This window comes from Scandinavium sp. NPDC088450 (genome assembly GCF_044900545.1).
Taxonomy (GTDB): Bacteria; Pseudomonadota; Gammaproteobacteria; order Enterobacterales; family Enterobacteriaceae; genus Scandinavium.
The window spans coordinates 1-57,671 of the sequence record NZ_JBJDNI010000022.1 but is presented as its reverse complement, the minus strand read 5'-3'; the positions used below and the strand labels follow the sequence as shown (position 1 = coordinate 57,671).

General features: G+C 52.6%; 53 protein-coding genes. 18 read left to right on the top strand and 35 right to left on the bottom strand.

Features of this window, described 5'->3' with window-relative positions; all coding sequences use genetic code 11:
* Positions 1 to 46 precede the first annotated feature (46 nt).
* The 7 genes from ACI2I2_RS17825 to ACI2I2_RS17795 all read left to right on the top strand — a co-directional run bounded on the left by ACI2I2_RS17825 (position 47) and on the right by ACI2I2_RS17795 (position 7,187).
* A complete protein-coding gene (locus ACI2I2_RS17825; protein ID WP_404659097.1) occupies positions 47 to 520 on the top strand; it encodes an NUDIX hydrolase in 474 nt (157 codons plus the stop codon).
* A gap of 41 nt (positions 521 to 561) precedes the next feature.
* On the top strand, positions 562 to 1,668 hold the full coding sequence (gene mnmA / locus ACI2I2_RS17820) for a tRNA 2-thiouridine(34) synthase MnmA (protein ID WP_404659096.1): 1,107 nt from the start codon (positions 562 to 564) through the stop codon (positions 1,666 to 1,668).
* A 30-nt stretch (positions 1,669 to 1,698) separates the two neighbouring features.
* Positions 1,699 to 2,340 carry a high frequency lysogenization protein HflD gene (gene hflD / locus ACI2I2_RS17815; RefSeq protein ID WP_330981999.1) on the top strand — a complete coding sequence of 214 codons (642 nt, stop codon included), beginning with the start codon at positions 1,699 to 1,701 and terminating at the stop codon, positions 2,338 to 2,340.
* 3 nt (positions 2,341 to 2,343) lie between these two features.
* On the top strand, positions 2,344 to 3,714 hold the full coding sequence (gene purB, locus ACI2I2_RS17810; RefSeq protein ID WP_404659095.1) for an adenylosuccinate lyase: 1,371 nt from the start codon (positions 2,344 to 2,346) through the stop codon (positions 3,712 to 3,714).
* 131 nt (positions 3,715 to 3,845) lie between these two features.
* The gene (gene phoP, locus ACI2I2_RS17805; protein WP_404659094.1) at positions 3,846 to 4,520 is read left to right on the top strand and encodes a two-component system response regulator PhoP; all 675 of its coding nucleotides are present in this window, start codon (positions 3,846 to 3,848) and stop codon (positions 4,518 to 4,520) included.
* Complete coding sequence (gene phoQ, locus ACI2I2_RS17800; RefSeq protein ID WP_404659093.1) at positions 4,517 to 5,980, top strand: two-component system sensor histidine kinase PhoQ; 1,464 nt, start codon at positions 4,517 to 4,519, stop codon at positions 5,978 to 5,980. The genes phoP and phoQ overlap by 4 nt, the downstream gene beginning before the upstream one ends.
* 85 nt (positions 5,981 to 6,065) lie before the next feature.
* The gene (locus ACI2I2_RS17795) at positions 6,066 to 7,187 is read left to right on the top strand and encodes a JmjC domain-containing protein (RefSeq protein ID WP_404659092.1); all 1,122 of its coding nucleotides are present in this window, start codon (positions 6,066 to 6,068) and stop codon (positions 7,185 to 7,187) included.
* A gap of 49 nt (positions 7,188 to 7,236) precedes the next feature.
* Here the strand turns inward: ACI2I2_RS17795 and pepT are convergent, their stop codons facing one another.
* Positions 7,237 to 8,463 carry a peptidase T gene (gene pepT / locus ACI2I2_RS17790; RefSeq protein ID WP_404659091.1) on the bottom strand — a complete coding sequence of 409 codons (1,227 nt, stop codon included), beginning with the start codon at positions 8,461 to 8,463 and terminating at the stop codon, positions 7,237 to 7,239.
* Between the two features lie 254 nt (positions 8,464 to 8,717).
* On the opposite strand from pepT, the gene potA reads away from it, so the two are divergent.
* The 5 genes from potA (at position 8,718) to ACI2I2_RS17765 (ending at position 13,150) form a co-directional block, all read left to right on the top strand.
* Positions 8,718 to 9,854: a spermidine/putrescine ABC transporter ATP-binding protein PotA gene (gene potA, locus ACI2I2_RS17785; protein WP_404659090.1), complete on the top strand. Its 1,137-nt coding sequence runs from the start codon at positions 8,718 to 8,720 to the stop codon at positions 9,852 to 9,854.
* The gene (gene potB / locus ACI2I2_RS17780) at positions 9,838 to 10,695 is read left to right on the top strand and encodes a spermidine/putrescine ABC transporter permease PotB (protein WP_404659089.1); all 858 of its coding nucleotides are present in this window, start codon (positions 9,838 to 9,840) and stop codon (positions 10,693 to 10,695) included. The genes potA and potB overlap by 17 nt, the downstream gene beginning before the upstream one ends.
* The gene (potC, locus tag ACI2I2_RS17775; protein WP_404659088.1) at positions 10,692 to 11,483 is read left to right on the top strand and encodes a spermidine/putrescine ABC transporter permease PotC; all 792 of its coding nucleotides are present in this window, start codon (positions 10,692 to 10,694) and stop codon (positions 11,481 to 11,483) included. The genes potB and potC overlap by 4 nt, the downstream gene beginning before the upstream one ends.
* Positions 11,480 to 12,514, top strand: coding sequence for a spermidine/putrescine ABC transporter substrate-binding protein PotD (gene potD, locus ACI2I2_RS17770; protein WP_404659087.1), 1,035 nt, complete (start codon positions 11,480 to 11,482; stop codon positions 12,512 to 12,514). Before potC ends, potD begins: the two co-directional genes overlap by 4 nt.
* 126 nt (positions 12,515 to 12,640) lie before the next feature.
* Complete coding sequence (locus ACI2I2_RS17765) at positions 12,641 to 13,150, top strand: methyltransferase (protein WP_404659086.1); 510 nt, start codon at positions 12,641 to 12,643, stop codon at positions 13,148 to 13,150.
* A gap of 2 nt (positions 13,151 to 13,152) precedes the next feature.
* On the opposite strand, the gene ACI2I2_RS17760 is transcribed toward ACI2I2_RS17765, so the two are convergent.
* The 10 genes from ACI2I2_RS17760 to ACI2I2_RS17715 form a co-directional block, all read right to left on the bottom strand.
* Positions 13,153 to 13,371, bottom strand: a complete 219-nt coding sequence (locus ACI2I2_RS17760) for an acyl carrier protein (protein ID WP_404659085.1) — start codon at positions 13,369 to 13,371, stop codon at positions 13,153 to 13,155.
* Positions 13,372 to 13,389: 18 nt separating this feature from the next.
* Entirely contained in the window at positions 13,390 to 14,823 is a 1,434-nt protein-coding gene (locus ACI2I2_RS17755; RefSeq protein ID WP_404659084.1) for an AMP-binding protein, read from the bottom strand.
* The gene (locus ACI2I2_RS17750; protein ID WP_404659083.1) at positions 14,820 to 15,938 is read right to left on the bottom strand and encodes a membrane-bound O-acyltransferase; all 1,119 of its coding nucleotides are present in this window, start codon (positions 15,936 to 15,938) and stop codon (positions 14,820 to 14,822) included. The genes ACI2I2_RS17755 and ACI2I2_RS17750 overlap by 4 nt, the downstream gene beginning before the upstream one ends.
* A gap of 130 nt (positions 15,939 to 16,068) precedes the next feature.
* A complete protein-coding gene (locus ACI2I2_RS17745) occupies positions 16,069 to 17,199 on the bottom strand; it encodes a D-alanyl-lipoteichoic acid biosynthesis protein DltD (RefSeq protein ID WP_404659082.1) in 1,131 nt (376 codons plus the stop codon).
* Positions 17,200 to 17,873: 674 nt separating this feature from the next.
* Positions 17,874 to 18,695: a Sir2 family NAD+-dependent deacetylase gene (gene cobB, locus ACI2I2_RS17740; protein ID WP_404659081.1), complete on the bottom strand. Its 822-nt coding sequence runs from the start codon at positions 18,693 to 18,695 to the stop codon at positions 17,874 to 17,876.
* A 14-nt stretch (positions 18,696 to 18,709) separates the two neighbouring features.
* On the bottom strand, positions 18,710 to 19,621 hold the full coding sequence (nagK, locus tag ACI2I2_RS17735) for an N-acetylglucosamine kinase (protein WP_404659080.1): 912 nt from the start codon (positions 19,619 to 19,621) through the stop codon (positions 18,710 to 18,712).
* A 193-nt stretch (positions 19,622 to 19,814) separates the two neighbouring features.
* A complete protein-coding gene (lolE, locus tag ACI2I2_RS17730) occupies positions 19,815 to 21,059 on the bottom strand; it encodes a lipoprotein-releasing ABC transporter permease subunit LolE (protein WP_404659079.1) in 1,245 nt (414 codons plus the stop codon).
* Positions 21,060 to 21,761 carry a lipoprotein-releasing ABC transporter ATP-binding protein LolD gene (lolD, locus tag ACI2I2_RS17725; RefSeq protein ID WP_404659078.1) on the bottom strand — a complete coding sequence of 234 codons (702 nt, stop codon included), beginning with the start codon at positions 21,759 to 21,761 and terminating at the stop codon, positions 21,060 to 21,062. It abuts the gene before it with no gap.
* The gene (gene lolC / locus ACI2I2_RS17720; protein WP_404659077.1) at positions 21,754 to 22,953 is read right to left on the bottom strand and encodes a lipoprotein-releasing ABC transporter permease subunit LolC; all 1,200 of its coding nucleotides are present in this window, start codon (positions 22,951 to 22,953) and stop codon (positions 21,754 to 21,756) included. The genes lolD and lolC overlap by 8 nt, the downstream gene beginning before the upstream one ends.
* A gap of 234 nt (positions 22,954 to 23,187) precedes the next feature.
* On the bottom strand, positions 23,188 to 24,309 hold the full coding sequence (locus tag ACI2I2_RS17715) for an OmpA family protein (protein WP_404659076.1): 1,122 nt from the start codon (positions 24,307 to 24,309) through the stop codon (positions 23,188 to 23,190).
* Positions 24,310 to 24,616: 307 nt separating this feature from the next.
* On the opposite strand from ACI2I2_RS17715, the gene mfd reads away from it, so the two are divergent.
* Both mfd and ACI2I2_RS17705 read left to right on the top strand, forming a co-directional pair.
* Entirely contained in the window at positions 24,617 to 28,072 is a 3,456-nt protein-coding gene (gene mfd, locus ACI2I2_RS17710) for a transcription-repair coupling factor (protein WP_404659075.1), read from the top strand.
* 141 nt (positions 28,073 to 28,213) lie between these two features.
* On the top strand, positions 28,214 to 29,179 hold the full coding sequence (locus ACI2I2_RS17705) for a L,D-transpeptidase family protein (protein ID WP_404659074.1): 966 nt from the start codon (positions 28,214 to 28,216) through the stop codon (positions 29,177 to 29,179).
* A 93-nt stretch (positions 29,180 to 29,272) separates the two neighbouring features.
* Here the strand turns inward: ACI2I2_RS17705 and bhsA are convergent, their stop codons facing one another.
* Positions 29,273 to 29,530 carry a multiple stress resistance protein BhsA gene (gene bhsA / locus ACI2I2_RS17700; RefSeq protein WP_330982016.1) on the bottom strand — a complete coding sequence of 86 codons (258 nt, stop codon included), beginning with the start codon at positions 29,528 to 29,530 and terminating at the stop codon, positions 29,273 to 29,275.
* 245 nt (positions 29,531 to 29,775) lie between these two features.
* Between bhsA and ACI2I2_RS17695 the strand changes: the two genes are divergently transcribed.
* Complete coding sequence (locus ACI2I2_RS17695) at positions 29,776 to 30,411, top strand: TetR/AcrR family transcriptional regulator (RefSeq protein ID WP_404659073.1); 636 nt, start codon at positions 29,776 to 29,778, stop codon at positions 30,409 to 30,411.
* A gap of 157 nt (positions 30,412 to 30,568) precedes the next feature.
* Here the strand turns inward: ACI2I2_RS17695 and ACI2I2_RS17690 are convergent, their stop codons facing one another.
* The 8 genes from ACI2I2_RS17690 to hinT all read right to left on the bottom strand — a co-directional run bounded on the left by ACI2I2_RS17690 (position 30,569) and on the right by hinT (position 36,656).
* A complete protein-coding gene (locus ACI2I2_RS17690) occupies positions 30,569 to 31,108 on the bottom strand; it encodes a glycine zipper 2TM domain-containing protein (protein WP_330982018.1) in 540 nt (179 codons plus the stop codon).
* 191 nt (positions 31,109 to 31,299) lie between these two features.
* Entirely contained in the window at positions 31,300 to 32,604 is a 1,305-nt protein-coding gene (locus ACI2I2_RS17685; protein ID WP_404659072.1) for an NAD(P)/FAD-dependent oxidoreductase, read from the bottom strand.
* A gap of 237 nt (positions 32,605 to 32,841) precedes the next feature.
* Positions 32,842 to 33,384 (bottom strand): alpha/beta hydrolase YcfP, encoded by a 543-nt coding sequence (gene ycfP, locus ACI2I2_RS17680; RefSeq protein ID WP_404659071.1) that lies wholly within the window; start codon positions 33,382 to 33,384, stop codon positions 32,842 to 32,844.
* A 39-nt stretch (positions 33,385 to 33,423) separates the two neighbouring features.
* Complete coding sequence (gene nagZ / locus ACI2I2_RS17675; RefSeq protein ID WP_404659070.1) at positions 33,424 to 34,449, bottom strand: beta-N-acetylhexosaminidase; 1,026 nt, start codon at positions 34,447 to 34,449, stop codon at positions 33,424 to 33,426.
* Positions 34,450 to 34,451: 2 nt separating this feature from the next.
* Positions 34,452 to 35,285, bottom strand: a complete 834-nt coding sequence (thiK, locus tag ACI2I2_RS17670) for a thiamine kinase (RefSeq protein WP_404659069.1) — start codon at positions 35,283 to 35,285, stop codon at positions 34,452 to 34,454.
* A complete protein-coding gene (gene lpoB / locus ACI2I2_RS17665) occupies positions 35,266 to 35,907 on the bottom strand; it encodes a penicillin-binding protein activator LpoB (protein WP_404659068.1) in 642 nt (213 codons plus the stop codon). Before lpoB ends, thiK begins: the two co-directional genes overlap by 20 nt.
* Before the next feature lie 13 nt (positions 35,908 to 35,920).
* Entirely contained in the window at positions 35,921 to 36,295 is a 375-nt protein-coding gene (locus tag ACI2I2_RS17660; protein ID WP_404659067.1) for a YcfL family protein, read from the bottom strand.
* A 4-nt stretch (positions 36,296 to 36,299) separates the two neighbouring features.
* Positions 36,300 to 36,656 (bottom strand): purine nucleoside phosphoramidase, encoded by a 357-nt coding sequence (gene hinT, locus ACI2I2_RS17655; protein WP_330982025.1) that lies wholly within the window; start codon positions 36,654 to 36,656, stop codon positions 36,300 to 36,302.
* Between the two features lie 299 nt (positions 36,657 to 36,955).
* On the opposite strand from hinT, the gene fhuE reads away from it, so the two are divergent.
* On the top strand, positions 36,956 to 39,139 hold the full coding sequence (gene fhuE, locus ACI2I2_RS17650) for a ferric-rhodotorulic acid/ferric-coprogen receptor FhuE (protein ID WP_404659066.1): 2,184 nt from the start codon (positions 36,956 to 36,958) through the stop codon (positions 39,137 to 39,139).
* Between the two features lie 162 nt (positions 39,140 to 39,301).
* Here fhuE and ptsG read toward each other — a convergent pair whose 3' ends face one another.
* From ptsG to yceD, 14 genes are all read right to left on the bottom strand, one after another.
* The gene (gene ptsG, locus ACI2I2_RS17645; protein ID WP_404659065.1) at positions 39,302 to 40,735 is read right to left on the bottom strand and encodes a PTS glucose transporter subunit IIBC; all 1,434 of its coding nucleotides are present in this window, start codon (positions 40,733 to 40,735) and stop codon (positions 39,302 to 39,304) included.
* 299 nt (positions 40,736 to 41,034) lie between these two features.
* The gene (locus ACI2I2_RS17640; RefSeq protein WP_404659064.1) at positions 41,035 to 41,829 is read right to left on the bottom strand and encodes a metal-dependent hydrolase; all 795 of its coding nucleotides are present in this window, start codon (positions 41,827 to 41,829) and stop codon (positions 41,035 to 41,037) included.
* A 26-nt stretch (positions 41,830 to 41,855) separates the two neighbouring features.
* Positions 41,856 to 42,860 carry a DNA polymerase III subunit delta' gene (gene holB, locus ACI2I2_RS17635; RefSeq protein WP_404659063.1) on the bottom strand — a complete coding sequence of 335 codons (1,005 nt, stop codon included), beginning with the start codon at positions 42,858 to 42,860 and terminating at the stop codon, positions 41,856 to 41,858.
* Entirely contained in the window at positions 42,857 to 43,498 is a 642-nt protein-coding gene (tmk, locus tag ACI2I2_RS17630) for a dTMP kinase (RefSeq protein WP_404659062.1), read from the bottom strand. Before tmk ends, holB begins: the two co-directional genes overlap by 4 nt.
* Positions 43,488 to 44,510, bottom strand: coding sequence for a cell division protein YceG (gene yceG / locus ACI2I2_RS17625; protein WP_404659061.1), 1,023 nt, complete (start codon positions 44,508 to 44,510; stop codon positions 43,488 to 43,490). Before yceG ends, tmk begins: the two co-directional genes overlap by 11 nt.
* Complete coding sequence (gene pabC, locus ACI2I2_RS17620; protein WP_404659060.1) at positions 44,507 to 45,322, bottom strand: aminodeoxychorismate lyase; 816 nt, start codon at positions 45,320 to 45,322, stop codon at positions 44,507 to 44,509. The genes yceG and pabC overlap by 4 nt, the downstream gene beginning before the upstream one ends.
* 110 nt (positions 45,323 to 45,432) lie before the next feature.
* The gene (gene fabF / locus ACI2I2_RS17615; RefSeq protein WP_404659059.1) at positions 45,433 to 46,674 is read right to left on the bottom strand and encodes a beta-ketoacyl-ACP synthase II; all 1,242 of its coding nucleotides are present in this window, start codon (positions 46,672 to 46,674) and stop codon (positions 45,433 to 45,435) included.
* An 88-nt stretch (positions 46,675 to 46,762) separates the two neighbouring features.
* Positions 46,763 to 46,999, bottom strand: a complete 237-nt coding sequence (acpP, locus tag ACI2I2_RS17610; RefSeq protein ID WP_000103754.1) for an acyl carrier protein — start codon at positions 46,997 to 46,999, stop codon at positions 46,763 to 46,765.
* A 210-nt stretch (positions 47,000 to 47,209) separates the two neighbouring features.
* Entirely contained in the window at positions 47,210 to 47,944 is a 735-nt protein-coding gene (fabG, locus tag ACI2I2_RS17605; RefSeq protein ID WP_404659058.1) for a 3-oxoacyl-ACP reductase FabG, read from the bottom strand.
* Positions 47,945 to 47,963: 19 nt separating this feature from the next.
* A complete protein-coding gene (fabD, locus tag ACI2I2_RS17600) occupies positions 47,964 to 48,893 on the bottom strand; it encodes an ACP S-malonyltransferase (RefSeq protein WP_404659057.1) in 930 nt (309 codons plus the stop codon).
* Positions 48,894 to 48,907: 14 nt separating this feature from the next.
* On the bottom strand, positions 48,908 to 49,861 hold the full coding sequence (locus ACI2I2_RS17595; RefSeq protein ID WP_404659056.1) for a beta-ketoacyl-ACP synthase III: 954 nt from the start codon (positions 49,859 to 49,861) through the stop codon (positions 48,908 to 48,910).
* Between the two features lie 6 nt (positions 49,862 to 49,867).
* Positions 49,868 to 50,902, bottom strand: coding sequence for a phosphate acyltransferase PlsX (gene plsX / locus ACI2I2_RS17590; RefSeq protein ID WP_404659055.1), 1,035 nt, complete (start codon positions 50,900 to 50,902; stop codon positions 49,868 to 49,870).
* A gap of 79 nt (positions 50,903 to 50,981) precedes the next feature.
* A complete protein-coding gene (gene rpmF / locus ACI2I2_RS17585) occupies positions 50,982 to 51,155 on the bottom strand; it encodes a 50S ribosomal protein L32 (protein WP_000290724.1) in 174 nt (57 codons plus the stop codon).
* A gap of 16 nt (positions 51,156 to 51,171) precedes the next feature.
* Positions 51,172 to 51,693 (bottom strand): 23S rRNA accumulation protein YceD, encoded by a 522-nt coding sequence (gene yceD / locus ACI2I2_RS17580; RefSeq protein ID WP_404659054.1) that lies wholly within the window; start codon positions 51,691 to 51,693, stop codon positions 51,172 to 51,174.
* A 141-nt stretch (positions 51,694 to 51,834) separates the two neighbouring features.
* Between yceD and ACI2I2_RS17575 the strand changes: the two genes are divergently transcribed.
* A complete protein-coding gene (locus ACI2I2_RS17575) occupies positions 51,835 to 52,419 on the top strand; it encodes a Maf family protein (protein ID WP_404659053.1) in 585 nt (194 codons plus the stop codon).
* A gap of 87 nt (positions 52,420 to 52,506) precedes the next feature.
* Here ACI2I2_RS17575 and rluC read toward each other — a convergent pair whose 3' ends face one another.
* Positions 52,507 to 53,460, bottom strand: a complete 954-nt coding sequence (rluC, locus tag ACI2I2_RS17570; protein WP_330982041.1) for a 23S rRNA pseudouridine(955/2504/2580) synthase RluC — start codon at positions 53,458 to 53,460, stop codon at positions 52,507 to 52,509.
* A 694-nt stretch (positions 53,461 to 54,154) separates the two neighbouring features.
* On the opposite strand from rluC, the gene rne reads away from it, so the two are divergent.
* Positions 54,155 to 57,358: a ribonuclease E gene (gene rne, locus ACI2I2_RS17565; RefSeq protein WP_404659052.1), complete on the top strand. Its 3,204-nt coding sequence runs from the start codon at positions 54,155 to 54,157 to the stop codon at positions 57,356 to 57,358.
* Positions 57,359 to 57,671: the final 313 nt, after the last annotated feature.

Below are 57,671 nucleotides of genomic sequence, written 5' to 3'. Positions count from 1 at the left end.
ATCCATATCAAATAAATATAATCACCCACCGTTACCAGGAGCCACAATGTTTAAACCGCACGTTACCGTCGCCTGCGTTGTTCACGCCAAAGGCAAGTTCCTGATTGTTGAAGAAACCGTGAACGGAAAAGTCAGCTGGAATCAGCCTGCCGGGCATCTCGAAGCAGATGAAACGCTGGTGCAGGCCGCTGAACGCGAGCTGTGGGAAGAAACCGGCCTCCGCGCCACGCCCCAAAACCTGGTTCGTATGCATCAATGGATTGCCCCCGATCAGACGCCCTTCCTGCGCTTTTTATTCTCGATAGAACTTAACGATATGTGCGCTACTGAACCCCACGACGACGACATCGATCGGTGTTTGTGGCTGAGCGCGGAAGAAATCCTTACCGCCTCTCACCTGCGTTCGCCGTTAGTGGCTGAAAGTATTCGCTGCTGGCAAAGCGGGCAGCGCCTGCCGCTGGAGATTATCGGCGAATTTAACTGGCCTTTCACAAAGGGTGATCACACCGGGGCTGCGTGATAGAATACGCCGCCTTGAAGTTCAATGTCGTGAGTATTCCAATGTCTGAAAGCCCAAAAAAAGTGATCGTCGGGATGTCCGGCGGTGTCGATTCCTCCGTTTCTGCTTACCTGCTGCAACAGCAGGGCTATAAAGTAGAAGGCCTGTTCATGAAGAACTGGGAAGAGGACGACGGCGAGGAATATTGTACTGCTGCCGCGGATCTGGCAGATGCCCAGGCCGTGTGCGATAAGCTCGGCATTGAGCTGCACACCGTTAACTTTGCCGCAGAGTACTGGGATAACGTCTTTGAGCTCTTCCTCGAAGAATACAAAGCGGGCCGTACGCCCAACCCGGATATTCTGTGCAACAAAGAAATCAAATTTAAAGCCTTCCTCGAATTTGCTGCCGAAGATTTAGGTGCTGATTATATTGCCACCGGCCACTACGTGCGCCGTGCTGACGTCAACGGCAAAAGCCAGCTTCTGCGCGGCCTGGATGGCAATAAAGACCAGAGCTATTTCCTCTATACGCTTGGTCACGAGCAAATCGCCCAGAGCTTGTTCCCTGTTGGCGAACTGGAAAAGCCTGAAGTCCGCCGCATTGCCGAAGAGCTCGATCTCATTACTGCGAAGAAAAAAGATTCCACCGGTATCTGCTTCATTGGTGAGCGCAAATTCCGCGAGTTCCTTGGTCGCTATCTGCCCGCCCAGCCAGGTAAAATCGTTACCGTCGACGGCGACGTGATTGGTGAGCATCAGGGTCTGATGTATCACACTCTCGGCCAGCGTAAAGGCCTGGGCATTGGCGGCACCAAAGACGGCAGCGAAGAGCCGTGGTACACCGTTGATAAAGACGTCGAGAACAATATTCTGGTAGTGGCGCAAGGTCATGACCATCCTCGCCTGATGTCTGTAGGGCTGATTGCCCAGCAGTTGCACTGGGTCGATCGCGAACCACTGACCGGCACTCTGCGTTGCACCGTGAAAACCCGCTACCGTCAGACAGACATTCCGTGCACCGTCACCGCACTGGATGAAGACAGAATTGAGGTTCGCTTTGACGAGCCCGTTTCCGCCGTAACGCCAGGCCAGTCTGCTGTGTTCTACAGCGGTGAAGTGTGCCTCGGTGGCGGCATTATTGAGCAGCGCCTGCCGCTGCCCGTTTAAGACTTACACGGCACACCGAAAGGAGTTTTAGTGGCGAAGAACTATTATGACATCACGCTGGCGCTGGCCGGGATTTGCCAGTCAGCTCGTCTGGTTCAGCAACTGGCGCATCAAGGGCATTGCGATAGCGACGCCCTGCACGTCTCGCTGAACAGCGTTATCGATCTCAACCCGGATTCCACTCTGGGTGTCTTCGGTGGCAGTGAAGCCAATCTTCGCCTCGGTCTGGAAACCCTGCTCGGGGTGCTGAACGCCAGCAGTCGCCAGGGCCTGAACGCTGAACTGACGCGTTATACCTTAAGCCTGATGGTGCTGGAGCGTAAGCTGGCTGCCGCCAAAGGTGCGATGGATACGCTCGGCGATCGCATTAACGGCCTGCAGCGCCAGCTGGATCATTTTGATTTGCAGTCTGAAACGCTGCTGAGCGCCATGGCGGCTATTTATGTCGATGTGGTTAGCCCACTTGGACCGCGTATTCAGGTCACCGGCTCCCCTGCTGTGCTGCAAAGCCCGCAGGTGCAGGCCAAAGTTCGCGCCAGCCTGCTCGCCGGTATTCGCGCCGCCGTGCTGTGGCACCAGGTCGGCGGTGGCCGTCTGCAACTGATGTTTTCTCGTCATCGCCTGACCACTCAGGCCAAACAAATTCTTGCTCATTTAACTCCGGAGTTGTGATCTATGGAATTATCCTCACTGACCGCCGTTTCCCCTGTCGATGGACGCTACGGCGATAAAGTCAGCGCGCTGCGCGGTATTTTCAGCGAATACGGTTTGCTGAAATTCCGTGTGCAAGTAGAAGTACGCTGGCTGCAAAAATTAGCCGCGCACGCAGCGATCAAGGAAGTTCCTGCTTTTGCTGCCGACGCAAACGGTTTCCTCGATAAAATCGTCGCTGACTTTAACGAAGAAGACGCTGCGCGTATTAAAACCATCGAGCGCACCACCAACCACGACGTCAAAGCGGTTGAGTACTTCCTGAAAGAGAAAGTGGCGGAAGTCCCTGCCCTGCATGCCGTGTCTGAATTCATTCACTTTGCCTGCACCTCTGAAGACATCAACAACCTCTCCCACGCGCTGATGCTGAAAACCGCGCGTGATGAAGTGGTGCTGCCTTACTGGCGCAAACTGATTGATGCGGTTAAAGATCTCGCCGTGCAGTACCGCGATATCCCTCTGCTTTCACGTACGCACGGCCAGCCAGCCACGCCGTCCACCATGGGCAAAGAAATGGCTAACGTGGCTTATCGTCTGGAACGCCAGTATCGCCAGCTGAACCAGGTGGAGATCCTCGGCAAAATCAACGGTGCGGTGGGTAACTATAACGCCCACATCGCCGCGTACCCGGAAGTGGACTGGCACCAGTTCAGCGAAGAGTTTGTCACTTCCCTGGGCATTCAGTGGAACCCGTACACCACGCAGATTGAACCGCACGACTACATCGCTGAGCTGTTTGACTGCATGGCGCGCTTTAACACCATCATTATCGATTTCGATCGTGATGTATGGGGTTACATCGCCCTGAACCACTTCAAACAAAAAACCATCGCCGGTGAAATTGGTTCGTCCACCATGCCGCACAAAGTTAACCCGATTGACTTCGAAAACTCCGAAGGCAACCTGGGGCTCTCTAACGCCGTGCTGCAACACCTGGCGAGCAAACTGCCGGTTTCCCGCTGGCAGCGTGATCTGACCGATTCCACCGTGCTGCGTAACCTCGGCGTGGGTATTGGCTACGCACTGATTGCTTATCAGTCCACCCTGAAGGGCGTAAGCAAACTGGAAGTGAACCGCGATCGTCTGCTGGCGGAACTGGACAGCAACTGGGAAGTGCTGGCTGAGCCTATTCAGACCGTGATGCGTCGCTACGGCATCGAAAAGCCGTACGAGAAGCTCAAAGAGCTGACCCGCGGCAAACGCGTTGATGCAGAAGGTATGAAGCAGTTTATCGACAGCCTGGCCGTGCCAGAGCACGAAAAAGCTCGCCTGAAAGAAATGACTCCAGCCAACTACATTGGCCGCGCGATCACTATGGTCGACGAACTGAAGTAAGTTGTCTCGCCTCTCTTTCCTGCTCAGATGGGAAAGAGAGGCCCTGCCTCCCCTGTTTATCTGATGTTTATCCCCGCCCCCGCATAATCGCGTTAAACTATTCAAATCGAAAATGAAAGGGAGTCCCCCTCATGCGCGTACTCGTTGTGGAAGACAATGCTCTTTTGCGTCACCACTTAAAGGTTCAGCTTCAGGAACTCGGCCACCAGGTTGATGCGGCGGAAGATGCTAAGGAAGCGGATTACTATCTGGGTGAACATGTGCCGGATATCGCGATTGTCGATCTCGGTTTGCCGGACGAAGACGGCCTGACCATGATTCGCCGCTGGCGCAGTCACGACATTTCAGTGCCCGTGCTGGTGCTGACGGCGCGTGAAGGCTGGCAGGATAAAGTCGAAGTCTTAAGCGCGGGCGCCGATGATTACGTCACCAAGCCCTTCCATATTGAAGAAGTTGCGGCCCGCATGCAGGCTTTGCTGCGCCGGAACAGCGGCCTGGCTTCTCAGGTGATTACGCTGCCACCGTTCCAGGTTGATCTCTCGCGCCGCGAACTGTCGGTGAATAACGAAGTGATTAAGCTGACCGCGTTTGAATACACCATCATGGAAACGCTGATTCGCAACAACGGCAAAGTTGTCAGCAAAGACTCCCTGATGCTGCAACTCTATCCGGATGCTGAATTGCGCGAGAGCCACACCATCGACGTGCTGATGGGGCGCTTACGGAAGAAAATCCAGGCGCAGTATCCTCAGGATGTGATCACCACCGTGCGAGGCCAGGGCTACCTGTTCGAACTTCGCGGATGAAAAAAATGCTCAGGCACTTGCTACCGCTCTCTCTGCGCGTCCGCTTTTTGCTGGCGACAGCCGCCGTTGTGCTGGTGCTGTCACTGGCGTATGGCATGGTCGCACTGGTGGGTTACAGCGTCAGCTTTGATAAAACCACCTTCCGCTTACTGCGCGGCGAGAGCAACCTCTTCTACACCCTCGCCCGCTGGGAAGATAACAAGCTCAGTATCAAAATCCCGGATAACCTGAATCTGCAAAGCCCGACGATGGCGTTAATCTACGACAAAGAGGGGCATTTGATGTGGACGCAGCGCGATCTTCCCTGGCTGCAAAAACGCATCAATCCAGACTGGCTCAAAAGCAACGGCTTTCATGAAATCGAGGCCGACGTGGGCTCATCCAGCATGCTTTTGCGTAACGATCACGAAGTGATGCGTCAACTGGATGAGATTCGCCAGCAGGACGACAGCTCAGAGATGACCCACTCTGTGGCGGTGAATATCTACCCGGCCACCGCGCGAATGCCGCAGTTGACGATTGTGGTGGTGGATACCATTCCTATCGAACTTAAGCGTTCGTATATGGTATGGAGCTGGTTTATCTACGTGCTGGCAGCCAACCTGCTGTTGGTCATTCCTTTGCTTTGGGTGGCGGCCTGGTGGAGTTTGCGGCCTATCGAGTCTCTGGCGAAAGAAGTGCGTGAGCTTGAAGAACATAACCGCGAAACGCTGAACCCTGAAACCACACGCGAACTGACGCATCTGGTGATGAACCTCAACCGCTTGCTGAAAAGCGAGCGTGAACGCTACGACAAATACCGAACCACGCTCACCGACCTGACTCACAGCCTGAAAACGCCGCTCGCTGTGCTGCAAAGCACCCTGCGTTCACTACGCGGCAATAAGCTGAGCGTCGAAGAGGCTGAACCGGTGATGCTGGAGCAAATTAGCCGTATTTCCCAGCAAATTGGCTATTACCTGCATCGCGCCAGCATGCGTAGCGGCAATATGCTGTTAAGCCGTGAACTGCATCCGGTCGCGCCGTTGCTTGATAACCTGACGTCTGCTTTGAACAAGGTCTATCAACGCAAAGGGGTCAATATCACGCTGGATATTTCGCCGGAGATTAGCTTCGTTGGCGAGCGCAATGACTTTATGGAAGTGCTGGGCAACGTGCTCGACAACGCCTGTAAATATTGTCTGGAATTTGTCGAAGTCTCTGCCCGCCAGACCGATGAACATCTGCACATTATTGTGGAAGACGACGGCCCGGGCATTCCCAACAGCAAACGGGATATGGTGTTTGACCGTGGACAAAGGGCTGACACGCTGCGTCCGGGTCAGGGCGTTGGGCTCTCTGTCGCCAGGGAAATTGTTGAACAGTACGAGGGCAAAATTTTGCCGGGAGACAGCCCTCTCGGCGGGGCGAAAATGGAAGTCATCTTCGGTCGCCAGCATCCGGAAACCAAAGAATCATAAGTCACTTATTTTACCGCCGCCTGCATCGCCTGGCGGCGGTATCCGTTATAATCCGAACAGAAACCTGCCTGTGGAATAAAACATTATGGATTATCACTTATCGCTTAACTGGCCTGACTTCATCGAACGCTACTGGCAAAAACGCCCGGTGGTGCTGAAGCGCGGCTTTACTAACTTCGTTGATCCGATTTCGCCGGATGAACTGGCAGGCCTTGCCATGGAAGACGAAGTGGACAGCCGACTCGTCAGCCATCACGAAGGCAAATGGCAGGTCAGCCACGGTCCTTTCCAGAGCTACGATCACCTCAACGAGAATAACTGGTCGCTGCTGGTGCAGGCCGTTAACCACTGGCATGAGCCCACCGCCGCGCTGATGCGCCCTTTCCGCGCTCTGCCCGACTGGCGCATAGACGATTTGATGATTTCCTTCTCCGTCCCTGGCGGTGGTGTAGGCCCGCATCTCGATCAGTATGACGTGTTCATTATTCAGGGCACCGGCCGCCGTCGCTGGCGTGTGGGTGACAAAGTGCCGATGAAACAGCACTGCCCGCACCCGGATTTGCTGCAAGTCGATCCGTTCGATGCCATCATCGATGAAGAGATGGAGCCAGGCGATATCCTCTATATTCCACCAGGATTCCCGCATGAAGGCTACTCGCTGGAAAACTCGCTGAACTACTCCGTCGGCTTCCGCGCGCCAAGCGGCAAAGAGCTTATCAGCGGCTTCGCCGATTACGTCCTGCAGCGCGAGCTGGGTACACATCGTTATACCGACCCTGATGTCGAGACACGCGCCCATCCGGCCGATATTCTGCCGCAGGAGCTGGATAAACTGCGCGAGATGATGCTTGGCCTTATCAACCAGCCGGAGCACTTCAAACAGTGGTTTGGTGAGTTTGTCAGCCAGTCTCGTCATGAGCTGGATGTCTCCCCGCCGGAGCCGCCGTATCAGGCCGATGAGATCTATGACGCGCTGCAACAAGGTGACAAACTGGTTCGCCTCGGCGGTCTGCGCGTACTGCGCATTGATGGCGAAGTGTTCGTCAATGGCGAGAAAATTGACTCTCCGCACCGCCCGGCACTGGATGCACTCGCCAGCCACATTGTGCTGACAGCAGAACAGTTTGGCGACGCGCTGGAAGATCCTTCCTTCCTGGCAATGCTGGCCGCGCTGGTCAACAGCGGGTATTGGTTCTTTGAGGATTAATTGAAAAGAAGCCCGGTGGTGCAAGCGCCACCGGGCTTCAGAGAAGAAGTTACTTCGCTTTCGCGGTTAATTCCGCAATTCGCACGATCACCTGAACCGCTTTTTCCATCCCTTCCAGCGTCACGAACTCATGCTTACCGTGGTAGTTATAGCCGCCGGTGAAGATGTTCGGGCACGGTAATCCCATGAAGGACAACTGGGAACCGTCGGTGCCGCCGCGAATTGGCTTCATGTCCGGTTCGATATCACAATCTCGCATCGCCTGCTGGGCAATCTCGATAATATGCGGATGCTCCATCACCTTCTCATGCATGTTGTAGTAGCTGTCTTCAATGATGAGTTCGATGTAGCTGTCCGGGTGTAACCCCTTCCCGACTTTCTTGGCGATTTCCATCATCTTGCGCTTGCGGGCTTCGAACTGCTTGCGGTCGAAGTCACGGATGATGTAGTGCATCTGCGCGGTATCGACAGTGCCTTTGATGCTGGTGAGATGGAAAAAGCCTTCGTAGCCGTCTGTCTGTTCAGGGCTCTCTTCGGCAGGGACTTCTGCATGAATGCGGGTTGCCAGCGACAGCGCATTCACCATCACGCCTTTTGCGGTGCCAGGATGCACATTGTTGCCCACAATTTTGATGGTTACCGACGCTGCATTGAAGTTTTCATACTCCAGTTCGCCCACGCCACCGCCATCAACGGTATAAGCCCACTGAGCATCAAAAGCTGGCACATCAAAATGCTTCGCGCCTTTGCCCACTTCTTCATCCGGAGTGAAAGCAACACGAATATCACCGTGCGGAATATTTTTTGATTTCAGCACGGCGAGCGCCGTCATAATTTCCGCCACTCCGGCTTTGTCGTCTGCGCCAAGCAGCGTTTTGCCATCGGTGGTGATAAGCGTCTGCCCAAGCAACTGATGCAACACCGGGAACATCACCGGGGAAAGCACTTCATCGCCAATTCCAAGGGCAATATCACCGCCACGGTAGTTTTCAACGATTTGCGGGTTCACATTTTTACCGCTGAAATCCGGGGACGTGTCCACGTGCGAGATAAACCCAATGGCGGGTATGTCGCCTTGCACATTCGCTGGCAGCGTGGCCATTACGGTGCCCTTCTCGCTCAGACTGACGTTAACCAGCCCCATGTCTTCGAGCTGTTCTTTGAGCAAACGCAGCAGCTTCCATTGCCCTTCAGTGCTCGGCACCTGACGCACGCCAGGCTTCGACTGTGTGTCCAGAGATACGTACTGCAAAAACCGCTCAAGTAATTTATCCATGTCGTCGCCCTCGTTTTTTGTGACAACATTATCAGTAAGCCCCGATCGACAACTCTTGCGTCAGATCACTTTTGTCCCGGCAAACGAGATTTTTTTTCAATCGCAGTGACGATTGGTTTAAAGGTAGCCCACAAGGGCGCAGAATGATTGGCGATTTCAGGGGATTGCCGTAGAATGCCAGCCCTTAATTATGTGTCAAACCTCTAAGGTGGTTAACCACAAACCCCGTAACGACAGCCTTTCGTTACGTCTACATGGGACAGAGTAAAAAATTGAATACACAATCGCGTTCGCTTTCACCGCTGGTACAGTTAGCGGGGATTCGCAAAGGCTTTGATGGTAAAACAGTCATTTCAGATCTCAATCTCACCATCAATAACGGTGAATTCCTTACGCTGCTTGGCCCCTCTGGCTGCGGTAAAACAACCGTTTTGCGTCTTATCGCCGGACTTGAGAACGTCGATACAGGCCGCATTCATCTTGAAGGCCAGGATATCACTGATGTCCCCGCCGAAAACCGCCACGTTAATACCGTCTTCCAGAGCTACGCCCTGTTCCCACACATGAGCGTGTTCGAGAACGTCGCGTTTGGCTTACGAATGCAAAAGACCCCCGCCGATCAGATAACACCGCGCGTGACAGAAGCCTTGCGAATGGTGCAACTGGAAGCGTTCGCGCAACGCAAACCGCATCAGCTTTCTGGCGGCCAGCAGCAGCGAGTCGCCATCGCGCGCGCCGTGGTGAACAAACCCCGCTTGCTTCTGCTGGATGAATCCCTTTCCGCGCTGGATTACAAATTGCGTAAGCAGATGCAAAACGAACTGAAAGCGCTGCAACGTAAGCTCGGTATCACCTTCGTTTTTGTCACCCACGATCAGGAAGAAGCGTTAACGATGTCAGACCGCATTGTGGTCATGCGCGATGGCAAAATCGAGCAGGACGGCACCCCTCGCGAAATTTACGAAGAGCCTGAAAATTTGTTCGTCGCCAGTTTCATCGGTGAAATTAACCAGTTCAGCGCCACGGTGATTGAACGTCTGGATGAACAGCGTGTTCGCGCTAACGTGGAAGGCCGCGAGTGCAATATCTACGTAAACTTTGCCGTCGAGACCGGCCAGAAGCTGAACGTGCTGCTGCGCCCGGAAGATTTGCGCGTCGATGAAATCAATGACGATAACCACATCGAAGGCCTGATTGGCTATGTGCGCGAACGCAACTACAAAGGCATGACCCTGGAATCCGTGGTTGAGCTGGAAAACGGCAAAATGGTGCTGGTCAACGAATTCTTCAACGAAGACGATCCGGATTTTGACCATTCGCTGGATCAGAAAATGGCCATCAATTGGGTTGAAAGCTGGGAAGTGGTGCTGGCTGATGAAGAACACAAGTAAATTCCAGAAGGCGGTGATAGCGACTATTGTCGGTTGGCTTGTGGTGTTTGTGTTCCTGCCCAACCTGATGATTATTGGCACCAGTTTTCTGACCCGCGATGACGCCAACTTCGTCAAGCTGGTCTTTACGCTGGACAACTACTCACGCCTGCTAGACCCCCTCTATTTTGATGTCCTGCTGCATTCGCTGAACATGGCATTGTTGGCGACACTGGCCTGCCTGATCCTCGGGTATCCCTTCGCCTGGTTCCTGGCAAGATTGCCGCAAAAAGTGCGCCCATTGCTGCTGTTCCTGCTGATTGTGCCGTTCTGGACGAACTCGCTGATTCGTATTTACGGGCTGAAGATTTTCCTCAGCACCAAAGGCTATCTCAACGAGTTCCTGCTGTGGCTCGGGGTCATCGACACGCCGATTCGTATCATGTTCACGCCAGGCGCGGTCATCATCGGGCTGGTCTATATCCTGCTGCCGTTTATGGTGATGCCGCTGTATTCCAGCATCGAAAAACTGGATAAACCGCTGCTGGAAGCCGCGAAAGATTTGGGCGCAGGTAAACTGCAGACCTTCATTCGCATTATTCTTCCGCTGACCATGCCGGGCATTGTCGCCGGATGTTTGCTGGTGATGCTCCCTGCGATGGGCTTGTTCTACGTGTCGGATCTGATGGGCGGCGCAAAGAACTTGCTTATCGGTAACGTCATCAAGAGCCAGTTCCTGAATATTCGTGACTGGCCGTTTGGCGCAGCCACCAGCATCACCCTGACGGTGGTGATGGGCCTGATGCTGCTGGTTTACTGGCGTGCGTCGCGTTTGCTGAACAAGAAGGTGGAACTCGAATGATCGGTCGACTGCTTCGCGGCGGTTTTATGACTGCCATTTATGCTTACCTTTATATCCCGATCATTATTTTGATCGTGAATTCATTCAACAGCTCGCGCTTTGGCATTAACTGGCAAGGCTTTACCACCAAATGGTACGGGCTGCTGATGAACAACGACAGCCTGCTTCAAGCCGCGCAACACTCGCTGACCATGGCAGTGCTGTCAGCCACCTTTGCCACGCTGATTGGCTCAATGACTGCTGTCGCGCTGTATCGCTACCGTTTCCGTGGCAAACCTTTTGTCAGTGGCATGCTGTTTGTGGTGATGATGTCGCCGGATATCGTGATGGCGATTTCCCTGCTGGTGCTGTTTATGCTGATTGGCATACAGCTCGGCTTCTGGTCCCTGCTGTTTTCCCACATCACGTTCTGCCTGCCTTTTGTGGTGGTCACCGTCTATTCACGCCTGAAAGGCTTTGATGTGCGAATGCTGGAAGCGGCGAAGGATTTAGGTGCCAGTGAAATGACCATTCTACGCAAAATCATTCTGCCGCTGGCGATGCCTGCCGTCGCGGCGGGCTGGTTGCTAAGCTTTACGCTGTCTATGGATGATGTGGTGGTGTCTTCTTTCGTCACCGGGCCGGGCTACGAAATTTTACCGCTTAAGATTTACTCTATGGTTAAAGTCGGCGTGTCACCGGAAGTGAACGCGCTGGCCACCATTCTGTTAGTGCTTTCTCTGGTCATGGTCATTGCCAGCCAGATTATTGCTCGTGATAAAACGAAATCTCAGGGGACCTCGAAATGAAAAAAATGCTTGCCGCCGCAGCGCTGGTGCTCGGTATGAGTGCCGCGCATGCCGATGACAGCAAAACGCTTTATTTCTACAACTGGACGGAATACGTACCGCCAGGCCTGCTGGAACAGTTCACCAAAGAGACCGGGATCAAGGTGATTTATTCGACCTACGAGTCGAATGAAACCATGTACGCCAAGCTGAAAACCTACAAGCAAGGCGCATACGATTTGGTCGTGCCGTCGACTTACTTTGTCGACAAGATGCGCAAAGAAGGCATGATCCAGAAGATTGATAAGAGCAAGCTGACTAACTTCAGTAACCTCGACCCGGAGATGCTCAACAAGCCATTTGACCCGAATAACGACTACTCGATTCCGTACATCTGGGGCGCAACCGCGATTGGCGTCAACAGCGATGCCATCGACCCAAAAACCGTTACCAGCTGGGCAGATTTATGGAAGCCTGAGTACAAAGGCAGCCTGTTGCTGACCGACGATGCGCGCGAAGTATTCCAGATAGCGCTGCGCAAACTGGGCCTTTCCGGCAACACCACCGACCCGAAAGAAATTGAAGCGGCATATAAAGAACTGCAAAAGCTGATGCCAAACGTGGCGGCCTTCAACTCCGACAACCCGGCAAACCCGTATATGGAAGGCGAAGTGAACCTGGGGATGGTCTGGAATGGGTCAGCATGGGTCGCTCGTCAGGCGGGAACCCCGCTCGATGTTGTTTGGCCAAAAGAAGGCGGCATCTTCTGGATGGATAGCCTGGCGATCCCGGCTAATGCAAAAAACGTCGACGGCGCGTTGAAGCTGATTAACTTCCTGCTGCGCCCGGATGTGGCAAAACAGGTCGCAGAAACCATTGGCTATCCAACCCCAAACCTTGCCGCGCGCAAGCTTTTGGACCCGAAAGTCGCCAATGACAAAACGCTCTACCCGGATGCGGACACCATCAAAAAAGGCGAATGGCAGAACGACGTCGGTGATGCCAGCCGTCTTTATGAAGATTATTACCAGAAGTTAAAAGCGGGACGCTAAACTTCTTTCAGGCGGGGTATTCACTCCGCCTTATCTTCCCTTCAAATTACGTCTTTTTACTTACGCCCTTTCTCCACACGCTGGCTACGCTTGTGATTATTGATTCCTGAGAATTCTGGACGGGCTATGTCGACGGTATGGCTTTTTCTTGAGCTGCTTAATCTGGTTGTCTTTACGCTGTTCATCGTGCCCCGCAGACAGCCTGAGAACGCAAAAGAGTTAATTCCAGCCTCAGCAACAACGATGCTGCGTATCATGTGGCTACTGCCCATTCTGGCCTTTGGATTCAGTTTGTTTATCGCACATCCTGTCATGCCACTGGATTGGGTATGTCTGGCATTGGCCGTCACAGGTACGATTTTGGTGATCAAGGGAAAACGGGATTTGGGGAGTTATCACACCTGGGCTGGGTATTATTTACCGGGTGCGCCAGCGCTGAAACGAGGAATTTTTAGATGGATTGCTCACCCAATGTATACGGGCATCATTCTGGTGATCATTTCTTGTAGTCTGGTGTATCTCACGCGGCTGCCTGGCTACCTCAGCGCCATTGCACTTGCCTGCTGTTTTTATATCGTCAGTTTTCTGCTGATTGTTGCCGGACGAGAAAGCAAACATCTCGCCCGGCAGACCTGAACCTAGACCTCTCCCTCAATGTATTTTGCGAGAGAGGCTGGTGTTTTTAGGACCGTTGCTACATCTGTCGGTGAGATCATGCAGCCAAACTCATCCTGCACTTCCAAAACCACATCGACGGCCAGAATAGAATCCAGAATATCGGACTCAATCAGTTCATCGTGAAATCCAACCTTGCGCGAAAGAACGCGCTCAAACAGAGCAAGAATTTGCTGTTCCATAATCATTCCTGAGAAGCGTTAACAAACGCGGGCTTGCGCGTCGAGTAATTTACGATCCACTTTGCCATTAGGGTTCAGCGGCAATCTGTCTTTAATCACAATCTGGCCCGGTACCATATAAGAAGGCACAACTTTCGCCAGTTCAGATTTGATGGTATCGGCGGCGAGTGTCGTCACACAAAAAGCAACAATGCGTAAGACACCGCCCCCAGGTTTCATTAGCGGCATCACCACCGCTTCCTGAATCTCAGCAATGTTGAGAATCCGGTTTTCTATTTCACTTATTTCAATACGATAACCATTAAGTTTGATCTGGCTGTCGTTACGGCCAGTGCAATATAAATTGCCATTTTCAAACCCGAGATCGCCAGTTCGATAACCACGCCACTGGCTGTCTTGGCGATGCAAAAGCTTTTGCCTGTTCTCTTCCGCCAGTCCGAGGTAACCACGCATGACGTTTTTACCCCAGATAACCAACTCGCCTTCTGAAGTGAGTTCCATCTGCGAGTCAGGCATCATCTGGCCGATGGGTAGAAGATCTGAGTCACTTGCAAGAATGTCATCAGTAATTTCTACCACGGTGGTCGCAATCGTGGCCTCTGTTGGCCCATATGAGTTAATGATTTTCGCCTGTGGGAAGCGTCGGCGCAGTTGTTTAACCAGCGCTTTATTCAGCATTTCGCCGATAAACACAAACACCTGTAACGCCGACAAATAGTCGGCATTAAACTGCGGAGAAAGTAATTTTTGATAAGCAAAAGAAGGCGTTGAAATCCAGGCAGAGACTTTTTTGTTCTTCAATGACACCAACCAATCTTCTGAAGCAATATCCTCTTTCGCGTTTAAAACGATATGGCCTTGTTTTGCCAGATTGGCTAACAGCGGTATCAGGGATAAATCAAAACTGAAAACGGCATGATTCATTAGCACGGGTTTTTCTGGCAGGAAAAAGTTCGATCCCACCCATTGAATAAAACCCCAGACAGACTCTCTGCCAATCTGTACGCCTTTAGGTTTGCCTGTACTGCCAGAAGTAAACATGGTGTAAGCCAGGTCTTGTTGATCTAAAGACTTAGCCGGAATACCCGTTTCAACAAACGCCTGGCGCTCGACGTCATAATACAAAGGAGCACTGGCCAGTTCGCAAATCTCTCTCAGGCGCTCCGATGGGTAAATATAGTCAACGGGAACGTAAGGAATGCGGTGCAATAAGCAGCTATACAGCGCAACAGCAAATTCAGCCTGCTGATGACCATAAAGCACAACCGGTACATTGTGCTGGGGATAATGCTGTTGATAATTTTTTTCCCAACGAATGACCGCTTCCCCTAACTCGTGCCAGGTTAATGCATAATCGCTGCCACTGATAGCAAGCTGATCAGGGCTGTCGGGGTCAAGTAATGTTTTCACCAAATAGGTATTTAAAGCCTGGCTTTCCGTTTGGATATTCATACTGGAGACATCCCGCTAAAGATATAAAGTGAAACCGCAGCGCAAGCTAACGTTACGATCCTGCCGATAAAGGAGACAATAGGGTTTTGAAGAGCGAGTGCTAGCTGCGGTTTTCTTTTGGCCGTCCACAGCAGCATGTTATGGCTCACTGACATCAGACCAAACAGAATGCCGCTGACGACATAGTGCCTTTCCAGTCCATTCCACGCGCCCATGCAAAACAATGTACAAAAAATGCCGATATTCTGTGCCAGTGTTTTGTTCAGACGAAAGAAGTTCAGTCTCAACAAATGCATATAAATCGGCATAAATACAACATCCCTCAGCCACTCAGAAAGGCTGATATGGAAGCGACGCCAGAAATCCTGTGGATTTTTCGCGAGCAATGGCAGGTTAAAGTTTGCCGGGATCGTTAAGCCAAATAAGCGCCCTGCACCGATCGCCATATTGCTGTAACCGGCAAAATCGAAATACAAATAAAAACTGTAAGCCACCGACATCACAATGCCAACAGTCAGGCTAAAAGGCTCATTCTTCCAATAACTTATTATGTAGTGGTCGATCAGCATGGCAAACAGGAACTTCTGCACAATGCCGTATAACACCTGCTGCATTGCCTGCAAAAATAAGTCCGTTGACATAATGAATGCCGGTCTACGGATATCTTTAATCCACGCATTCCAGCGATACATCGGGCCAGCCAGAATCACAAAAGGCATAAACAGATAACAGAAATAGAGGATAAAATCTTTGGTATCCTCTTTCTTACGGTAAAGCAGTACATCAACTGCACGGAAGGTCATAAATGAAAGACCAATCATGCCCCAGTGGTTGTTAAGATGGAGTTTGACCAATACCAACGGCAGTAACGTGAACATAACCGCTTGCCAGGTTTTCAGCCAGCCTTCCTCTTTGAGGATAGCCACTGCATAGAAGGCAAAAAAAACCAGCACCGGCACAGCAAAGTGGCCGCGAAAAATGTGCATCCAGCCAAAAAGTGCGATGACTGAAAGCGACACTAAATAGGTCAACCGATGCTTCAGAAATCGATTAATTCCGGCAAAAGCCAACGCAATTGAAAAAAGACCAACGAAAAATGACGCATTAGAATACATGATTTACACCATCAAAATTGTTGGTATTCAAATTGAGCTTTTAAGTCCATTGAATTGTCCACTGATGACCAGGCAACAATGGTTAGCCCCAGCAGAAGATACAAAATAAAGAGCTTGAGTGCTTTTATGATCATAAGAAGTGCTCGTAGATAAATTTATCCATGGCGACCCAGGCCAGATCGGTCGGATGAATGTAATCACGGTTCCAGCCGTTCTGGTAAGGTTGGTCATACATATCAAAATAGGGGATTTGATTCGCCTTTAACGTTGAAGTGATGATCTCATTGGCCTGTTTAAACCTATCCGCATGAGTGATAGCCCACGGATTAAGAGGATCAACAATTGCCACAACCTGGACATGTCTCTCTTTGAGCATTTTAATCATATTTTTAAAAGCAGCAATTTCACCCCTATCAGGGGAATTCCGATACCACTCTTTTGCTCTGTGCGGGTTATCATAATAACCGGGTTGCACCCAATGATTGGCCGCATTGATCCCTTTGTTATCATTGATAATTTTTGCCTTCTGAGTTTCGAGAGCCCAGTCAGGCTCAGTTTTCAATGTTCCCCACTCAGGCCAGCCATCTCCAGCATTTTCATTGGAATAAAAATGGCGTAGATAAAAATTTTTAACCAGATCGCAAAAACTACTAAACTGATAACTTACTGTTTTATTAATGTCCTGAAAATTCCAACCACGGAGTTGAATTTGTTCGAATGACAAATGATTTATTTTATCCGGATTGGCATTCTGCAGAAAATGTGTAAGTACTGTTCTGATCTCTGAATCAGCCCCTAACCTCTTGAACACAGTACCCGGCAGGTTTCTTGTCAATACAACAGGCGAGAAACTGGTGAAATAAAAACTGTCGGGTGATATCAATAATACAACTCTTGATTTTTCAGATAAATTATCTTTATAGGAAGATAAGATAGAGAACTGAATAATATTTTCGATTGCACTATTACCATAAGCTACCACAGGCTTATGAGTACTTTTGTTAAGATAATTAAAAACTGCATAGGGATCAGTTTGTGAACTGGACACCTCTGATGCCCCTAAAAAGAAAATAGCATTTCCTTGCAACGCATGTGAAATGGTCGCTATTTTTTCATTCTGTTCTTTTTGCGTGCCCTCCATCGTCGTGATCACCGGCATAAAATTCAGAGGCGAATTTACACTGTCAACGAGTGGTGGCAAAGCAAGCACCAAAACAGCACACGCTGCCATTGCCACATGCAATAGAATATTTTTGTTCATGCTCATAATCAAATGAAATGTTAAAAGTTTGTTTATATGCGATTCATGTATTCACAACTGTCCGCATTGATTTTATAGAGAACAGGAATCCTTAGTTAGTTTTCATCATGAAAACATACACTCAATAAAAAAGTAAAGAATAAATTCTCATCTGTTTAGTGTTTATTATAATTCAATTTTTAAGAGCACTTTCATTATCAACCTAATAAATAAATTTACTTAAACAATTAGTCTACAGCCATCATTACAGCACAATAACCCACATAAAACATCACAGCCAGAACAAAAACAACACAAAAAATGAAGATCAGAATTTAAACACTAATCTATAGCTGTTAAAAAAGAATAACTAACGCCATATCATTTTTAGTTGCAACAATTCAGCAATAGACTTTATAAGTAATAAATAACAATTTGCTACTATATATGTTCAAGTGTAACCGCGCGATAAACTTATATGTTTAGAATGCACTTTGATTCATTGCGGTTTCTCACGTTTCATATGAAATGGTATCAGGTTTAATTTCTGATTTTTCGTTGCGAAGTACTTGAGCAAAAGGCAGGTTAAACTCGATATCTGAATGCAAAGTAATCATGAAGCAGGCGGAACGGAGACTAACGTAGACAGGAATATGCCCGGCGTTGCACCGGACATCCGATATTTAATCAAGGCATCACAGCCCCTTCAGCAGTCGCTCAATAAACTCCGGCACCACAGCGCTGGCAAGACCATAGTGCTTTTCTTCAAACTCACTGCCGACCTGGCTCGGTTCGAGGTTCAGTTCTACGGTATGCGCGCCCTGCAGTTTGGCTTCATGCACAAAACCCGCTGCGGGGTAGACGTGGCCTGACGTGCCGATAGCGATAAAAACATCAGCCTTAGCAAGCGCTTCGTAGATTTCGTCCATTCCCAATGGCATTTCACCAAACCATACCACGTGTGGGCGCAGAGGTTGTGGGAACTGGCAGCAGTGGCATTTGTCGTCAACGGTCACATCGCCGGTCCATTCCAGCACCTGCCCGCTCCACGCACAGCGCACTTTGAGCAGTTCGCCGTGCATGTGGACCACTCGCTGGCTTCCTGCCCTTTCATGCAGGTTATCGATGTTCTGCGTCACCAGCAGGAAACGATCGCCCAGCGCTGCTTCCAGCTTCGCTAACGCCAGATGCGCCGCATTGGGCTGGATTTCAGGTTGCTGCAGTTGCTGACGACGAGCGTTGTAAAAAGCCTGCACCAGGGCCGGGTCTCGGGCGAAACCTTCTGGCGTCGCCACGTCTTCTACCCGATGTTCTTCCCATAAACCGTCCGCTGCACGAAATGTGCGGATCCCGGACTCAGCCGAGATCCCCGCGCCGGTCAATACCACAACTCTCGGTTTGGCCATTTCTTCAGGTGCAATACGATCTCTGAAGAACACCCGTTGGCGCAGACGATCGTGCAACCGACGTTTGGTAAGGCGAAAACGACTGAGTCGATGAAAGCGACGCGACTGCATAAAAGCCCCTGTAATTAGTCTTTGAGATGCAGGAATGAGGCACCGCGCATTCCGCCGGCATCACCATGGCGAGCACGTTCGATACGAGGAACGCGTGCCACCGGTAACAGATGACGCGGCAAACGTGCTGCCAGCCCTTCTGTTATCGCAGTAAAGTTAGACAATCCACCGCCAATCACCACTAAATTGGGGTCGACAATGGTCAGAATATTGCCCAAACAAACGGCAAGCAAGTCGAGATAACGCTCAACATGCTCGCGGGCGGCAGAGTCACCCTTTTCCCAGAGTGCGACGATATCAGGGGAAGAAAGCGATTGTTGATTGAAATGGTTGTACAGCCACGCAAAACCGCGCCCAGAAAGGTAGTTTTCGATACAGCCTAATTGACCGCAACCACAGCGGGTTAGCGGAAAATCTCGCCCTAAAATCTCAAGCGCATCAACAGGCAGACGGATATGCCCAAATTCGCCAGTGATGTAGCTATGACCGGTTATCGATTTGCCGTTCAACACCAGCCCACCGCCCACGCCAGTGCCGAGGATAAGCCCCATTACCAGCGGATATTGCGTGAACTCATCGTCCCAGGCTTCAGAAAGCGCAAAACAATTGGCGTCGTTATCGAGGCGGACATCGCGGTCAAGGAGGGAAGAAAGGTCGCGGCGCAGTGGCTTGCCGCTGGCGGCTGGAACGTTGGCGGCATACAGCGTGCCGTCTTCGGTTTCCGGCATCCCCGGGATACCAATCCCGACGCTGCCTTTTACGCCAAAGCGCTCGTCGGCTTCAGCAACCAGCCCACAAACAGCCTGAAGAAAGGCGTCATAGCTGTCTCGCGGCGTGGCGATGCGCTTTTCCCACTGCAAGCGCCGCTGGCTGTCGAAGACGCCAAGGGCAATTTTGCTGCCGCCAATGTCAAATCCGTAGTACATCGTAATTCCTCTTTACTGACCCAACAGGTCAGGACATAAAGAGTGGCGTGCTGGCTGATCTTCGCGGACCCGGTTTGTAGGCCCGGTAAGCGTCAGCGCCACCGGGCTATCACCATCAGACCTTATGCCGGGTGGCGGCTTCGCCTAACCCGGTCTACAGCCAATGCGACATCAACACCTGCACTCCACTGAATTACTGGCCACTTAACACTCTTGCAGGATCAATCCGGCTGGCGCGACGGGCAGGATACCAGCTCGCCAGCAAACTCAGCACCAGTGCCGTGACCAGCACATAAAAGACATCCAGCCAGTGCAATTCAGACGGCAGGAAGTCGATAAAATAGATATCGCCCGACAGGAACTGATGACCAATCAGGGTTTCGATCCCCTTGATGATGGTCGTCAGATTCAGGGCACACAGCACGCCAATCACCACGCCACTGAGGCTGCCCAGCAGCCCAGCCAGCAGACCGTACCAGACGAAAATAGCGCGGATCAGGCCATCTTTTGCACCGAGCGTGCGTAGCACCGCGATGTCGCTGCTTTTATCTTTGACGGCCATCACCAGCGTGGAAACGATGTTAAAGCAGGCTACGCCAATCACCAGAATCATCGCCAGATACATGATCGCGCGGATCATTTGGATATCGCGGTACATATAGCCATACGTGCCAATCCAGCTCTTGATGTACACGTAGCTGTTCGTCACTTCGCCCGCGTCGCGTACCAATTTGTTGGCATTAAAGACGTCGTTTACTTTGATGGCAATGCCGGTCACGCTGCTGCCCATGTCAAGATACTGCTGGGCGTCGGGCATTGGGATCATTGCAAAGCTGTGGTCAAGCTGGCCGCTCAGTTGCAGAATGCCCGTCACGTGCAAACGAACACGTTTAGGTTGCAGAAGCTGATGCTCTTTGTCGGAGTTAGGGATCATGATTGACACCCAATCGCCCTGCTTCACCTTCAGCGCATCGGCCACGCCTTTACCCAGAATGATTTGCTGGCTGCCCGCTTTGAAATCGGCCCATGCGTTGTTCTGCACATACTGTGGCAGCGCGCTCAGCTTGCTTTCTTGTTGTGGGTCTACGCCTTTAATTTGAATCGCGCGCAAGTTACTGCCGCTCTCGATCAGGCCCGTGAAATTGATATACGGCGCAGCCGCAGCAATCCCCTTCACTTTTTCGACCTTGTTCAGCGCCTCGTTCCAGTTATTCCACGGTTGATTAACCGGCTCGATTTCGCCATGCGGAACAACAGCCAGAATGCGGTTATTCAGCTCACGTTCGAAACCGTTCATTGCGCTCAGACCAACGATCAGCACCGCCACGCCCAGCGCAATACCCACTGTCGAAATGACCGAAATCAGCGACACCATGCCGCCACGACGGCGACCACGGCTGAAGCGTAAACCAATTAGCAGGGATAACGGAGAAGCCATTTACTGCGCTCCCATCAGGGTCAGCTCGGCATTCAGGTGACCGTCACGCATCTCCAGTTGGCGACTCATTCGCTTCGCCAGTTGCAGATCGTGCGTGACAACCAGAAACGCCGTTCCCTGCTGTTTGTTCAGATCGCCAAGGAGCTGGAAAATGCTGTCTGCATTACGCGCATCCAGGTTACCGGTGGGCTCATCCGCCATCACCAGACGCGGGTTATTCACCAGCGCACGGGCAATCGCCACACGTTGACGCTCACCACCAGAAAGTTCAGACGGACGATGGCTGCGACGATGATCGAGGCCCACGGCCGCCAGCATAGCGCGCGCGCGTTCCTGAATTTCAGCAGGCTTCTTCTTCCCAATCAGCAGCGGCATCGCCACGTTTTCCTGCGCGGTGAAATCTGGCAGCAGATGGTGGAACTGGTAGATAAAGCCCAGTTCGCGGTTACGCAGTTCGGCTTTGGCCGCTAAAGACATTTTGGAAAGTGGTTTGCCGCTAAAAATCACGTCGCCTGAAGTGGGCGTATCAAGGCCGCCCAACAGGTGCAGCAGCGTACTTTTGCCGGAACCGGAGCTGCCGACAATCGCCATCATTTCGCCTTCCTCAATGCTGAAGCTGACATTGTGCAGCACGTCGGTCTGCACGGTGCCTTCCTGATAGCGTTTGCACAGGTTGTCGCATTGCAACAGGATTTTATTCATAACGTAATGCCTCAGCGGGTTGAGTGGCGGCAGCGCGCCAGGAAGGATACAGCGTAGACAGCAGTGCCAGCAGCATCGCCACCAGCGCGATAACGATCACCTGCAGCGGTTCAATCGCTACCGGCAACGCGCCGCCATCGACAAACGCGCCGATGATCGGCATCAAATTATTCAGTTGGCTTGCAAGCAACAAACCGAGCAGCGCACCTAACAGTGCGCCAATTACCCCTGCGCTCGCGCCCTGCACCATAAACACCGCCATAATCTGGCGCGGCGTCAGGCCCTGGGTTTGCAGGATAGCCACTTCGCCTTGTTTCTCCATCACCATCAGGCCAAGCGAAGTAATAATGTTAAACGCGGCAACAGCGACAATCAGGCTCAACAGTAAGCCCATCATGTTTTTTTCCATCCGCACAGCCTGGAACAGCTCGCCCTTACGCTCACGCCAGTCCTGCCATTTGGTGCCTTCTGGTAATTTTTGCGCGCTCAGGGTGTCAACTTCCAGCGGCTTATCCAGCCATAAACGCCAGCCGGTGATGTTGCCTAGGGGATAACGCATCAGACGTGAGGCATCCTGAATGTTGGTCAGCATCTGGTAGCCGTCGACTTCGCTGTTGGCAGCAAACGTGCCAATAACGTTAAACAGGCGCTGACTTGGCACACGCCCCATCGGCGTGAACTGGCTTGCGGATGGCACCATAATGCGAATCTGGTCGCCCCTTTTTACACCAAGCTGCCCGGCCAGTTGCTCGCCAAGAATGACGTTATATTGCCCCGCTTCCAGCGCGGTTTGTTTCACGTTGACGAGATAAGGGGTGAGCGGGTCATTCTGCGTGGGATCAATCCCCAATATGACGCCCACCGCTACGCTACGCGGGCTTTGGATAACCACATCCCCCGTAGTTAACGGCGCGACGCGTGTCACGCCCTGCAGTTTGGCTTTGCTTTCAGGAAGCTGTTGAGGATTAACCGAACCTTGTTCAGAACTGAGTACCGCCTGCGGCATCAGCCCCAGGATGTTGTTTTGCAGCTCACGCTCGAAGCCGTTCATGACCGACAACACGGTCACCAGCGCCATGACGCCAAGCGTGATGCCGATGGTCGAAAGCCAGGAGACAAAGCGACCGAAGCGGTCTGCTGCGCGCCCACGCATGTAACGCAGGCCAATGAATAGTGCGACAGGTTGGTACATGTAATCCGTCTGGTTGCTGTTAGCTAGAGCCCGAGTATATAAGCGAAAGCCGGGAGCGTAAATGCGAGAAGTCAGATACGGCCTGCCGTAAGAGCATTTTAAAATGAAAAAATACAGTCTGTTACTGGTTTTGGCTGTTCGGCCGTGAAACAGAGGTACAAAAGTCCGAAAGCATAGAAAAGCCGCCTTTGTGGTTAAAGGCGGCTTTATTGAAAGGATTCGCGTGTGAACGGATTACTTCTGCGTCACCTGAATCTCAATGCGGCGGTTTTTCGCGCGATTCTCATCCGAATCATTTGGCGCAACCGGGTTCGTTGAGCCAAAGCCTTTCGCTATCAGGCGTGCAGCCGGTACACCAAGCGTAACCAGTTCCTGCTTCACGGAATCTGCACGCTGCTGAGACAACTGCATGTTGATTTCATCTGTCCCGGTGTTATCGGTGTAACCTGCCAGCAGTAAGTCGACCCGCGGGTACGCTTTCATAATATCGGCGATATTTTGCAGCTGTTCCTGCGACTCTGGCTTTAATTCCGGACTGTTGGTTTCAAATAACAGGCGGTCGAAGGAGAACCACAGTGACGGGGATACAGGCTTGTCACTTTCAATAAACTTCAGTAGTTTATTTTCAACACCCAACTCAGGAATATTCAGTGTGGTGCCATCGGGTAATGCACGTTTGAAAAATGCCCCAAGGTTTTTCCACATAGTGGAATGTGTTGCCACTGTTTGAGTATCATTATTGCAGCTACGCAGCATGAAAAGCGCCCCTGCCAGCAAAGCTAACAGTAACAGCAACCAAAGCCATTTTTTGGATTTGCATTTTTTCTTCTCAGACTTCACCACCGGCTTTTTATTCAGAAGATGGTGCAAATCCACGCCCTGCACTTGCTCATCTTTAAGCCAGGATTTTAACGACAGTCCCTGCGCCGATTTGTTTTGCAGATACGCTTTCATGGGTTTGAACAGCAGCAGTGTCCCAAGGTTCATCAATGCTGACGTAGAGGCCGGCTTGACGCCGACTTTTTCAGCCAAATGACGTTCAAAGTGCTCCTGACCGTCCGGAAGAATGGTGTTCAAAATATCGTGAATGACATGCCCTTTGGCAGAAAACTGCATCAGCGTGTCCAGGGATGTTTTGCCTAAATCCAGCGCAGGGCACTCTTTAATTAAATTCAGGAGCGTCGCCGGCGATTCATTCCACTCAAGCCAGGTGTGCGCTTTATCGAATAAATAGGCGATGACATTTTCCAGCGAGGAAATAATGAGACCGTGACCTTCGCCCGTGTACACCGATACTTTCTCAAGTAACTGTGGCGTCAATTCATGCTCAATCGCATCAATAATATTCTTATTCATAGTAATCCTTTAATTTCAGAAGGCCAGCAACATGGTGGCCAATAACGCAATCCAACAAACTCGCAAATCCTATTTCCTGAACTTTTAAAGTCAACCAAATAGGGAATTCGAGAGTTTTAAACCACCCTGTTTCAGGGCAGTAATTAGGGCGATAAAAAAAGAGAAATAACTCAACCTTGACTGACTGGCCTGATGAGGCCATCGGCGGTTTGCTAAACCCTGATGATCAAGGATAATAAGCCTCATTGAAGAAAGGCGGTTTGCCCCCACAATCAGAGGTAAACCCACGAGGGACCTGACATTACCTATGCCTGAACTAGCTGAAAACCAACGCTATACCCTGCCTGTCAAAGCAGGTGAACAACGTCTTTTGGGTGAGCTGACCGGTGCCGCCTGCGCGACCGAAGTGGCTCAGATTGTGGAACGCCACAACGGGCCCGTGGTGCTGATTGCGCCCGATATGCAAAATGCGTTGCGCCTGCATGACGAAATCAGTCAGTTCACCGATCAGAGGGTGATGAATCTGGCGGATTGGGAAACCTTGCCGTATGACAGTTTCTCTCCTCATCAGGAAATTATTTCCTCGCGCCTTTCGACGCTCTATCAGCTTCCCACCATGCAACGCGGCGTATTGATTGTTCCCGTCAATACTCTGATGCAACGAGTCTGCCCACACAGCTATCTGCACGGGCATGCGCTGGTGATGAAAAAAGGCCAGCAACTGTCTCGTGATGCGCTTCGTGCACAGCTCGATAGCGCGGGCTATCGCCATGTGGATCAGGTCATGGAACACGGCGAATATGCCACTCGAGGCGCGTTGTTAGATTTGTTCCCAATGGGCAGCGAGCAACCTTATCGACTGGACTTTTTCGATGATGAAATCGACAGTCTGCGTCTGTTTGATACCGATACTCAACGCACCCTGGAAGAAGTCGAAGCCATCAATTTATTGCCCGCACACGAGTTCCCAACGGACAAAACCGCTATCGAGCTGTTTCGCAGCCAGTGGCGAGATAAGTTCGACGTTAAACGTGATGCCGAGCATATCTACCAGCAGGTCAGCAAAGGCACCTTGCCTGCGGGTATTGAATACTGGCAGCCTCTTTTCTTTAGCGAACCTTTGCCACCGCTGTTTAGCTATTTCCCGGCAAATACGCTGCTGGTCAGCACCGGCGATCCGGAAGCCAGTGCACAGCGTTTTGAAATCGATACGCAAGCACGTTTCGAAAATCGTGGTGTTGACCCGATGCGCCCTCTTCTGCCACCAACCCAACTGTGGCTTCGTGTCGATGAATTGTTTAGCGAGCTGAAAAAATGGCCGCGCGTACAGCTCAAAACAGAGCAGCTCGCTGAAAAAGCCGCCAACGTGAATCTGGACTATCAAAAGCTGCCAGACCTGGCGGTACAGGCGCAGAACAAAGCGCCGCTCGATAACCTTCGTCGCTTCCTTGAGTCTTTTGAAGGCCCGGTGATTTTCTCAGTCGAAAGCGAAGGCCGTCGTGAAGCGCTGGGTGAACTGCTGTCACGCATCAAGCTGGCCCCTAAACGCATTCAGCGCCTTGACGAAGCCACGGGGAATGGTCGTTTTCTGATAACTGGCTCTGCCGAGCACGGCTATATTGATACGCTGCGCAATCGGGCGTTAATTTGCGAAAGCGATCTGCTCGGCGAGCGTGTAGCTCGTCGCCGTCAGGATTCGCGTCGCACCATCAACCCGGACACGCTGATTCGCAATCTTGCCGAATTGCATGAAGGACAACCCGTCGTCCATCTGGAACATGGTGTGGGCCGTTATGCCGGCATGACGACGCTGGAAGCAGGCGGCATCACCGCTGAATATCTGATGCTCATCTATGCCAATGACGCGAAACTGTATGTTCCTGTGTCTTCTCTGCATCTGATTAGCCGTTACGCCGGTGGCGCGGAAGACAATGCTCCGCTGCACAAATTGGGTGGCGATGCCTGGGCAAGAGCACGTCAAAAAGCGGCGGAAAAAGTTCGTGATGTAGCGGCTGAACTGCTCGATATCTACGCGCAGCGAGCAGCCAAATCAGGTTATGCCTTTAAACACGATCGCGAGCAATATCAGCTCTTCTGCGACAGCTTCCCGTTTGAAACTACCCCAGACCAGGCGCAAGCCATCAATGCCGTGCTGAGTGATATGTGCCAGCCGTTGGCAATGGACCGACTGGTGTGCGGCGATGTGGGCTTCGGTAAAACCGAAGTGGCCATGCGCGCCGCTTTCCTGGCAGTAGAAAACAACAAACAGGTTGCGGTGCTGGTGCCGACTACCCTGCTTGCTCAGCAGCATTTCGACAACTTCCGCGATCGCTTTGCTAACTGGCCAGTGCGCATTGAAATGCTCTCACGTTTCCGCAGTGCCAAAGAGCAAACCCAGATTCTGGAACAAGCTAGCGAAGGCAAAATCGACATTCTGATCGGCACGCATAAACTGCTGCAAAGCGACGTGAAATGGCGTGACCTCGGCTTGTTGATTGTTGACGAAGAGCACCGTTTTGGTGTGCGTCATAAAGAACGCATTAAAGCGATGCGTGCCGATGTCGACATTCTGACCCTGACGGCAACGCCTATTCCGCGTACACTGAACATGGCGATGAGCGGTATGCGTGACTTATCGATTATTGCCACGCCACCCGCTCGCCGCCTGGCAGTCAAAACCTTCGTGCGCGAGTATGACAATCTGGTTGTGCGTGAAGCGATTCTGCGTGAGGTGCTGCGCGGCGGTCAGGTTTATTACCTCTATAACGATGTCGAAAACATCCAGAAAGCCGCAGACCGCCTGGCAGAACTGGTGCCTGAAGCCCGTATTGCTATCGGCCATGGGCAGATGCGCGAACGCGAGCTGGAACGGGTGATGAACGATTTCCACCACCAGCGTTTCAACGTGCTGGTGTGTACCACGATAATCGAAACCGGGATCGACATTCCGACGGCCAACACCATCATCATTGAACGCGCCGACCACTTCGGCCTTGCTCAGTTGCATCAGTTACGTGGGCGTGTTGGGCGTTCGCATCATCAGGCCTACGCGTGGCTGCTAACGCCGCATCCAAAGGCCATGACCACCGACGCGCAAAAACGTCTCGAAGCCATTGCCTCTCTGGAAGATTTAGGCGCAGGCTTTGCGCTGGCAACCCATGACCTCGAAATTCGTGGCGCGGGTGAGTTGCTGGGTGAAGATCAGAGCGGTTCGATGGAAACCATTGGCTTCTCGCTGTACATGGAACTGCTGGAAAATGCAGTGGATGCGCTGAAAGCGGGCCGTGAGCCGTCGCTGGAAGATCTCACCAGCCAGCAGACCGAAGTTGAGCTGCGTATGCCGTCATTGCTGCCGGACGATTTTATTCCGGACGTTAACACCCGCCTCTCTTTCTATAAACGTATTGCCAGTGCCAAAGGCGAGCAGGAGCTCGATGAGCTGAAAGTTGAGCTTATCGACCGCTTCGGTCTGCTGCCGGATGCCGCACGTAACCTGCTGGATATTGCTCGTCTTCGCCAGCAGGCGCAAAAACTGGGCATTCGCAAGCTTGAAGGGAATGAGAAAGGCGGCGTGATTGAGTTCAATGAAAAGAATCACGTGAACCCTGCCTGGCTTATCGGCCTGTTGCAGAAGCAGCCTCAACACTATCGTCTGGATGGGCCGACACGCCTGAAGTTCTTCCAGGAGCTGACCGAACGCAAGGCCAGAATGGAATGGGTGCGCAACTTTATGCAACAGCTTGAAGAGAACGCTGTCGCCTGATCCCCTTCCCGGCGTCGGCTGTCGCCGGGACTTCTTCCCCGCTTCTTTACACACTCTTTGCAATTCACTGAAACATCCAGACACGGCCTGACGCCATAATGAGGGTTTCCCCTGCTCAATCACCGTTATGGATGTGCTGTGATGATGATTCAATCGCGTTTCCTGCGGCTGATGGCGCTGTTGGCCCTCGCTGCAACTGTTGCTGTGGCTTTACCCGCCCGCGCCAATACCTGGCCTCTTCCACCTGCTGGCAGCCGTCTGGTCGGCGAAAACCGTTTTCACGTTGTCGCTAACGATGGCGGCTCTCTGGAAGCTATCGCGAAAAAATACAATGTCGGTTTTTTGGCTTTACTTCAGGCAAACCCCGGTGTTGACCCGTATGTTCCACGCGCCGGCAGCGTGCTGACGATTCCACTGCAAACTCTGCTGCCCGATGCCCCGCGAGAAGGTATGGTGATCAACCTTGCCGAGCTGCGTCTCTATTATTACCCGCCTGGCAAAAACAGCGTCACGGTTTACCCAATTGGCATCGGTCAGTTGGGAGGCGACACACTGACGCCAACCATGGTGACCACGGTTTCCGATAAGCGCGCCAACCCTACGTGGACGCCAACGGCCAACATCCGCGCCCGTTACAAGGCCAACGGGATTGATTTACCTGCCGTAGTGCCTGCCGGGCCAGATAACCCGATGGGTCATCACGCTATTCGCCTGTCGGCCTATGGCGGCGTGTATCTTCTGCATGGAACCAACGCTGACTTCGGTATTGGCATGCGTGTGAGCTCCGGCTGTATCCGTCTGCGTGATGGCGACATCGAAACGCTGTTCAGGCAAGTGACGCCTGGCACCAAAGTGAACATCATCAATACGCCAATCAAAGCGTCGGTTGAGCCAAACGGTGTGCACCTTGTGGAAGTGCATCAGCCGCTGTCTAAACATCTTGATGATGACCCGCAGGTGCTGCCCATTTCGCTCAACAGCACCCTGCAGGCTTTCAAAAACTCAGCGCAGACAAATGCTTCTGTGATGGAACATGTGATGGAAGTGCGCTCCGGTATGCCGGTGGATGTCACCACTCACGGTGAAGCATCGGCGCAAACGCTGTAAACCCTCCCCTTTCTGAGAACAAAAAAAGACCACGACAAATGTCGTGGTCTTTTTTATGGCAGTGGCATTGCCGAGGGTTAAATAAGGAGGGCCTTATTTATAAATTACCGCAGTCCCGTGTAGGGAGTTCGGACCGGTAACTGAGGTAATACGGAATGATTTGGCGCCCATGGCGTCGGCTTTCTGTGCCAGTTGGTCTTCCAGAGAGCCCAGGTTGGTGCCTGCGTCAGCAGAGATAACGCCGACTTTGTGTTGGTCAACCGGAGTGGACTGAACTTCTACCGCTGCGAAGCTTGCGAATGACAGTGAACTCAGGACGGCAGCAACAGCGAAAGTTTTGATGCTTTTCATGATTTTTTACCTTTGCAGATGAATTTTGCCGGGTCGTTATTATTAACTTAACGATCGATAGGGAAATGATAATGTGATCTGCGTCACACGTCAACGCCTTTTTATAATGGTTATTATATAAATAATTTATCTCTTATTTTTCATATCGATATGAGAATTTTATTTTGTCTCATCCGGCGCTGGTTATGCTGAGGGTTTATTTTTATAATGAACGTTCAACACATCCATAGAGGTACAACGGCACCATGACAACTGACGTTGCAAGTTGCGTAAAAAAAAGCCGTGGCCGACCAAAAGTGTTCGACAGGGAAGCGGCGCTCGATAAGGCCATGACACTCTTCTGGCAGCACGGCTATGAAGCAACATCACTTGCGGATTTAGTGGAAGCGACAGGTGCGAAAGCCCCGACGCTGTACGCAGAATTCGTCAACAAAGAAGGCCTGTTCCGGGCTGTTCTGGATCGCTATATCTCACGCTTTGCCGAAAAACACGAAGCTCAACTTTTTTGTGAAGAGAAGCCGGTAGAACAAGCGCTGCGTGATTATTTCAGCGCTGTGGCCACTTGCTTTACCAGCAAAGACACCCCGGCTGGCTGCTTTATGATTAACACCTCGGCGACGCTTGCGGCCTCCTCGAAGGACATTGCGCGAACGATAAAATCTCGCCACGCAATGCAGGAAAAAACACTCTGCGAGTTTCTGACTCAACGTCAGGCTCGCGGTGAAATCCCTGCCGATAAGCCCGTGTGCGAACTGGCCCTGTTCCTGAGCTGCATTCTGCAAGGGATGTCCATCAGCGCTCGTGAAGGCGCAAGCTACGAATCGCTGATGAAGATAACGGACACTACGCTGCGACTGTGGCCACAGATGCTGAAAATCTGATTGCGGCAACAGCTGCCATGCCGGGTGGCGGCTTCGCCTTACGCCGGCCTACGACACGCACCAGGCCTGGCAAGCGCAGCGTCGCAGGGCAATGAGCCATAAAAAAGGCCCCTCAGCCTGAGCGAATGAGGGGCCAATTAACAGATAAACTGCTTTTTTAGGCTTTGTTAGTCAAAACTAGCTGACCATTGCTGTCGAGTGGGATCTGAGTACCAGGATCTTTATCCATACGGATTTTCCCCTGCTGATCGCCAATTTTGTAGGTCACATCGTAACCCAACATCTTATCTGACTTGTCGTACACGGTTTTACAGCGCTGCTGCGTGGTGGTGTACGTATCGTTATCCTGCATTGAACCCTGAATCTGGTTACCAGCATAACCACCGCCTAACGCCCCGGCGATGGTGGCAACATCTTTACCACGTCCACCCCCAAACTGATGGCCAATCACGCCACCCGCTACAGCTCCGAGCACTGAACCGGCAATACGGTTTTCATCCTGAACCGGACGGCGATGCGTCACCGCAACGTTCCGACATTCCTGACGAGGTGTTTTCACTGACTCTTTAATGGGCGTTGCAGAGATAACCTGCGCATATTGTGGGCCACGATCAAGCACGTTCAGACTGGCCACCGCCGCCACACCCAGCGCAGCAGCTACGCCAATCCCTATACCCGCTAACATTGATTTATTCACGGGAGTTCCTCCTTTGTTGCTGTTGGTAACAATTTTGCAACCAGAAGGGGACGTTGGATATAAGAAAACCCCTGAAAAAATCGCCGGGAAACGGCGGATTCGAGTGATTCAGAGCATTCTGAAGGATAGAAATTGGATTTTAAAGAGGTAGAAAAGATGCCGGTGGCATAGCGCCACCGGGCATAAGGCAATCAGTGCAGTTTAAGGCGAGGACGGATCACGCGGTTGATGCTACCCACCAGCATCATTAACCCGGTTTTGAAGTAACCGTGCAGCGCAATCTGGTGCATACGGTACAGGGAAATGTACACGAAGCGGGCGATGCGCCCTTCTACCATCATTGAGCCACGCATCAGGTTGCCCATCAGGCTGCCGACGGTGGAGTAGTTCGACAAAGAAACCAGCGAGCCGTGATCTTTGTAGGTGTACGCCTTCAGCGGCTTGCCTTTGATCTGCGCCAGGATGTTGTTCAGCGCGCAGGTCGCCATCTGGTGAGCGGCCTGAGCACGCGGTGGCACGAAGCCCCCTTCCGGGCGAGCACAAGAGGCGCAGTCACCAATCGCGTAGATATCCGCATCACGGGTGGTTTGCAGCGTTGGCTCAACCACCAGTTGATTGATGCGGTTGGTTTCCAGGCCGCCGATGTCTTTCATGAAGTCTGGCGCTTTGATGCCCGCAGCCCACACCATCAGATCGGCATTGATGTACTCACCTTCTTTGGTGTGCAAACCGCCTGCATCGGCGCTGGTGACCATGGTCTGCGTCAGTACGCGTACGCCCATTTTGGTCAGTTCGCTGTGCGCTGCACCGGAAATACGTGGCGGCAGTGCAGGCAGAATACGTTCCCCTGCTTCCACCAGCGTGACGTTCAGCGCTTCGTTGGTCAGCCCTTTGTAACCGTAGCTGTGAAGCTGTTTCACGGCGTTATGCAGCTCTGCGGAAAGCTCTACGCCCGTGGCACCCCCGCCGACAATGGCGATATTTACCTTACCGTTCGCGCCCAGGTTACTGGAGTGCTTGAGGAACAGGTTAAGCATTTCCTGATGGAAACGACGCGCCTGATGCGGGTTATCGAGGAAAATGCAGTTCTCTTTTACGCCCGGCGTGTTGAAATCGTTAGAAGTACTGCCCAGCGCCATCACCAGCGTGTCGTACGGCAGCTTTCGCTCTGGCACCAGCAGCTCGCCTTTTTCGTCACGCAATTCGGCCAGCGTCAGGGTTTTGGTCTCACGGTTGATATCCACCACAGAGCCCAGTTGGAACTGGAAATGGTGGTTACGCGCATGGGCCAGATAGCTCAGCGCATCTACGCCTTCATCCAGTGAACCGGTAGCCACTTCATGCAGCAGCGGTTTCCACAGATGGCTGTGATTACGATCGACCAGCGTGATTTTCGCTTTTTTGCCACGGCCAAGCTTCCGACCCAACTGAGTCGCCAGCTCAAGCCCGCCAGCACCACCGCCCACAATCACAATCTTTTTCAATGGTGTAGTCAACGTGACCCCCTCAAATTATTAACCAATTGTTAATTAAAAGTTATTAAAATAACCTTTAATTAACAACAGGTTACTGCGCCTGAAAACGTAACTTCAGCGAAGAATACCATGGGAGGTGCATTGGTCATACCAAAATTGATATGAATCAAGTTTTGCCGCTGAAATGTTGAGCAAGTGTAGTGGATAAGCAAGAGTTTAGGTGCCCGGTGAACAGGATGTCACCGGGCAAAAGTGGGATTAGCCGAGGGTTTTAAAGGCTTTGATACGCTGCAGGTGCGGGGAGATATTCTTGAACTTATGCGTCTGCACATCATCCCAAATTATCTCGTAGTAATGATGCAAAAACTCAGCCGAACGCTGGCTATTCAGAGCCTCATCCTGACGGGAGAGGATCACCAGGCAACGATCGCGGTTTTTCTCACGGAAGTTGCTTACGCATTTGGTCCCGATATCCGCGTACTCTTCAGGCCGGTCAATCTTTCCTTCCATGTTCTCATTCGGGAACAGATTAGGATTGAAAATCACCTGACGGATATCACACAGAAAACCGATGCGTTCGGCCCAGTAGCCACCGAGCCCCACCCCACAAATCAGAGGTCTGTCGTCGGCATTAAGCTGCAACATTTTGTCCACTTCCTTCAGCAAGTGCTGCATGTCGTGCTTTGGATGCAACGTGCTGTAGCTAATCAGGCGAACGTCTGGGTCGATAAACTGCAATTGCAGGACTTTCTCGTGATTCCCCGGACTGTTTGAATCGAAACCGTGCAAATAAATTATCATTACATCCTCGCAACACTGCTAATCCCGATGAGGGGAAGATTAAGAAGTGGCTTTATGTGCCTGCCAGCGTTCATGCAGTTCATTGAGCTGCGCGCTGACCGTCTTCCAGCGAGCTGAATCCCTCAGCTCCTGACGGGTAAATGAACCTTTATGATACAATTTCGTAACACGCTCCGCTTTGATCGGCGACAGGTTATCCAGCACGCTCGCGGCACCTTTACGATTATTGCAGACGAGGATCATATCGCAACCTGCATCCAGCGATGCCTGGCCACGTTCCGCGTAGCTGCCCATGATTGCCGCGCCTTCCATCGATAAATCATCAGAGAAAATAACGCCGTCGAAGCCTAATTCGCCGCGAAGCACGGTTTTCAGCCAATGTGGAGAACCGCTTGCCGGGCGCGGGTCGACTTCACTGTAAATCACGTGGGCGGGCATGATGGCATCCAGTCGATTTTCAGTGATCAGCGTGCGGAACACCGCCATATCTTTTTCACGAATTTCAGCTTCATCGCGCGGGTCTTGCGGAGTTTCTTTGTGCGAGTCGGCGGTCACCGCGCCATGCCCCGGGAAGTGTTTGCCGGTGGTTTTCATTCCGGCGTTGTGCATGCCATCGATAAAGTGGCGAGCCATCGCCAGCGCTTTATGCGGATCGGCATGGTAAGAACGCTCACCGATAGCGGCGCTGATATGCCCGACATCCAGCACGGGTGCGAAGCTGATATCGATGTCCATGGCGATCATCTCTGATGCCATCAACCAACCGGCTTCCTGTGCCATGCGTCCACCCTCTTCCATCCCGAGTAATTCAGCAAAAGACTGAGCCGCTGGCAGACGCGTAAAACCTTCACGGAAACGCTGTACGCGCCCGCCTTCCTGATCCACAGCCACCACAAGGTGATTTTTAGATGCGCTGCGAATCTGGCGTACCAGCTCACGAAGCTGGGCCGGATCATGATAGTTGCGGGTAAACAGAATCAACCCGCCAACCAGAGGATGCGCCAGAATTTCTCGTTCCTCAGCATCCAGCTCGAATCCTTCAACATCCAACATCACTGGGCCCACGTTTACCTCTCTTCTCTTTTATTCATCAGATCACGCCAGCCTTCGTCTGCCAACGCGATAAAGTGTTGCTCGCCGGTCTGCTGCCAGCGATATTCATACCAGGTCGTCATCAGCATGTTTAGCCACGGTTGCCAGCGCTGCACCTGAAGGCCAAGTGCTGTCGCATCCATTTTTGCTACCCGCGCATACTCCGCAATCAGTGCTGCCCGGCTGGTTTCATCGGCTGTCCATACGGCGGCCAATTCGAGCGCGACATCGCCGTCACCCGCATACTCCCAGTCGATTAATCGCAGCCCTTTTTTAGTCATGACCAGGTTGCCCGCATGAACATCCATATGCAAGGGTGCCAGCCGCAACGGCTGCGGTTCACCCTGCTTTCTCAGTCTTTGCAACACCCGAAGCCACTGCGGTGTACGCCTTAGCGGGCTGCTGTTCTGCCAGTAATGCTGCAACAGCGGCAGCAACGTCACTCGCCAGCCAAAGCCTTTTTGCTGATGCAAATGATACAACAGCGCCGCCATCGGCTGGCTATCCGGGAGTGTGGCGCAGGTCTCACCCTGGAGATATTCCACCGCCATCCAGCCCGCGTAGAATCCAAGTGGCCTCGGAGCCAGTGTCGCGGGAAGGGCTTTTAACGCATGGTATTGACGGCGAAAATGAAAATCAGGCGCTGAAGAGTCGTGATGCTGACGTAGCACCAGACGCTGCCCCTGATATTCGATAAGACAGCTCCCGCCGCTCAGCCCTTTAACAGCAGCATCTTCGACGGGAGTGAAATCGGGAAAGTGGCGCGACAGCAGTTCGTCTCGCGTAAGCTTATTGCTGTGTAACCGCACCTTTACCTGACCAGATGATCTCGCCAGTCTGGACCAGCATCAATTGTGAGGAAAGCGTTGGCGCGTTTGCATTGCCGGTGGCGTTGGAATACAGCACGTACTGTGCGCCGACGGTGCGGGCCAGGCCCATCGCTTTGTTACGCGATCCCAGGCTGTCCTGCGGTGAAAGGCCCAGTTGCTGTTTCGCTACGGCGAGCTGTTGTGAAGAAACCAGCGTAAATTTGCTGTTCCCCTTCAGGGCATTACTCAGGGCTGCGGTCGCTTCGGTGGTGTTAATGGAGCCGTTAGTGCGATTATTCACGTTATCGACCAGCAGGATGCTGCCTGCAGTAATCCCCTCAGACTGAACCATTTTGCTGACCAGCGGCTGCGCTGCGCCGTTCCAGTCATAATGACGAACACGTGGTGCAGGCTGTTGCGGCTGCTGAGCGCCATTCTCAATCGGCCCTGGCTGGGTTGGGATGGTTGGCACGGTAGGCACTGTCGTCGGCGGTGGCGTCTGCGGTTGTTCAGGCGTAGGTTTTGCCTCTTCAACCGGTGCAGGCTGTTCGCGATGGCCCACACACCCGGCAAGAAAGACAGCGACAGCCGCGATAAACGCATAGCGACTTAATTTACTCATTACTGTTTACCCCTTAAAGATAAAGATAAAGCCGGACTTTATGTGCACCCAGACTGTTGGCGCTGCCGTACAGCGTCACAGAAGACTGCCCCGGGATGGTCACCGTACGCGGCGCTTCCAGCGGATGCATTTCCAGCCCTCTGGCGTCATACCAATAGAAACGATAGTGAACCGTGACCGGCGTCGAGCGCTCGTTATAGAGTTTTGATGAGGCTGTCGCCTGAATTTCAGATGACGTCAGCTCAGGATTTTCGGCGCTGATCCCTGCCGCCAGAACGTTAGCTTCCATGACCAACGTTTGTTGATCGCCCACAGGGATTTCAGGATGAGAACCGCATCCGGCCAAAAGCACGGCCGCCAGCAGGACACCCATTCGGCCACAGTTCATGCCATTATCCTTTGTGCGCAAGCATTGGACCCAGTGGACGACCGCCCAGCAGGTGCATATGAATATGGTAGACTTCCTGCCCGCCGTGACGGTTGCAGTTCATGATTAAACGATAGCCATCCTCAGCAATGCCTTCCGCTTCAGCAATCTTCGCCGCTACAGTCAGCATCCGGCCGAGCGCCTGCTCATGCTCAGCGGTGACATCGTTCACCGTCGGGATAAGGCTATTGGGGATAATCAGAATGTGGGTGGGAGCCTGCGGCGAGATATCACGAAACGCGGTAACCAGTTCATCCTGGTAAACAATATCGGCCGGGATTTCGCGGCGGATAATTTTGCTGAAAATCGTTTCTTCTGCCATGCCATTTTTTCCTTTTTGCTTATTACCGTGCGGTAACCAGATCTTCAGATAACAACGTAAGAGTATGAGCGACTTACTCCTGTTCTTTCAACCTGATCCCACTTTTTCTTAGACAGAATCGGATTCGGCGGCTGTTAGATAATCAGTTCCGGACGATTCCCGCGCATCCCACAATCAAAACAAAGTTTCAAATCGATTCTTACCTTTATTTACATCGATAATATGAATGCGTATATTTCGCATTTGCATTTTCATGCAATAACACCGCGTCTATAACACTAACAACACAAGGGTTTCGTATGTCTTTCACTTTTGACTCCAGCGCAAGGGAGCGCAGACTCCCGGCTGCTCCGTCGCTGCTCGCCGCCTGCATTGCTTTAGCGCTGCTGCCCTCTTCCGCCCTGGCTGCCACCAATAATGAAGAAACCGTGGTCGTCGACGGTACGGCGGATAATACGACCAGCAACGCTCAGGACCAGGATTACAGCGTTAAAACCACCACCACAGGAACGAAACTGCTGCTGGTCCCGCGTGACATCCCGCAATCTGTCAGCGTCATCAGCCAGCAGCGTATGAAGGATCAGAACCTGCAAACCATTGGCCAGGTGCTGACCAACACCACCGGCGTGACCGCTCAGGTACAGGATAGTGATCGCACAGTGTTCTATTCCCGCGGTTTCTTCGTCAGCAACTATGCCTATGACGACCTGCCAACTTCCATCAGCGAAGTGTGGAACTTTGGGGACACCGCCACCGACACCGCCATTTATGACCGTATTGAAGTCGTACGCGGCGCAACAGGATTGATGAGCGGCACCGGCAACCCGGCGGCATACGTCAATATGGTTCGCAAGCACGCGGACAGCCGCGAGTTCCAGGGAAATGTTTCCGCAAGCTATGGCAGTTGGGATAAGCAGCGCTACGTGCTTGATTTGCAGGCTCCACTGGTGGAATCCGGCAACGTGCGCGGCCGTATGATCGCAGGTTATCAGGACAACGATTCCTGGATGGACAACTATCACTACCGCAAGAAATTCCTCTACGGTGTTGTTGATGCGGATTTGACCGACAGCACCACGCTCTCGCTGGGCTACGAATATCAGGAAAGTAACACCGCGGATCCCACCTGGGGCGGCTTGCCAACGTGGTACAGCGATGGCAGCAAAACCCATTACAACCGCAGCGATACCGTCGCGCCGGACTGGGCCTATTCGGACAAAGACAGCACCAAAGTGTTCGCCAATTTCACCCAGCGTTTCGATAACGGCTGGGAAGCGCACATCAATGGAATGCATACCGACACCAACTTCGACACCAAAATGATGTACATGTACGGCTATCCGGACAAAGAAACGGGCAGCGGGATGGTTGGCTATGGCGGCTGGAACCGTGGCGAACGTAAACAGGATGCGGTCGATGCCTTCCTGCGGGGTGATTTCGAATTGTTCGGTCGTCAGCATGAAATGATGGTCGGCGGCAGCCTGAGCCGTCAGCGCAACCATTACGATAATTCCCTGCCTGACTCGCTGTACGGCATGGTGGATATCGGCAGCTTCAACAACTGGAACAGCAACATCGCCGACCCGCAGTGGACCGCATGGAAGCTGTACAGCAAGGATGATATCCGCCAGTCATCCGCTTACTCTTCAGTTCGCTTCTCACTGGCCGATCCGCTGCACCTGATTGTCGGCGCTCGCTACACCAACTACAACATTAAATACAATCCAGCAGGCGCGCCTGATACGCGTCTGGAAAGCACCAAGGACGATGTGACACCTTATGCCGGGCTGGTCTATGACATCAATGAAGACTGGTCGGCATATGCCAGCTACACCAACATCTTCCAGCCGCAGGATAAACGCGATGCCAACGGACGTTATCTCGACCCGACGACCGGCAAGAGTTACGAAGCAGGCGTGAAAGCCGACTGGTTTAATACCCGCCTGACCACCTCTCTGGCAGTATTCCGTATCGAGCAAGACAATGTCGCCAACAACACGTATACCTATTTGCCAAGCGGCGAGTCGATTTACGAATCGCTGGATGGCGTGGTCAGTAAAGGTGTTGAATTCGAGCTGAATGGCGCATTAACCGATAACTGGCAGCTCACCTTTGGTGCCACACGTTATGTCGCAGAAGATAAAAGTGGCAATGCGGTCAGTTCAGATCAGCCGCGTACCACCCTGAAGCTGTTCACCCGTTATCAACTGCCGATGATGCCAGAACTGGCCGTAGGTGGTGGCGTTAACTGGCAGAGCAAAATCTGGAGTGATGTCGACGGTGGACCAAACGGGCGCGACTATATTGACCAGGGCAGCTATGGCCTGGTTAACCTGTTTAGCCGCTATCAGGTGACGAAGAACTTTGCCCTGCAGGCCAACGTCAATAACCTGTTCGACAAAGAGTATTACGACTACGTCGGTTCCTATCTCGTCTACGGTGCACCGCTGAACTTCTCAGTTTCAGCAAGCTACGATTTCTGAGTTTTACACCAACTCCGAGCGGTCTGGTGCCCTCACCCCGTCCCTCTCCCACGTGGAGAGGGTGCAAACACTAAAAACCTTCTCTGAAGAGAAGGTTTTGCAGTTTACCTCGCATAAAAAAGGCAGCCTGATGGCTGCCTTAGTCTCCCCTACCTTTATGGCTTAGTTGTTGCGGATGTACTCATCCATTTCGGTTTTCAGGTTATCGGATTTAGTCCCGAAAATTGCCTGAACGCCAGAACCTGCAACAACCACACCTGCGGCACCCAGTTTTTTCAGACCAGGCTGATCAACTTTCGCCACATCTGCCACGCTCACACGCAGACGTGTGATACAGGCATCAAGGTTGGTGATGTTTTCTTTACCGCCGAAGGCAGCAATCAGGGCCGGAGCCATTTCGCTGGTTGCGCCAGCTTTGCTGTCTTCGGTCGCGTCTTCACGACCTGGCGTCTTCAGATCCAGTGCTTTAATCAGCACACGGAACACGGTGTAGTACACCGCGGCGTAGCACAGACCCACAATCGGGAACAGCCACAGTTTGCTGCTGTTGCCAGACAGAACGATGAAGTCGATCAGACCGTGGGAGAAGGACGTACCGTCACGCATACCCAGCAGGATACAGATCGGGAAGGCCAGACCTGCCAGAATCGCGTGGATAACGTACAGGATCGGCGCCACGAACATGAACGAGAACTCGATTGGCTCGGTAATACCGGTCAGGAACGAGGTCAACGCTGCGGAGATCATGATACCGCCCACTTTTGCACGGTTCTCTGGTTTCGCAGAGTGCCAGATAGCGATCGCAGCCGCTGGCAGACCGTACATTTTGAACAGGAAGCCGCCAGACAGTTTACCTGCTGTTGGGTCACCTGCCATGTAACGTGGGATATCGCCGTGGAACACCTGGCCTGCGGCGTTGGTGTATTCACCAATCTGCATCTGGAATGGAACGTTCCAGATGTGGTGCAGACCGAATGGTACCAGGCAACGCTCAATGAAGCCGTAGATACCGAACGCCACAACCGGGTTCTGGTACGCTGCCCACTGAGAGAATTCCTGAATGGCGCTACCGATTGGCGGCCAAATGAAGGAGAGGATCACGCCAGTGAAGATAGCGGCGAGACCGGAAATGATCGGCACAAAACGCTTGCCCGCAAAGAAGCCCAGGTATTCTGGCAGCTTGATGCGGTAGAAACGGTTGAACATGTAGGCTGCGATAGCACCGGCGATGATCCCGCCGAGAACGCCCGTATCCGCCAGATGCTTAGCCGTGATTTCTTCAGCAGGTAAATGCAGAACCAGAGGTGCAACGACTGCCATGGTTTTCACCATGATGCCGTAGGCTACTACCGCCGCCAGTGCAGAAACACCGTCGTTATTGGTAAAGCCAAGTGCAACACCGATAGCAAAGATCAGCGGCATGTTAGCAAAGACAGAACCGCCCGCTTCCGCCATAACGTGGGAAACGACGGCTGGCAGCCAGCTGAAGTTAGCAGAACCGACGCCCAGCAGGATACCTGCGATAGGCAGTACGGAGACTGGCAGCATCAGCGATTTACCGACCTTCTGCAGGTTAGCAAATGCATTCTTAAACATAATTGAGAGTGCTCCTGAGTATTTGTGCTTTTTTTACGCTTTCACGCATTGGCGAGGGGGGAGAACCTCGCCGTAGACAGGACATCTAAGTGTCCTTTTATTTATTACGCAGAGTAAAATAATTCAGTTTATTTTTGTTTGACGGCCATCACGTTTCAACCAGCAATCGCCGAAAACCTTGCACTAATTTACAAAAGTTGTTTCTGAAGGTTACAGGTAAACCGTTCACCACCCCTTTTGCGGCGGTGAACTTTACTCGCTTTGATTATTAATTACGAGCTTTAAAATAAGCAGGCGAATCAGGCAGATTGCAGGCGGGCGGGGTCAATGTGGAACAAGGTGGCGAAGTTTTCGGTGGTCTGCTGCGCCAGTTGCTCAAGCGACACCCCTTTCAACACGGCCATGTACTCTGCGACATCACGAGTCATCGCAGGCTGATTCTCTTTACCACGGTGCGGGACAGGGGCCAGATACGGTGAATCTGTCTCCACCAGAATGCGATCCAGTGGCACGTAACGCGCCGCTTCACGCAGTTGCTCCGCATTACGGAAAGTCAGAATGCCGGAGAAGGAGATGTAAAACCCTAAATCCAGCAATTTGCCTGCTGTTTCTGTGTCTTCCGTGAAACAGTGTAGTACGCCACCGCAATCCGTCACTTTTTCATCGCGCAAAATCGCCAGCGTATCTTCACGTGCATCACGTGTATGGACGATGACAGGTTTGTTCAGCTCACGTCCAATGCGAATGTGGTGAGCAAATGAGGCCTGCTGACGGGCTTTAGTTTCAGGCGTGTAATAATAATCGAGGCCCGTTTCGCCGAGTGCGACCACTCCTTCTTCTGCTGCCCACTGACGCAGGGTTTCAACGTCATAGTCTTCGTCCTGATTCAACGGGTGTACGCCGCAGGAGAAAACAACATTCTGACGCTCACCAACCAGCTCACGCATGCCGCGATAGCCCGGCAGCGTCGTGGCAACAGCCAGACAAAACTTCACATCACGAGCGGCGGCTTTCGCCAGTACATCATCCACATCTTTGTGCAGTGATTGATAATCCAGGCCATCAAGATGGCAGTGCGAGTCGACTAAAAACATAATGTCTCTTCTTACAGGTGAATATCTTAGAGATGAGGAAGCGGAAGCGTGCTGCCTGGTGTCAGCCAGTGCTCCCAGCGCAGCAGACTGTCATTCAGCATCAGTTCGCGGTTCAGCCCGGTCACGCTAAGCAACTGTTCCCGACACAGGCAGGCATCAGTCACCATCGCCTGCAAACGGGCAGATGGAATGCGATTCGCGATGTGCTGAACCAGTGTCCAGGCATCAACATTGGTCAACTGCGTAACGCCCTGCTGCATTTTTATGCCATCGAGCAACAGCGAAATCAGCCAGTATAGACGCTCAGCCACCTGGTCATGATTGAGTACCGCAAGCATTGAAAGCCAATCGCCGTTTTGCAATGTGGCTTCCAGCGCCGCACAAAGCTGCTGACGAGGAGCGAAGTTCGCTTCCTGCAACAAATCCAGCGCCGCCGCGGGTGCGCCGGCTTTAAGACGCAGCGCGCTCAGCAGACTTTCTTGTGACACTGTAACTTCACGGGCAAGCCAGGCCAGCCCGTAGTTTTCTGCCGGAGGAGCAAGATGAAAATGACGACAGCGGCTGCGCAACGTGGCGAGTAACCGGGCAGGTTCTTCGCATTGCAGGAAAAACCAGGTGTTTTGCGGCGGCTCTTCCAGTGTTTTTAACAACGCATTGGCTGCCGCTTCGGTGAGCAGTGCGGCATCACCTATCCATACCACTTTGGCCCCACCCAGACGCGCACGCTCGTACAGCTTTTCGCTAACTTCGCGGACCGCATCGATCCCCAGCGTGCTTTTGCCCTTTTCTGGCAGCAGATGATAATAATCCGGGTGCGTGCCCGCCTGCATCAGCTGGCAGCTATGGCATTTACCACAGCTTTTCTGACCTTCAGGGGAGTGGCACATCATAAAACGGGTCAGCGCATAAACCAGCGCATCAGCCCCCATTCCCGGTAAAGCCTGAACTAATAGCGCGTGGTGGCCGCGTCCGGATTGATAACCAGAAACGAGCTGTTCAAACGGCGGGCGCAACCACGGATACCATTTCATGCGCCCTGCTCCTCGACCCATTCCATGACCGTGGAACGAATATTTTGCATCACAGTTTCCAGAGGCTGAGTCGCGTCAACTGTACGGATGCTTGGGTCCTGCGCCGCAAGTTCAAGATAACGAGCGCGCGTGCGGTTGAAGAAATTGAAAGATTCCTGCTCGATGCGATCCAGATCGCCACGAGCACGTGCGCGTTTCAACCCGACTTCAGGGGTCACGTCCAGATACAGCGTCAGGTCCGGACGGAAATCACCAAGAACGGCATCACGCAGCGTGGCGAGAAGATGTTGATCGATGCCTCGACCACCGCCTTGATACGCTTGTGTAGAAAGATCGTGCCTGTCGCCGATCACCCATTTCCCTTCGGCCAGTGCAGGCTTGATAACAGTATCAACAAGCTGGACACGCGCAGCATAGAACATCAGCACTTCGGCTTTATCGGTGATCACTTCATCGCCAACGGATTTGATATCCAGCACCAGACTGCGCAGTTTTTCCGCCAGGATTGTGCCGCCCGGTTCGCGGGTGAACACTAAATCACTGACGCCCATCTCTTTGAGCGTTTCCACCACCACATCACGTGCCGTGGTTTTGCCAGCGCCTTCCAGGCCTTCGATGACGATATACTTACTGCGCATTTTTTTCCTTAAGTGCTTTCAGATAATCCTGTACTGAGCGGTTATGGCTCGCCAGATTGGTGTTAAAGGTATGGCCGCCTTTGCCGTCTGCAACGAAATAGAGATACGGTGTTTTCGCCGGATTCGCCGCCGCTTTCAGTGAGGCTTCGCCTGGCGTGGCGATCGGGCCTGGCGGCATGCCTGCAATCACATAGGTGTTATAGGCTGTGGGTGTTTCCAGGTCCTTGCGGCTCAGCTTGCCATTATAGCTCTCGCCCATGCCGTAGATAACCGTTGGATCAGTTTGCAGACGCATGCCGATTCGCAGACGGTTAATAAACACAGAAGCCACCTGGTCACGTTCGCTGGCAACCGCGGTCTCTTTTTCGATAATCGACGCCATGGTAACCAGCTGGTTTTTATCCTTGTAAGGAAGATTATCCATCCGCCCTTCCCAAGCCTGATCGACCGCTTTGACCATTTTCTGGTGTGCGCGCTTGAGGATTTGCACATCCGTAGTATTGGCGGTGTACATCCAGGTATCCGGCCAGAACCAGCCTTCAACCCAATCCGCATGTTCTAACTTCAGGGCTTCCGCAACGGTGGCATAGCTGTCGTCCTTCAGCGTATGTTTGACATACGGTGCCTCACGCAGTTGCTTGAGATAATCACTGGTACGCATACCTTCAATGAAACGCAGCGGGAACTGCGCTTCTTTGCCGCTGGCAAGCAGTTGCATCACCTCACGAACGCTCATCCCCGGCGTGATGCGATAAGTACCGGCTTTAAAGTGCGAAAGCTCAGGTTCAACGCGCAGCAGCCACTGGAAAACACGCGGGCGATTGATGACGTGTTCTTCATACAACTGAGTGCCTAACGCCAGGCGGCCGGTGCCTGCTTTAAGGGTGAAAATCACCTCATCTTTAAGCAGGACTTTGCTGCTCGCAAGCTCGCGAACCTTCCACATCCCAACCCCTGCCGCTAGCGCAAACACAACCAGCAGCAGGAGGACAAACCGAAACATTTTCTTCATGACTTAATCGACTGCTCACAAAGGGGGGCCAAAAATTCAAACAGCTCGCGCGAAAGATAACGGGCATCGGCAAACTGGTTCACGGGAACCACTGGCATCAGGGCATTGCACACAATCACCTCATCAGCCTGACTGACGGCCTCTTCGCGGGCATTCACTTCGACAACGCGAAAACGGCTTTGTGCCAACAGTGAAAGACAGTGCTGTCGCATAATGCCATTCACTCCGGCCTGATCCAGCCGCGGCGTGAAGACGGTATCACCGGCTCGCCAGAATAAATTAGCCGCACAGCATTCCGTAACCCACCCTTCACTGTCAAGGACCAACGCCTCATCGGCAGTAGTCTGTTCAAGATGCGAGCGGATTAAGACCTGTTCGAGACGATTGAGATGTTTTAATCCCGCCAGCATGGCGTTACGACCAAGGCGCACAGGGCTTAATGCGAGCGTAATGCCTTCGCTTTGCCAGCGGGGATAATGTGCAGGGGCGGGAGAAACCGACAGAATGCGAGTGGGCGACTGGCAGCCACTAGTGCTATAGCCGCGTCCGCCGCTGCCGCGCGTAATAACGACTTTCAGCACACCTTCGTCCACCGTCTTTGCCAGTGCCTGCATTTCTTCGGCGAGCGTGGCCCAATCGGTAAAGGGGATAAATAATGCGGCGCAGGTTTTCTGTAGACGCTCAAGATGCTGGGTGAAAAACGCGATTTCACCGTGCTGAATGCGGGCGGTGGTGAAACACCCGTCACCAAACTGCAGGCCGCGATCGCTGGCGCTCAGAAAATCCTGGTTAATACCATTAATCATCAACATGGCATCTCCTAATCAATGGCCTTTCAGTCTGACAGGAAAGCTCAAGGGGACCAGCGGATAATACCTAAAGAAAAGGCCTGCTAAGCAGGCCTTATTCATCTGGCTGGCTGTCAGACCTTTTTAAAGATCAGAGAGCCGTTGGTGCCGCCAAAGCCGAAGGAGTTACACAGTGTGTATTCCATGCCGCTAACCTGACGCGCTTCGTGCGGAACCAGATCCAGGCCAAGGCCCTCTTCCGGATTATCCAGGTTAATGGTCGGTGGAACAGCCTGATCGCGCAGAGCCAGGATGGAGTAGATTGACTCAACCGCACCCGCCGCGCCTAACAGGTGACCTGTCATCGACTTAGTGGAACTGACCATCACGCGGCTTGCGTCTGCACCAAACACAGACTTCACTGCCTGAGCTTCAGCGATATCGCCTGCCGGAGTGGACGTGCCGTGGGCGTTAACGTAGCCAATCTGACCCGGTGCAATGCCCGCGTCGCGAATCGCGTTAACCATGGCCAGGGCTGCACCTGCGCCATTTTCCGGCGGTGAGGTCATGTGGTAGGCATCGCTGCTCATACCAAAGCCAACCACTTCAGCGTAGATTTTCGCGCCGCGTTTTTTCGCGTGCTCATACTCTTCAAGCATGATGATGCCTGCGCCGTCACCCAGTACAAAGCCATCACGATCTTTATCCCACGGACGGCTTGCGCCTTGTGGGTTATCGTTGCGAGTAGAGAGTGCGCGTGCTGCACCGAAACCACCTACACCCAGCGGGGTACTGGCTTTCTCAGCACCACCTGCGAGCATCGCGTCAGCGTCGCCGTAGGCAATCATACGTGCAGCATGACCGATGTTATGCACACCGGAAGTACACGCCGTGGCAATAGAAATGCTAGGGCCACGTAAACCAAACATGATGGTCAGATGACCGGCCACCATGTTAACAATCGTAGACGGGACGAAGAATGGGCTAATTTTACGTGGACCGCCGTTCACAAGCGAACTGTGGTTTTCTTCGATTAGACCAAGACCGCCAATGCCGGAGCCGATAGCAGCACCGATACGTGTGGCGTTCTCTTCCGTCACTTCAAGGCCAGAATCCTGCATGGCCTGAACGCCAGCGACAATTCCATATTGAATGAAAGCATCCATCTTGCGCTGTTCTTTGCGCGAGATAATGTCTTCACAGTTAAAATCCTTTACTAAGCCAGCAAATTTCGTTGCATAGGCGCTAGTATCGAAATGGTCGATTAGGCTGATGCCGCTCTGACCGGCAAGAAGAGATTTCCAGGTGGACTCTACGGTATTGCCGACAGGAGACAACATGCCAAGTCCGGTCACAACTACACGACGCTTAGACACGTTTGTCCTCCAGGGAGGGATAAAAAAGAGAAATGTGGGACTAAAAGATAAAACTCAGGCGGTCGAATGACCGCCTGGAGATGTTCACTTACGCCTGGTGACCGTTGATGTAATCAATGGCAGCCTGAACGGTGGTGATTTTCTCAGCTTCTTCGTCCGGAATCTCAGTATCAAACTCTTCTTCCAGAGCCATTACCAGCTCAACGGTGTCAAGAGAATCAGCGCCCAGGTCTTCAACGAAGGAAGCATTGTTGGTAACTTCTTCCTGCTTAACGCCCAGCTGCTCGCCGATAATTTTCTTAACGCGTTCTTCGATAGTGCTCATACTCTTAAATTTCCTATCAAAACTCGCTTTCGCGATGGTTTTCGTAGTGTATAAAATGTTGAAAAATTTGCAACTAAATCCCGGCAGGTCTTACCACGATTTTACGCTATTTTGCGGCTGTTTGCCCCAATAACGCAAATCATTTTGCACGTTATTATGTCCAGGAGCGCACAGACTGCGCGGTTCCTGAGCATTTTGTGCAAACTACGGTCAGACCATGTACATTCCGCCGTTGACGTGCAGAGTCTCACCAGAGATGTAACCCGCTTCGTCAGAGGCTAAGAATGCCACCGCACTGGCGATTTCTTTTGCATCGCCAAGGCGACCCGCTGGAACTTGCGCCAGAATACCCGCACGCTGATCATCTGACAGCGCACGCGTCATGTCCGTTTCAATAAAGCCCGGAGCAACAACGTTCACAGTAATACCGCGAGACGCAACTTCACGCGCCAGCGATTTACTGAAACCAATCAGACCGGCTTTCGCCGCAGCGTAGTTAGCCTGACCAGCATTTCCCATGGTACCAACCACAGAACCGATAGTGATAATACGACCATGACGCTTCTTCATCATAGCTCGCATTACCGCTTTTGACAGACGGAAAACAGATGACAGGTTGGTTTCGAGAATGTCGTTCCACTCATCATCTTTCATTCGCATTAACAGGTTATCACGAGTGATCCCGGCATTATTGACCAGAATGTCCACTTCGCCAAACTCTGCACGAATATTTTCCAGAACAGATTCGATAGATGCTGGATCGGTCACATTCAACATCAGACCTTTCCCATTCGCACCCAGATAATCGCTGATGGCCTGAGCACCGCTTTCGCTGGTTGCTGTGCCGACAACTTTCGCGCCACGGGCAACGAGTGTTTCAGCAATCGCACGGCCAATGCCGCGGCTTGCACCAGTAACCAGTGCAACTTTTCCTTCAAAACTCATGGTTTTGCTTTTCCTCTTATTATTGTTCAAGCGCCGCTGACAGTGCCGCTGGCTCGTTAATGGCCGACGCAGTCAGGGTGTCAACAATACGTTTTGTCAGGCCGGTGAGGACTTTACCCGGACCCACTTCATACAAATGTTCAACGCCCTGAGAGGCCATGAACTCAACGGTTTTGGTCCACTGAACCGGGCTGTAGAGCTGACGAACCAGCGCATCGCGAATAGCGTCTGCAGAGGTTTCGCACTTCACGTCTACGTTATTGATAACCGGAGTCTGTGGGGCGCTGAAGGTAATGTTCGCCAGTTCAGCAGCCAGTTTTTCCGCAGCTGGTTTCATCAACGCACAGTGAGATGGCACGCTAACCGGCAGCGGCAGCGCACGCTTCGCGCCAGCAGCTTTACAAGCCGCACCAGCACGCTCAACGGCTTCTTTATGCCCGGCGATAACCACCTGGCCCGGTGAGTTAAAGTTCACCGGCGAAACCACCTGCCCTTCAGCAGACTCTTCGCAGGCTTTGGCGATTGCCGCATCATCCAGACCGATGATGGCAGACATACCGCCCGTGCCTTCTGGCACAGCTTCCTGCATGAATTTACCGCGCAGTTCAACCAGACGAACGGCATCGGCGAAGGCAATGACGCCTGCACAAACCAGCGCAGAATATTCGCCCAGGCTGTGACCTGCCATCAGCGCTGGCGTTTTGCCGCCCTGCTGCTGCCATACGCGGTACAGCGCAACGGAAGCGGTCAGCAGCGCAGGCTGTGTCTGCCAGGTTTTGTTCAGTTCTTCAGCCGGACCCTGCTGAGTCAGCGCCCACAGATCGTAGCCCAGTGCATCAGAAGCTTCACGGAATGTTTCTTCGATAACCGGGTATTGCGCGGCCATATCAGCCAGCATACCGACAGTCTGAGAACCCTGTCCCGGGAACACAAAAGCAAATTGCGTCATGTTGTAATCCTTAATTAGAAACGAACCAGTGCTGAGCCCCAGGTGAATCCACCGCCGAAGGCTTCAAGCAGCACCAACTGACCACGCTTAATACGGCCATCACGCACGGCTTCGTCAAACGCGCAAGGCACGGAAGCGGCGGAAGTATTCCCGTGGCGGTCAAGCGTGACCACGACATTATCCATCGGCATGCCCAGCTTCTTCGCTGTCGCACTGATAATGCGCAGGTTGGCCTGATGAGGCACCAGCCAGTCGAGTTCGCTACGATCCAGATTATTCGCCGCCAGCGTCTCTTCGACGATATTGGCCAGTTCTTTCACCGCCACTTTGAAAACTTCGTTTCCAGCCATGGTCAGGTGAATAGAATTTTCCGGATGAACGCGATCGGCATTGGGCAGGGTGAGCAATTCACCGTAGTTGCCATCTGCATGCAGGTGCGTGGAGATGATCCCCGGCTCTTCGGAAGCACTCAGAACGACGGCGCCAGCGCCATCGCCAAAAATAATGATCGTCCCGCGATCGGTCGGATCACAGGTACGTGCCAGCACGTCAGCGCCAATCACCAGGGCGTGTTTAACCGCGCCTGACTTAACATACTGATCGGCAATGCTCAGCGCATAGGTAAATCCTGCACAGGCCGCAGCGACATCAAATGCCGGACAGCCTTTCACACCCAGCATAGACTGGATCTGGCATGCCGCACTTGGGAACGCATGGGTGGCAGAAGTGGTCGCCACCACAATCAGGCCAATCTGCTCAGCATCAACGCCCGCCATCTCCAGCGCACGTTTTGCGGCTTCATAGCCCATGGTGGACACGGATTCGTCTGGCGCGGCGATACGACGCTCACGGATACCTGTGCGTGTGACAATCCACTCGTCAGACGTATCTACCATTTTTTCCAGGTCGGCGTTGGTACGCACTTGTTCAGGCAGATAGCTGCCGGTACCTACAATCTTCGTATACATGTACGCTCAGTCTTTTGGTGGTAATACAGATTCGAGGCGAGCGCCGATCCGCTGTGGGACCTCGCGCTGCACCGCCTGCACTGCCTGTTCAATTGCCACGCTAAACGCGCGCTGATTGGCTGCACCATGACTCTTAATCACCGTGCCGCGCAATCCTAACAGACAGGCGCCATTATACTGGTCGGGGTTGAGGTGACTGAATCGCCTGGAGAGGCTTTTTTGTAACCAATGTTTCAAAATTTTCAGCCACCACGGTTGTTTTTTCCCCTCGCCCTGAGATTTCAGCAGGGAAAGAAACATTCTGACAACGCCTTCCATGGTTTTTAATGTGACGTTTCCCGTAAACCCGTCACAAACCAGCACATCTGTTTTGCCGGTTAATAATTCGTTGGCTTCAAGATAGCCGATATAGTTAATGGAGGAGACTTTTTTCAGCAGCGCTGAAGCATCACGAATACTTTCATGACCTTTGCTCTCTTCCTCACCGATATTGAGCAGTGCCACTCGCGGCTGACTGATGCCAACGACTTCTTCGGCCATCACCGCCCCCATAACGGCAAACTGAACCAGCATCGTGCTGTCGCAATCCACGTTGGCGCCCAAATCAAGCACCACCGTTTTGCCCTTTTGCTGGTGAGGCAAGACCGTCACCAACGCCGGACGCTCAATGCCGTCAATCGGCTTGAGTAATAATTTGGCAAGCCCCATCAGCGCGCCGGTATTCCCGGCACTGACACAGGCTTGCGCTCTGCCTTCTTTCACCAATTCAAGCGCAATGCGCATTGAGGTTCCCCGGCTGTTGCGAACCGCATGGGCCGGGCGGGCATCACTGGCAATAACTGACTGGGCAGGGATTATCTGCAGACGTGAACGTTGTTCAAAATCAGCTTTGGCGAGTAATGGCGTTATGGTGTCGGGATTGCCGACGAGAAGAAGCGAGAGTTGTGGGTTAGCGTGCAGTGCCTGCAATGCTGCAGGCACCGTCACGGAAGGGCCAAAATCGCCCCCCATGACATCCAACGCCAGGGTCAGACGTGTCAAGGTTTCGTCGCCGCCTGGTTCGGTTTATCCCCGCTTACGCGGGGAAATCCTCACTAAGCTTCATCACGCTCGCGCGTGATTACTTAGCGATAACCTTGCGACCGCGGTAGAAACCGTCGGCAGTGATGTGGTGACGCAGGTGTTTCTCACCAGAAGTCTTGTCTACAGACAGGCTGGTAACTGCAGTCAGCGCGTCATGGGAACGACGCATGCCACGTTTGGAACGGGTTGGTTTATTCTGTTGTACGGCCATGGACCTTACTCCTCAATTACTTACGCTTTAAGCTGGCTAATACGGCAAATGGGTTTGGTTTTTGTGCCTCTTCAGGCAGTTCGCCAAAGACCATGTCCGCGTCGGACACTTCACAGTGTTCAGAATCATGCACCGGAACTACAGGTAAGGAGAGGATAATTTCATCCTCGACCAAAGCCCGCAGATCGATTTCACCGTATTCGTTAACCTGAATCGGCTCATACGCTTCCGGGAGTGCTTCAGCCTGCTCATCATTTTTGACCGGGCTGAAACAATACGTTGTGTGAACGGCAAGGGGGAACGGTTTCCCGCAGCGCTGGCATTCGAGAGTCACCGCAACCTTTGCATCACCTTTAATAACGGCGAGGCGCTGGTTATCGATGGCGAATGTCATATCGCATTCCACATCACTGTCCACACTGACTACAGATTCGGCAAGACGCTCAACCTGTTCCGGGGTGTAGACACCCGCGTAATCAAGGCGTTTTTGAGCGGTACGAACCGGATCAAGAGTCAGGGGTAATTTTACCTTTTGCATAGGGCGCGCATATTAACTTTGTAACGTCATAGAGTCAAAGAAAAAGGCACCCTCAGGCGCCTTTTGCCATTTATTCGCACACATTGCGGCCTGTAGTTTAAAATGCCGCAATCCGAATCACCAGATCCTGGTAAAAAAATTATGCCACGTCTAGTTCTTGCTTCCACTTCCCCCTATCGCCGCGAACTGCTTAAAAAGCTGGAGTTGCCTTTTGAATGCGCTGCGCCGCAGGTGGATGAAATGCCTCTGCCTGGCGAATCACCTCGCCAGTTGGTGTTACGTCTGGCTCAGGCTAAAGCCATGGCACTGAAAGAGCGCTATCCCGACCATCTGATTATTGGTTCCGATCAGGTCTGCGTACTGGATGGGAAAATTACCGGTAAACCGCATACTGAAGAAAATGCTCACCAGCAGCTGCGTAAAGCAAGTGGGCATGTCGTCACCTTCTATACTGGCCTTGCGCTTTATAACAGCGCTACGGGACATTTACAGACCGAATGCGAGCCGTTTGACGTCCACTTCCGCCAGCTCACCGAAAGCGAAATTACTCATTACATCCAAAAAGAACAGCCGCTGAACTGTGCGGGAAGTTTTAAAAGTGAAGGGTTGGGGATCAGTTTGTTCAACAGGCTGGAAGGCAGAGACCCGAATACGCTGGTCGGGCTGCCGTTGATTGCGCTGTGCAAAATGCTGAGGCACGAGCAGCACAATCCTTTACAACGTTAACTGTTGCCGGGTGGTGCTATCGCTGACCCGGCCTACAAGTCCATAGAGTAGTAGGCCCGGCAAACGCAGTGGCGCCGGGCAACTGAATTACTTCTGACTCCGCAGTACTTGCAAGCAGCGCTTAAGTTGCTCGTCCATGGGCGCTTCGATACGCAGCGTTTCACCCGTTCCCGGATGCGTGAACTTTAACGCTGCCGCATGCAGGAACAGACGGTTAAGGCCCGTGCCAGCAAGCTGTCTGTCAAATTCACGGTCGCCATAACGATCATCAAACGCTATCGGATGACCCGCATGCAGCGTATGCACACGAATCTGGTGCGTGCGCCCTGTCACCGGGCTACAGCGAACCAGCGTCGCGTGGGTAAAGCGCTCTTCGACTTTAAAGCGAGTTTCGGACGGTTTCCCTTCCTGGCTCACACGCACAATACGCTCGCCGCTTTGCAGAATATTTTTCAGCAACGGGGCCTGCACCACTTTCATGTGTGACTGCCACTGCCCGCGCACTAACGCCAGGTAATCTTTCTGCATACCCTTTTCACGCAATTGTTCGTGCAAGGAGCGCAGTGCTGAGCGTTTTTTGGCAACCAGCAGCACACCTGAAGTGTCGCGGTCAAGACGGTGAACAAGCTCAAGGAAACGTGCTTCAGGACGCAATGCGCGCAGTCCTTCAATCACGCCAAAGCTCAGACCGCTGCCGCCATGTACCGCTGTGCCTGAGGGTTTGTTCAGCACCAGAATATGGTCATCTTCATAAAGGATAACGTCGCTCAGTGCGGCCACTTTTTGCAGATGCGGTGATACAGCGTCTTCTTCACGCTCGGCTACGCGCACGGGCGGAATACGGACTTCATCGCCCGCTTCCAGCTTATATTCCGGCTTAACGCGCTTTTTGTTTACGCGCACTTCACCCTTACGCAGGATGCGATAAATCATGCTTTTCGGCACACCCTTAAGCTGGGTGCGCAAAAAATTATCAATTCGCTGCCCCGCCTCATCTTCGGCGATGGCAACCATTTTTACGGTCGGAGTCTCAGTTTTCATGGGGGGCGATTCTAAAGAGGCACACGCATTCGCGCCACTCCTTTTTCTGTGCTTATATTATGACGTCAGCGGCACTCCTTTTTTATCTCACTGACTGAATTGATGGTTATTAGAACAATCCGTTCAGGAAAGTGAAAAAACTGTGAGTAACCGGGTGATAAATGGTAAAAGTCATCTTGCTATAACAGGGTGAGCAAGGAATAATGATGCCGTTTTCCGTGCTGATATCTTGTGAGTACAAGCAGTAAGCGGAATGACCCATTTTGTCTGAATGATTTTTTATGCAGCAATGGCGTAAGACGTATTTATCTTTCAGACAGTTAGCGGGCTGCGGGTTGCAGTCCTTACCGGTTGATACTCTGAATTTCAAGCCGCAGGAAGGCGGCAAACCTGGGATCTCCAGGCGCTACTCCAGTAGATGACTGGGGTAAGCAGGTGAAGCCAACCATCTGCGACTTGAAAAACACTGAGTATAGAAGGAACCTTCTCTGGAGAATCATTCCCAGGCTGTTCCCCTGAATAATTGCGCTGTGTTTCCGTTTGAAACGCAGGCTACCGACACTTTGCGCCTCTTAAGCGAGCGACAACCGTGAGGTTGGCGACGTGAACAGTCACGAGGCCATCGGTTTACCCCCGGCAAGGAAAACTCTGCCCGTAGCTTAGTCGTCAATGCAAGAATAATGAGTAAGTTACGATGAAAAGAATGTTAATCAACGCCACTCAGCAAGAAGAGTTGCGTGTCGCCCTCGTGGATGGGCAGCGTCTGTACGATCTGGATATCGAAAGCCCAGGACACGAACAGAAAAAAGCAAACATCTACAAAGGCAAAATTACCCGTATCGAACCTAGCCTTGAAGCCGCATTCGTAGATTACGGTGCTGAGCGTCACGGTTTCCTCCCTCTTAAAGAAATCGCTCGCGAATACTTCCCGTCAAACTACAATGCGCATGGCCGCCCGAACATCAAAGATGTTCTGCGCGAAGGCCAGGAAGTCATTGTGCAGATTGATAAAGAAGAGCGCGGCAACAAAGGTGCGGCACTGACCACCTTTATCAGCCTGGCCGGTAGCTACCTGGTGCTGATGCCAAACAACCCGCGTGCCGGTGGTATCTCTCGCCGCATCGAAGGTGACGACCGTACCGAACTCAAAGAAGCGCTCTCCAGCCTGCAACTGCCAGACGGCATGGGCCTGATTGTGCGCACTGCGGGTGTCGGCAAATCTGCCGAAGCGCTGCAGTGGGATTTAAGCTTCCGTCTGAAGCACTGGGAAGCGATTCAGAAAGCCTCTGAAAGCCGCCCTGCCCCGTTCCTGATCCACCAGGAAAGCAACGTTATCGTCCGTGCCTTCCGCGATTATCTGCGTCAGGACATTGGTGAAATCCTTATCGATAACCCGAAAGTGCTTGAGCTGGCTCGCCAGCATATCTCTGCGCTGGGCCGTCCAGATTTCAGCAGCAAAATTAAGCTCTACACCGGTGAAATCCCGCTGTTCAGCCACTACCAGATCGAATCGCAGATTGAATCTGCTTTCCAGCGTGAAGTGCGTCTGCCATCAGGCGGTTCTATCGTTATCGACAGCACCGAAGCGTTGACCGCTATCGACATCAACTCCGCGCGTGCCACTCGCGGCGGCGATATCGAAGAAACGGCCTTCAATACTAACCTTGAAGCGGCCGATGAAATTGCCCGCCAGCTGCGTCTGCGTGACCTCGGCGGCCTGATTGTTATCGACTTCATCGATATGACCCCGGTTCGTCACCAGCGTGCTGTTGAAAACCGTCTGCGTGAAGCGGTGCGTCAGGATCGTGCACGTATCCAGATTAGCCACATTTCTCGCTTTGGCCTGCTGGAGATGTCTCGTCAGCGCCTGAGCCCGTCACTGGGTGAGTCCAGCCACCACGTGTGCCCACGTTGTAGCGGCACCGGCACCATCCGTGACAACGAATCCCTGTCACTTTCTATTCTGCGTCTGATTGAAGAAGAAGCGCTGAAAGAGAATACCCAGGAAGTTCACGCGATTGTTCCGGTTCAGGTTGCTTCCTACCTGCTGAACGAAAAGCGTGCTGCCATCAGCGCCATCGAAACCCGTCAGGGTGGCGTCCGCGTGATCGTAGTACCAAACGATCAGATGGAAACCCCACACTACTCCGTGCTGCGTGTCCGTAAAGGCGAAGAAACTCAGACCCTGAGCTATCTGCTGCCAAAACTGCACGAAGAAGAGATGGCGCTGCCGTCTGAAGACGAACCGGCAGAACGTAAACGTCCTGAGCAGCCTGCTCTGGCGACTTTCGTGATGCCAGATGCACCGCCAGCGCCAGCCGCTGAAACAGCGAAAGTGGCGGCGCCAGAAGCGAAGAAAGCGGCACCAGTTGCGGCAACCGCAGCGGCGCCTGGCCTGCTTTCCCGTTTCTTCTCTGCGCTGAAACAAATGTTCAGTGGCAGCGAAGAAGCTGTGGTAGAACCGCAGCCGGTGAAGAAAGAAGAGAAACCAGAACGTCAGCAGGATCGTCGTCGTTCTCGTCAGTCTAACCGCCGTGACCGCAACGACCGTGGCGATCGTAACGACCGTCGTGATAACCGCGATAACCGTGGCGAACGCGATAATCGCAACGAAAACAGCGAAGGCCGTGAAGATAATCGTCGCAACCGTCGCGAAAAACCGCAGCAAAATGCCGAGACTCGTGAATCACGCCAGCAGAACGTCGTGGAAGAGGCTGATAAGTCTAAATCCCGTGACGAGCAGCAGCCGCGTCGTGAGCGTAACCGTCGTCGCAACAATGACGAAAAACGCCAGCCTCAGCAGGATGTGAAGGTCCAGACTCGTGAAGAACAACCGGCTCAGGAAACCGAGCAGGAAGAACGCGTTCAGTCTATGCCGCGTCGTAAGCAGCGTAATCTGGCGCAGAAAGTGCGTATCGAAACCGCTGAGGAAACGGCAGTAAGAACCGCAGTGACTGAAGCGCCAGCACCTGTTGCTGCTGCACCAGCACAGCGCACTGAACTGGCAAAAGTCGACCTGCCAGCGGTTATCGACACGTCAGCAGAAGACGAAAGCAACGATAACCGTGAAACTGCCGGTATGCCGCGTCGTTCACGTCGCTCCCCACGCCACCTGCGCGTGAGCGGTCAGCGTCGTCGTCGCTATCGTGATGAGCGTTATCCGACTCAGTCTCCGATGCCACTGGCTATCGCCTGTGCGTCCCCGGAAATGGCGTCTGGTAAAGTGTGGATCAGCTACCCGGTATCACGTCAGCACGACAACCAGGTTGAAGAAACCCGCGAGCAGGAAGTTGTTCAGGCAGCAGAAGCGGTAGAAACCGTTGCTCCAGTCGTGGAACAAGTTGTTCCTCAGGTTGAAGCAACCGTTGCAGAAACTGTTAAAGTCGTAGAGCCGCAGTCTGTTCAGGCTGAACCTGCAGCGCCAGTGGTTGAAACCACGCATCCTGAAGTGATTGCCACGCCGGTTGCTGAGCAGCCACAGGTGATTGCTCAGGAAGATGCTGTTGTCGCCGAAGTCATCGCAGAAGAAGCTACTCCAGCTGTGGCTGAAGAAGTGGAACAGGCCGTTGTCGTTGAACAGCCAGTGGTTGAGCAGCCAGTTGTCGAGCAACCTGTCGTTGAACAGCCAGTGGTTGCCGCTGAGCCTGCTCCGGTTGTCTCTCAGCCAGTCGTCGAAAAAGCAGCAAAATCTGTTGTTATCGCCACGGCACCAGAGGCTCACCACCACGCGACTGCGCCAATGACTCGTGCTCCGGCACCGGAATATGTGCCGGAAGCGCCACGTCAAAGCGACTGGGTTCGTCCTGACTTCAACTTTGAAGGCAAAGGGTCTGCCGGTGGCCATAGCGCTACGCACACAGCCACCGCTGGTCCTACCCGTCCACAGTCAGTGGAATAAGCGTAAAGCTCATTACAAACCGCCTTCGGGCGGTTTTTTTATGCCTTGAATTTAGAGTGATACGAACATAGTGGCTCTGGTTAAAATAGTGCGGCCTGATGCCCTCTCCCCAACCCTCTCCCACGGGGAGAGGGAGCAAACACTAAAAACCTTCTCTGGAGAGAAGGTTTTGCAGCTTACCTCGTGCGGCCTGATGCCCTCTCCCCAACCCTCTCCCACGGGGCTGAGGGATCCCCAGTAATATGGTCATTCGCCTGTGACCATATTACTGTACTCTTTCCCTAATAATTTCAGCGCATTAACTATATTCATT

What these genes read in the sequence shown, in the direction of transcription:
- ACI2I2_RS17640 (WP_404659064.1), bottom strand. Translation starts at nt 41,829, where the DNA reads ATGTTTTTAGTCGACTCGCACTGCCATCTTGATGGCCTGGATTATCAA.
- yceD (WP_404659054.1), bottom strand. Translation starts at nt 51,693, where the DNA reads ATGCAAAAGGTAAAATTACCCCTGACTCTTGATCCGGTTCGTACCGCT.
- yceG (WP_404659061.1), bottom strand. Translation starts at nt 44,510, where the DNA reads ATGAAGAAAATGTTTCGGTTTGTCCTCCTGCTGCTGGTTGTGTTTGCG.
- lolD (WP_404659078.1), bottom strand. Translation starts at nt 21,761, where the DNA reads ATGAATAAAATCCTGTTGCAATGCGACAACCTGTGCAAACGCTATCAG.
- ACI2I2_RS17755 (WP_404659084.1), bottom strand. Translation starts at nt 14,823, where the DNA reads ATGAATATCCAAACGGAAAGCCAGGCTTTAAATACCTATTTGGTGAAA.
- acpP (WP_000103754.1), bottom strand. Translation starts at nt 46,999, where the DNA reads ATGAGCACTATCGAAGAACGCGTTAAGAAAATTATCGGCGAGCAGCTG.
- ACI2I2_RS17575 (WP_404659053.1), top strand. Translation starts at nt 51,835, where the DNA reads ATGCCACGTCTAGTTCTTGCTTCCACTTCCCCCTATCGCCGCGAACTG.
- ACI2I2_RS17795 (WP_404659092.1), top strand. Translation starts at nt 6,066, where the DNA reads ATGGATTATCACTTATCGCTTAACTGGCCTGACTTCATCGAACGCTAC.
- rluC (WP_330982041.1), bottom strand. Translation starts at nt 53,460, where the DNA reads ATGAAAACTGAGACTCCGACCGTAAAAATGGTTGCCATCGCCGAAGAT.
- bhsA (WP_330982016.1), bottom strand. Translation starts at nt 29,530, where the DNA reads ATGAAAAGCATCAAAACTTTCGCTGTTGCTGCCGTCCTGAGTTCACTG.
- potD (WP_404659087.1), top strand. Translation starts at nt 11,480, where the DNA reads ATGAAAAAAATGCTTGCCGCCGCAGCGCTGGTGCTCGGTATGAGTGCC.
- fhuE (WP_404659066.1), top strand. Translation starts at nt 36,956, where the DNA reads ATGTCTTTCACTTTTGACTCCAGCGCAAGGGAGCGCAGACTCCCGGCT.
- ACI2I2_RS17760 (WP_404659085.1), bottom strand. Translation starts at nt 13,371, where the DNA reads ATGGAACAGCAAATTCTTGCTCTGTTTGAGCGCGTTCTTTCGCGCAAG.
- potB (WP_404659089.1), top strand. Translation starts at nt 9,838, where the DNA reads ATGAAGAACACAAGTAAATTCCAGAAGGCGGTGATAGCGACTATTGTC.
- fabD (WP_404659057.1), bottom strand. Translation starts at nt 48,893, where the DNA reads ATGACGCAATTTGCTTTTGTGTTCCCGGGACAGGGTTCTCAGACTGTC.
- tmk (WP_404659062.1), bottom strand. Translation starts at nt 43,498, where the DNA reads ATGCGCAGTAAGTATATCGTCATCGAAGGCCTGGAAGGCGCTGGCAAA.
- potC (WP_404659088.1), top strand. Translation starts at nt 10,692, where the DNA reads ATGATCGGTCGACTGCTTCGCGGCGGTTTTATGACTGCCATTTATGCT.
- ycfP (WP_404659071.1), bottom strand. Translation starts at nt 33,384, where the DNA reads ATGATAATTTATTTGCACGGTTTCGATTCAAACAGTCCGGGGAATCAC.
- nagK (WP_404659080.1), bottom strand. Translation starts at nt 19,621, where the DNA reads ATGTACTACGGATTTGACATTGGCGGCAGCAAAATTGCCCTTGGCGTC.
- ACI2I2_RS17595 (WP_404659056.1), bottom strand. Translation starts at nt 49,861, where the DNA reads ATGTATACGAAGATTGTAGGTACCGGCAGCTATCTGCCTGAACAAGTG.
- ACI2I2_RS17705 (WP_404659074.1), top strand. Translation starts at nt 28,214, where the DNA reads ATGATGATTCAATCGCGTTTCCTGCGGCTGATGGCGCTGTTGGCCCTC.
- ACI2I2_RS17715 (WP_404659076.1), bottom strand. Translation starts at nt 24,309, where the DNA reads ATGAATAAGAATATTATTGATGCGATTGAGCATGAATTGACGCCACAG.
- lpoB (WP_404659068.1), bottom strand. Translation starts at nt 35,907, where the DNA reads ATGAGTAAATTAAGTCGCTATGCGTTTATCGCGGCTGTCGCTGTCTTT.
- holB (WP_404659063.1), bottom strand. Translation starts at nt 42,860, where the DNA reads ATGAAATGGTATCCGTGGTTGCGCCCGCCGTTTGAACAGCTCGTTTCT.
- ACI2I2_RS17825 (WP_404659097.1), top strand. Translation starts at nt 47, where the DNA reads ATGTTTAAACCGCACGTTACCGTCGCCTGCGTTGTTCACGCCAAAGGC.
- hinT (WP_330982025.1), bottom strand. Translation starts at nt 36,656, where the DNA reads ATGGCAGAAGAAACGATTTTCAGCAAAATTATCCGCCGCGAAATCCCG.
- lolE (WP_404659079.1), bottom strand. Translation starts at nt 21,059, where the DNA reads ATGGCTTCTCCGTTATCCCTGCTAATTGGTTTACGCTTCAGCCGTGGT.
- ACI2I2_RS17660 (WP_404659067.1), bottom strand. Translation starts at nt 36,295, where the DNA reads ATGAACTGTGGCCGAATGGGTGTCCTGCTGGCGGCCGTGCTTTTGGCC.
- rpmF (WP_000290724.1), bottom strand. Translation starts at nt 51,155, where the DNA reads ATGGCCGTACAACAGAATAAACCAACCCGTTCCAAACGTGGCATGCGT.
- ptsG (WP_404659065.1), bottom strand. Translation starts at nt 40,735, where the DNA reads ATGTTTAAGAATGCATTTGCTAACCTGCAGAAGGTCGGTAAATCGCTG.
- pepT (WP_404659091.1), bottom strand. Translation starts at nt 8,463, where the DNA reads ATGGATAAATTACTTGAGCGGTTTTTGCAGTACGTATCTCTGGACACA.
- mfd (WP_404659075.1), top strand. Translation starts at nt 24,617, where the DNA reads ATGCCTGAACTAGCTGAAAACCAACGCTATACCCTGCCTGTCAAAGCA.
- phoP (WP_404659094.1), top strand. Translation starts at nt 3,846, where the DNA reads ATGCGCGTACTCGTTGTGGAAGACAATGCTCTTTTGCGTCACCACTTA.
- ACI2I2_RS17695 (WP_404659073.1), top strand. Translation starts at nt 29,776, where the DNA reads ATGACAACTGACGTTGCAAGTTGCGTAAAAAAAAGCCGTGGCCGACCA.
- fabG (WP_404659058.1), bottom strand. Translation starts at nt 47,944, where the DNA reads ATGAGTTTTGAAGGAAAAGTTGCACTGGTTACTGGTGCAAGCCGCGGC.
- ACI2I2_RS17765 (WP_404659086.1), top strand. Translation starts at nt 12,641, where the DNA reads ATGTCGACGGTATGGCTTTTTCTTGAGCTGCTTAATCTGGTTGTCTTT.
- cobB (WP_404659081.1), bottom strand. Translation starts at nt 18,695, where the DNA reads ATGCAGTCGCGTCGCTTTCATCGACTCAGTCGTTTTCGCCTTACCAAA.
- mnmA (WP_404659096.1), top strand. Translation starts at nt 562, where the DNA reads ATGTCTGAAAGCCCAAAAAAAGTGATCGTCGGGATGTCCGGCGGTGTC.
- pabC (WP_404659060.1), bottom strand. Translation starts at nt 45,322, where the DNA reads ATGTTGATGATTAATGGTATTAACCAGGATTTTCTGAGCGCCAGCGAT.
- phoQ (WP_404659093.1), top strand. Translation starts at nt 4,517, where the DNA reads ATGAAAAAAATGCTCAGGCACTTGCTACCGCTCTCTCTGCGCGTCCGC.
- purB (WP_404659095.1), top strand. Translation starts at nt 2,344, where the DNA reads ATGGAATTATCCTCACTGACCGCCGTTTCCCCTGTCGATGGACGCTAC.
- ACI2I2_RS17745 (WP_404659082.1), bottom strand. Translation starts at nt 17,199, where the DNA reads ATGAACAAAAATATTCTATTGCATGTGGCAATGGCAGCGTGTGCTGTT.
- ACI2I2_RS17750 (WP_404659083.1), bottom strand. Translation starts at nt 15,938, where the DNA reads ATGTATTCTAATGCGTCATTTTTCGTTGGTCTTTTTTCAATTGCGTTG.
- rne (WP_404659052.1), top strand. Translation starts at nt 54,155, where the DNA reads ATGAAAAGAATGTTAATCAACGCCACTCAGCAAGAAGAGTTGCGTGTC.
- lolC (WP_404659077.1), bottom strand. Translation starts at nt 22,953, where the DNA reads ATGTACCAACCTGTCGCACTATTCATTGGCCTGCGTTACATGCGTGGG.
- potA (WP_404659090.1), top strand. Translation starts at nt 8,718, where the DNA reads ATGGGACAGAGTAAAAAATTGAATACACAATCGCGTTCGCTTTCACCG.